Source organism: Tolypothrix sp. FACHB-123, from assembly GCF_014697075.1.
GTDB lineage: Bacteria > Cyanobacteriota > Cyanobacteriia > Cyanobacteriales > Nostocaceae > Aulosira.
Map to the genome: position 1 here is coordinate 114076 of NZ_JACJRE010000009.1, position 57671 is coordinate 171746.

Genomic DNA, 57671 nt, shown 5'->3' on the forward strand with positions numbered 1-57671 from the left:
CTTCCTCAAGCTCAGTGAGCATGATTACTATGCTTTATTAATTGCGATCGCGTTTTCAATTTTCCTGGGGGGGGTGCTTTCATGGCTTCTCGGTGGTTGAAAACTAATTGCTTGGCATCGGCTACAGCTGCATTCTGGCTGAGTGCTTTGTCACCACTTCCCCCAATTGGTAAGGGCATCAGCTACGGCTTGGCAATTGTCGCCAGTGTGCAACTGGTGCAGGAATCTAAGCGGCTGATGGTCGATGATTCACGCCGGCTTGTACTGCTAGCGATGAATGAAGAATTAGAAGATGTGGAGATTGCACTCCACACCCAGCAACAAGAAATTGCATTGCAAGAAATTTATGGAGCTTCCGAGCCAACTTACCCGCCGGAAGTTCGGGAGGAATTAACCCAATCACTAGAACACTTGTATGGTGAGCCTAGCGCAAATCATCCAGATGAGCTTACGGCTTCCACTTCCCAGAAAAAAGCTTTGTATTTAGCGGTGAAAGCTTTGCTTGAAAGTGAGGGGAAGACTTATGTAATTGAAAAAGTACTTCGCGTTAGGTGGGCTAAGGGTGAGCAGATGTTACAGCAAATTTTAGATGAGGGTGCAGCCAATGGGTGGTGAAATTGCGATCGCGTTGAGAAGGAAGGAAACGCGATCGCATTTTTTGACCCAAAGACTTGAAACGTTTACAAGGTAAAAATTATCACAAAAATTGATATGGAATTTAAGTTAACCCGCAATGGTTGTTTATTTTTTCGATTAGGGAAGCTTCGAGTTGATAGCTTCGCTCACAGAGACGAAAATCGTTGGTTTAATCCCTGGGGCTGGTTTTGTTGTTGCTGGGATGGCATTTGTTTTTTTGAACTTAAATAATCAATATCAATCCAAATAACTTTTAACACCATGACTAATTTAGAAAACATCCCTCAACCCGATCCATCTTGGGACTACTACGAAATCTGGAATTCACTAGTTGCTATCAAAAGCCGGATAGATACGGCATTAAATTTTATAGCCAAAGCTGAACAGGCAGACAATGAAACCGATGAAAAGCTGATCGAAATATTAGAGCCAGCTTCAAACGAACTAGAGGAAATTATTGACAAGGATTTAGAAGAGTTTTTTTAGCCTGATGAGCCAGCTTGACTCACTGGCGAAACGCGATCCAAATTGCGATCGCGTCGCGGTCTGAGTCCAAATCAGTCGCCAGCATTCCTAGATGTAACTTAGGGCTTTGAAGCAGAAGAAGGCTTTTAGCTTTTGGAATTTCGCAAGCTCGGTTACTGGGGGATGCTGTTTAAATCCCAATGTCTTGAGAGTGAAGCAGGCTTACGGCCTTTGGGTGATTCTTAGACAACAACGGGAATTTTAAAAACACCACCCCATGCAAAACAAAATCAAAATTTTGGGGCTTGATGTCAGCAAGTCCTCAGTTTCCGCTTGTTTGCTTGAAAGTAAACCGGCTCAAGTACGTCAATTTTATTATGAATATCAATTTTTGAAATTTAACGCCAACCGTGCAGGAATTACCGCAATGCTGGCGTTAAATGCTGATATTGCAGTAATTGAACCCACAGGTACAAACTATAGTTTAATTTGGGCTGAACATTTGCGCCGTGCTGGTGTTGATGTCTTGTCAGTTGGTCACAAGGAATTAAGAAATTACCGGGCTAATCATTTAGCTTTACCAGATAAAGATGATGATGCGGATGCTCTTGCACTGGCTTGTTATTGGTTTGACTATTGCGGGGATACTACACGATTTGTTGATAACCGTTGCGGGATAATTCGCCATATTAGGCGGTTAATCTTGCGATTGGGACATCTCAACCGGGTGCAGTCGCCAATTGTTAACCGACTCAGACAAGATTTAGCTTGGCAGTTTCCAGAGGTAGCTTTATCAAAGTCCCAGCCGGGAAAGTTAGGGGTAGCTCCTTTGTGGCTGTGGTTAGCCGGTGAAACCCAATCCGTAAGATACAATGCTATGTACCAAAACAGCATTGGCTTAGGAATTGGTGATGAGGTAAGATTTCACGCTCAAAGGCTTTGCAGCCTGCAACGTGAGGAACGGTTGATTGAATCGGAGTTGCAGCAGTTATTGAGCGATACCCGGTTTACTGTTTACACAGAAGCTTTTAATAAATTTGGCTTTGGGCTGCGACTGCAAGCAATGATCATGAGCCAAATTTACCCGGTTGAATTTTTCCTCAAGGATGGCAAACCAGAAGTACAAATTCGCAAAGGCAGGAAATCCGGGAAGCCTACCAAACGATACATATCCCTGAGAAAATTTCAGAAATGCTTGGGGCTTGCACCTTCACTAGAATCATCAGGTGATAAGCACCAATCTAAAGTCAATAGTGGTTCCAAGCTTTGCCGCAAAGCTTTTTGGCAGTGGGTTTTTACTCGCTTAGAGGTGAAACGCAGTAGGCTTAACAATGAAATTTACACAACTTTATGTGAATTTCTAGATACCGAAAAAACTTTAGGCAAGCCAATTCGATTAGTGCGATCGCGTGTTGCTTCCAAAGCTGTTAAATTGTTGTTTAGGGAGTTAGTTAAACCTATCAAGGATTGAAATCTTTGAAAACCTTTTAGTTTTCCTTATGTCACGGGTAACAATCACCCATAATCCCTATGAGGGATTGAAACACCGGAAGAAAAGGCTTAGAAGCTTGGGTGATGCTGGTGATAATTACCGATAATCCCTATGAGGGATTGCAGCAAAAACAACTAGAGTGAAATTCCTGGATTGACTAGCTTGACAGCTATTTAGCATAGAGTAACTGAACTGAGGAGAAATTTCTGTTCAAGTTCTTGGAGTTGATAAAAAGGTAAAGAAACTTGTACAAAAAAATATTTCATCTTGATTTCATCTCTAAATGTCAAGCTGAAAGTGTAGGATGTTCTCGCAGATGAAAATATATAATTTAATTATTTTCTTAAAATTTAAGCGGTCAAACAATCCTATATTTCTGCTTAATTACTGAGTATTTTGATTAAGTTTACTGATAAAAACTTTATCTCACAACTTCCTCACAATATTTTGATAGTTTACTGAATATAAATTGTGGTTAACTCCTGCAATTAGGAGGATTTATGAAGACAAACAAATTATTTTATAGCTTAGCTGGTTTATTGGCTAGCAGTGCTATCTCTGGATTAGTAGTTTTCAATAACGCACAAGCGCAAGTTTCCAACTCGGAACATAATAATCATCAACCATCTACAGAAGTTAATCCGCCTAAAGGGATGATGGGGCAAATAGATCAACATTTTATAGAAATGATGATTCCCCATCACAATCAAGCTGTAGAAATGGCAGATTTGGCATTTAGTCTGGCGAAACATCCAGAAATTAAAAAGTTAGCATTAGCAATTAAACAAGACCAAAATCGCGAAGTTTTACAAATGAAATCTTGGTATAAAGCATGGTACGGTCAAGATGTACCTGCTACAGGGATGAATCATCAAAATATGATGGCAATGCATGGGGGTAGAGGTCAAAATACACAGTCAATGAACTGCAATATGATGGGTATGCAGGTGGATTTGACAGCATTAAAAAATGCACCAGATTTTGACAAAGAATTTATTCAGCAAATGGTTCCCCATCATCGCATGGCTGTGAAAATGGCACAAATGGCTAGTAAAAAATCTACCAAACTAGAAATTAAGAATTTGGCTGAGTCGATAATTAAAACTCAAACTACTGAAATTCAGCAAATGGAGCAATGGTATCAGACTTGGTATAATTCTAAGCTGGAATAAAATTGCATTTTGGAGCGATTTTTGATTTTTAGCGATCGCAATAATTGCCACTGTTACAATAATTTATTAGTAGGGGCATGGCAGTGCCATGCCCTCTAGAATATATTGATGTGTAGCTGGCATAATCCCTAAAAATATTTGTGTTTTAATCAGCTGCGCCAATCAGGGTAAATGCAGCCCAATCTAAAGGATGGGAATATTGTTTTTTGGTAGTCAGTATTGCTTGACGTAACGCCACAGCTTTATCAGGATTTTTCTGGAGTTGGCGATAAAATTCGCTCATTAAAAAAGCAGTGGAATCATCATTTACAGCCCACAGGGAAACAATGACACTGGGTACGCCAGCGGTAATTAAAGAACGGGATAAACCGATGACACCATCGCCTGTAATATTTCCACCGCCAGTGTTACAAGCGCTGAGAACTACAAGTTCGGCGCTGAGTTTCATATCGAGGATTTCGCTGGCTGTGAGAAAGCCGTCGTCCTGTTTGCTGGAAGTTAGAGCGATCGCACCAGGTACGCCTAATCCTTTAAAATCATCGAGTAAGCCGTGAGTGGCAAAATGAATTATTTTGGCTTGGCTCATCTTGCTAATAATGGCTGTTTCTGTCGCTTGGCTTCCAGTAATCGCTTGGGTTTTCAATAACTCAGCAATTTGCTTTGCTTCTTTTTCTGCACCAGGAAGTGGTGCTAATTTTTCCTCTGTAATCGGAATTTTTGGCATAATCGGATTCCCAACCACCAGCACATCTTTGAGAGATGTATTCAGGTTTTGTTTCTGCTTGCGGGTTAATTCTAAAACTTGAATAGCTGGTGCAGTTAAAATAGTATGCTTATCGATTAAATACTTGCCTTGTTCATCTTGCAGTGCGGGGAAAGGTACTAGAAAAAGGGATTCTTGCGGAACGAAGATGACACGAGCGTTAGCATCTGTTGGTAAATGTTCGGCAATTGGTTTAATTAATATTTGGTAGAGTTTTTGTAACTGTTGGGTATGATTGATTTTTGGGTTAGGCTTGACTGTAATCCCACCACGTTCTACAACATTTATCGATTTCCGACTGAGAGTAACTAAATCCTTGAGGGGAATATCTGCAACTTTTGGCAAATTAACTTGCTTAAAAGTAATTTCACCTGTAGGTTTTATTAGCCAAATATAGAGTAATTTATCATCGATGGTTGAATATTGGATGAGAGTTGCATTCTCAACTTTAGCGATGTTTTGAATTTGCTGGATTGTCAGGGGTTTAATATCTGATTGTAGGTTTGATTTATTGGATTGTTTGGAAGCGAGTAACTCAACAAAGGCTCTAGCTCTTGCGCGATCGCTCACTTCTAAGGCAGAATTAATTTTATTCTGGGCAATCAGTGCTTGTTGTAGAAAGCGGTAAGTAAAAGCTTGTTGTTCAAACAGCGATACTTTATCCGCATCAGTTAAACCAGGGCGTAACGACTCTAAAATCTCAATTGCAGCAAATAGACTCTTTTCTGCATTGGCATACTCGCCTAATTTGAGGTAAAGTGCGCCAATATTATTCAGACTAATTCCTTGTCCTGGTTTATCGCCAACTTGTTGACGAATGGCTAAACCTTGCTGAAAAAATTGTAATGCTTGGGGATATTTTGCTAATTTATAGTAAATTGAGCCTATATTGTCAGTAGTTACCCCCTCACCTGCTTTATCGCCTACTTCTTTGGCAATTACTAGAGATTTTTGATATAACTCCAATGCTTGGGGATATTGTCCGAGATTCTCATACACTAAACCAGTATTATGCAAAGTTGTTCCTTCCCCTTGCTTATCGCCGATTTCTCTGCGAATAGCTAAAGCTTGTTGATAGGCTGTTAAAGCTTGAGGATACTGCTTTAAAAGGCGGTAAATCGCCCCCATATTATCAATAGTTCTCCCTTGTGCTGGTTTATCACCAATATTTTTGGCGATCGCTAGAGATTGCTGATAAAATTTTAAAGCTTTGGCATACTGTCCTAAACTTCGATAAACTGCACCAATATTGTTGTAAGTTAATGCTTCTCCCGCTTTGTCACCGATTTTTTCGTTAATCGCTAAAGCTTGCTGATAAAATTCCAAGGCTTCGGCATACTTACCCAAATTGCCATAAACTAAACCAAGATTATTCAGAACTGAACTTTCGCCAACTTTATTACCAATCTTTTTGTGAATAGTTAAGGCTTGCTGATAAAATTCTAAGGCTTTAGTATACTGTCCCATACTCTCATAAACTAAACCAATATTGTTGAGAGTTGTTCCTGTTTGGGCTTGGTTATTAGCTTGTTGGTAAATAGCTAAAGCTTGTTGATAAAATTCCAGTGCTTGCGCATACTTTCCTAAGTTGCGATAAACCACACCAATATTATTCAGACTGATTCCTTGCCCAACTAGATTATTAAATTGTTTGTGAATTGCTAAAGCTTGCTGATAGAATTCTAAAGCTTTGGTATACTGTCCTTGCTGGCGGTAAATATCTCCAATATTATTAAAAATTGGCGCTTGTGCGGCTGTGTTACCATTTTTTTTAGCAATATTTAAAGCTTGCTCATAAGCTGCGAGAGCTTGGTTGTACTGCCCCAAATTGCTATAAATGACACCAATATTATTAAGAATTGTCCCTTGTTCCTTTTCCAAGCCAAGTTCTTTCATCAAAGCTAAAACCTGCTGTAAGATTTTTAATGCTTCTTTAAATTGGCCTTGCTCGTAAAGTTGTGTAGCTTTTTGGTAAAGTTGCAATATTTGCTCGGCAATTTCTTTTTGTGTTGTTTGTGCTTGCGCTAGAAAAACAGAACCAGACAGAGGCAGAAAAACAGGTAATGAAACTAGGGAAAAAACTACAGTCGCAACAAAAATATATTTCCGGTAGCAATTCATGGGTAAGTTCTCCAGCAGCTTTTAAAGCATAAAAGAAACCGGGTTTGTTATCAACGCTGAACAACCCGGTTGTGATTTCAGACATCAGCATTATGCAATTTTTTAGCTAGCTTCCATCTCTTTAATAGCGTTATCAGCTTTCTGTGCCAACTCTAGTTTATTTTCTTGTTTAAACAGAGTAGATGCTTTGCGCAAATCTGCGAGGGCAGCGGCTTTGTCTTGTAAGGCATAATTGGTAAAACCGCGAAAATAGTAAGCTAAAGAAATATTGGGAGTAATTCCTAAAGCTGAGTCAAAATCTGATTTTGCTGATTGATATTGTTTTAAGTACATCTTGGCAGCACCTCTGCCAACGTAAGCATAAATATTATTAGGTTCAACCTGCAAAAGGCTGTTAAATTCATCTATGGCTCCCTGATAGTCTTCTTTTTCTAAACGCTCAATTCCTCTTTGCAGGTAAGCGTCAGCATTTTTTTCAGTATTTGAGTTAGGAACTTGTGCAGTCAGCTTTGCTGCTAGTATTGGTTGATTATTAAACAAGCTTTTGGCTTCAGCTTTGGGGGTATGAGTCAATGTTGCTAATGCGATAATGGCTACGGCAAATTTCAACCCTTTCATTGCTATTTCTCCTAAAATACTCAGTTTTAACTAGTTCCAAAATTAATTTGCTGCGTTCACCCCTATATATCTCTGGAGTGGCAAAGGTTATGCAAAAATTTCCCTGGCTACTATGTCGCAACTAGAAACCAAAAAAGCATGTTATACAATCTCAGTATCTCTACGTAGGTTAAAACTGATGATTTATAGGTGTAATTGAAAAAAATGTATGTTTACTGAAAGACAAAAAATTCAGTATTAATACTTTGATGACAGATGTGAAGTAAGGTAAAAAATAAGTTGCGATCGCACTGCAAATTTAGTTTCGCGACTCGTGAATCAAGTATACGAATCGTAAATCAAGTTTTCTCATTCGTAAATCAACTATACGAATCGCAAATCAAGTTTTCTCATTCGTAAATCAACTATACGAATCGTAAATCAAGTTTTCTCATTCGCAAATCAACCATACGAATCGTAAATCAAGTATACGAATCATGTAAAAGGATCACAATTGATAAACAAGGTAATTTGAATAAATTTCCTGATCTATATGATTAACTCGCGCGCTGGCTCATGCCCACGACCTAAAGCTTATGTTTACTATACATTTTATCCCTAGGAGAAATTCGGCTGTAGCCAACCTGCGGTATCAACAAGCTCGCAAATGTACAATTTGCGATAATGCCGATTGAGCAATTAACTGGGGATACTCTCAGTGTTTTTGCAGATACGTTCTCAGCACCCCATGCCCAATGCCCAATACCCAATATTTAAATCTCTAGCTTAGTGCTGATATTCTGACCAAAAAAATTGGTGTTATATAATAGATAAATAAGTAAATTAATATATAAAACATATAGTTATTGTGACCAATCAAAGCTCTGAAAATGTACTGAAATTACCGTTAGAAATAGCCCCAGATAAAGGCTATAAATTTAACTGGTTTGATTGGTTTTGCTTATGGTATCCTCCCGGTTGGCTAATATTATTTAACCGCCACTGGCAACATTACCATCAAGACCCAGAAGGCTGGAATTGGCTAGAATATATTTTGTTCTTATTACCTGGGGGATTTTATTTAGCGCTGCTAATCCGTTGGCTGCGGTTGGGCTGTCGCGCGCCAAAACAACAAATTGATGAATTCGATCCTCAATATCAAAAAGCCTTTAGTAAAGAATTGCTTGCTCCCATTGTGAAATATTATTTTCAAGGGGAATTAAACCAACTGGAAAACTTACCACAAACAGGGCCGTTAATTGTCACAATGAACCATGCGGGAATGAGTTTTCCTTGGGACTTTTTGACTTTAGCTGAATTATTAACTCAAGCACGAGGATGGACAGTACAACCCCTAGCCGGCACATCCTTATTTGAGCATCCTTGGATGGTTTGGTGGTTACCAGCCGGATGGTCAAAGGTTTTAGGCGGTGTTCGTGCTGAATTCTCTGCTTTTGAAGCAGGGATACAGCAACGAAAAATTCTATTGTATGCACCGGAAGGTTTGCGGGGGCCATTGAAAGGTTGGCGCAGACGCTATCAATTGCAGAAATTTGATGTAAGTTTTATGCAATTAAGCGATCGCTATCAAGTACCCATTCTCCCAGTAATTTGCGTTGGTAATGAGTATTTGCATCCTTGGACAATAAATTTTCAGAAATTGCAACGATTATTTAAATTACCCTTTTTACCCTTATCACCGTTGATGCTGCCGTTAATTCTATTTCCCTCAATGGGTGTTTGGGCAATGAAAACGCGCTTGCGTTATTATATTCAACCTGTGGAACATTTCTCTACGGCAGCCAGCTTTAATAATTCCCGTCAAAAGCGGACAAATGTATATCAAAGAGCGCAACAATTGCGAGCAAAATTACAAATGCAAATTAATCAGTTGGTGACTGGGCAATAAATTACAGATATAAGAATTTTAGTCAAGGGATTTCAGATTAAGAAAATCTGAAATTTTTTAGCGATCGCCTATTCCTCTGCACCTCAACAACCACGTTTGCTTAGTGAACTGCAAAAAATAAATTATCCCCAATTGTAGGGTTAGGGTCACCCCGCCCCTACGAGGTTGCCGGGTAAAATATTGATATTTGTTAATTGCCAGTCAAAATTTAAAGATTTATAATTTAATATGCATTTAAGTCACAAATTATTATTAGTAGTTTTTATTTTTACTTAAGCGTTAATAGCTCGTTATCTATAACATCAGCAAATATTCAGCAATTGTTTAGATATGAAAATTTTAGTTGTCGAGGATGACGAGTTACTGGCAGAAGTACTCAAAGAAATTCTCACTACCCAAAACTATGCAGTTGAACTAGCGAGTGATGGCAAGGGTGGCAAGGATTTAATCGAAACTTACGACTATGATTTAGTTTTATTAGATGTGCTGTTGCCCAAGCTAGATGGTATCAGTCTTTGCCGTTATATCCGCTCTCGCGGTTTGCAAATGCCAGTTCTGTTATTAACAGGATGCGATAGCAGTCATGAAAAGGCAATTGGCTTAGATGCTGGCGCAGATGATTATGTAGTTAAACCCTTTGACCAAGAAGAATTAGTAGCTCGCGTCCGCGCCTTATTACGTCGCGGTGGGAAAACAACCCAACCAGTGCTGGAATGGGGAAATTTACGCCTCGATCCGAGTAGTTGTGAGGTGATTTACGATCGCGAATTGCTATCTCTAACGCCGAAAGAATACGCTCTGTTAGAACTATTTTTACGCAATAGCCGCCGGGTATTTAGTTGCGGCATGATTTTAGAACATCTCTGGTCTTATGAAGATACACCAGGGGAAGAAGCTGTACGTACCCATATTAAGGGATTGCGTATGAAACTGCGCAATGTGGGAGCGCCTAGCGATTTAATCGAAACAGTTTATGGAATTGGCTATCGCCTCAAACCGCAGATAGGAGAAGAATCGGGAAATAAAGGCGAATCAGAACGCCCCAAATCTGTCAATGGTAATCAAAAAACACAGCAACAAACACTAGCAGCCGTGGCAGGAATTTGGCAGCGATTCCAAGGGCGAGTGCAAGAACAGGTGGGAGTGCTAGAGCAAGCTGCAACAGTTAACTATAAATCTTTAAGCCCGCAATTGCGATCGCAAGCCACCCAAGAAGCCCATACCTTAGCCGGTTCCTTGGCTACCTTTGGCTTACCCCTAGGTTCCAAAGTAGCGCGGAAAATTGAACAACTGCTGAAATCTGATAAAACCTTGACCCAATCAGATTTTAGTAAATTAAAAACTTGGGTGGAGCAATTACGTCAAGAAATTGACAGCAAACAAAATCAATCAGAATCCCCAGCACAAACACCCGATGAACAGCCTTTGGTGTTAGTGGTGGATAGAGAACAATCCTTAGCAGCCAATCTCAAACAAGAATCTGCTAACAGCAATTTGCAAGTAAAAATTGCTAACAGTATTGAAAACGCCAGACATATAATTTACCGCGAACATCCCAGCGTGGTGCTGCTCGACCCTAGCGTTTCTGTTAATCAAGAGGAAAGCTGGAGTTTATTAGCAGAACTTACCCGCAATCAGCCGCCAATACCAGTGCTAGTTTTAACCGAGCAGACCGATTTTACCAACCGTCTGCAACTAGCGCGAAACGGCGGACATACCTTTTTGCAAAAGCCCATGCCAACGGCACAGGTATTAGAAGCAATTACTCAAGTACTGCAACAAGCACCCCATGCCGAAGCCAAAATATTAGCTGTAGACGACGATCCCAAAATTCTGGCATTATTACAAACCTTACTCAGTCCGTGGGGATTGAAAGTTATCGGTTTAGAAGATCCGCGCCAATTTTGGACAACTTTACAAACAGTCTCTCCCGATTTGCTGATTCTGGACGTAGAAATGCCCCATACCAATGGCATTGAAATCTGCAAAGTAGTGCGCAACGATCAGCAATGGAGCGAGTTACCAATATTATTTCTCACAGTTCACAGTGATGCGGAAATAGTCAACCAAGTATTTAGCGTTGGTGCTGACGATTTTATCAGTAAGCCCATTGTCGGGCCAGAACTCGTGACGCGAATTATCAACCGCTTAGAGCGGATTAAATTATTGCGGCGGGTCACAAATAGCCGGAGTACCCTTCGACTTCGCTCAGGGTACGCAGTTAACAGTAGTTTGAGTGGGGTAGAAGATATTCCTGCGGTATCCCCGCACGCTTCGACTTCGCTCAGCGTGCCCCCTGCCTTATTAACTCCTCAACCAGAGAATCGCTGGCTGACGATTTTTAATGCTGAGCCAGATTGTGTGAAAATTCTTGCCGCTGATGGGACTTTGTTGGAAATTAACCCAGTAGGGATGATGCTGCTGGAGGCTGATAGCAACGAAGCCGTAATTGGTAAATCAGTGTATTCTTTAATTGCCCCAGAATATCAAGCCGGATTTCGCCAATTCCACACCAGTGTTTGTCAAGGAAATCAGGGAACTTTCCAGTTTGAACTAATTACTTTTAAAGGTAATCGTCGCTGGATGGAAACTCACGGCGTACCATTACCCAGTGAAACTGCGGGGAAAATAGTACATTTGGCAATTACCCGCGATATTACAGCATCCAGAAGGGCAGAAACAGAAATTCGTCGGGTAAATCGCACCCTGCAAGCATTGACAAATTGCTCACAAGTGCTGGTGCGTGCCAAAGATGAGTTAGATTTACTGCATAGAATTTGCCAAATGATTGTGGAGGTGGGCGGCTATCGCTTAGCTTGGGTTGGTTTTGCCGAAGATGATGCCCAAAAAACTATTCGTCCTGTCGCCCAAGCTGGTTATGAAGATGGATATTTGCAATCTCTCAATTTAACTTGGGCAGATACAATTAATGGCAGAGGCCCTTCAGGTACAGCGATTCGCAGCGGACAAAGGGCAATTATTCAAAATATCCAAACCGATCCCAATTATGAAATTTGGCGGTGTCAGGCGATTAAGCAAGGTTATGCAGCATCTATCGCCTTACCTTTAATTGCAGATAATCAAGTATTTGGGGCATTGAATATTTACGCCACCGCACCCGATGCCTTTGATAGCGATGAAGTACAATTACTCGAAGCATTAGCCGCAGATTTAGCCTATGGGATTATGGCATTGCGCAACCAACGCGATCGCCAACTCGCCCAAATTGCCTTGGAACAAAGTCAGCGCAGCTATCAACAGCTAGTAGAATTGTGTCCGGAAGCAATTTTTATTGAACGGGATGGTTATTTTGTCTTTGCCAATAGTGCCGCAGTGAAGCTATTTGGCGCTAAAGCACCCACAGAATTAGTTGGTAAATCAATTCTGGATTTTGTTCATCCTTATTCCCAAGAAGCGATGGGGGAAAGTTTCCGCCTCTTGAAGGAATATAAACAGGAAATTCCTTTACATGAAGCGCAATTTGTGCAGTTAGATGGAAATGCGATCGCTCTAGAAATCGCCGCTGCTCCTTGTAGTTACCAAAATCAACTCTCTTCGCAATTTATCATCCGCGACATTACCAAACGCAAGCAAACCGAAGCCTTTTTACATAAAGCTAATAGTGAATTAGAATTGCGCGTCGCCGAACGCACCGCTGAGTTAATTAGCTTAAATCGCAAATTACAGTCAGAATTGGACGAACGCCAAAAAATTCAAGAACAACTGCGGATTTCGCAAGCCAAATTTGCCCGGATTTTAGATATTGCTGATGATGCGATTATTTCCATCGATGCTGAGCAAAAAATTACCTTATTTAACCAAGGAGCCGAAAAAATTTTTGGCTATTCTGCTCAAGAAGCGATCGGTAAATCCCTAGATTTACTTTTACCCTTACGCTTTGCTCAAGCCCACCGTCACCATGTCGCAGACTTTGGCACATCTCCTAACCTAGCGCGGCGAATGGGAGAACGGCGAGAAATCTTTGGCAGGCGGCGGGATGGCACAGAATTTCCGGCGGAGGCTTCGATTTCCAAAGTAGACCACGGTCACGAAATTTATTATACGGTGATTCTGCGTGATATTACAGAACGCAAGCAAATCGAACGGATGAAAGATGAGTTTGTCTCCGTTGTCAGCCACGAACTGCGCACGCCTTTAACTTCAATTCACGGTTCTCTAGGAATGCTCGCTAGTGGGTTACTACCACCCACATCAGAACAGGGAAAACGCCTGCTGCAAATTGCTACCGACAGCACCGATCGCTTAGTCCGCTTGATTAACGACATCTTAGATATCGAGCGCATCGAATCGGGTAGGGTAAAAATGGAACGGGAAACCTGCAATGTGACTGAATTGATTGAATCAGCAGTCAATATTATGCAGCCTTTAGCCGACAAAGCCGGAGTAAAATTATCAATTTCCAGCATCTCCCTGGAGTTGTGGATCGATTCAGACAGGATTGTGCAAACCCTCACAAATTTACTCAGTAATGCAATTAAATTTTCCACCCCAGGCGCAACCGTGTGGTTAGTGGCTAGCCAAGAAGAAGATGAAATTATCTTCACCGTCAAAGATACCGGACGCGGCATACCAGAAGATAAACTAGATAGTATCTTTGAGCGTTTTCAACAAGTTGACTCCTCAGATTCCCGCAACCATGACGGTACGGGTTTAGGTTTAGCCATTTGTCAAAGTATTGTGCAACAGCATGGCGGGAAAATTTGGGTGGAAAGTACTTTAGAGCAAGGTAGTACTTTTTACTTTACAATTCCCATAGTGCGATCGCCCCAGACAGTCGAAATTCCCCCCACACCCCAGCAACCAGAAATCATAAATCAGCACGCACCCCTGGTTTTAGTGTGCGATGACGATCCCTTAATTAGTAAAGAACTGCAAAACTTACTAGAAACAGGCGGTTATCGCGTAGTAACAGTTACTATCGGTGAGGAAGCGATCGCCCTAGCCGCCAGCCTTCATCCAGATGTGATTTTACTAGATTTATTAATGCCGGGAATGAATGGTTGGGAAACAATGGCAGTATTAAAAGAACGACCAGATACCAAAGATATTCCCATTGTGATTTGTAGCGTCTACAAACCCAGCGTTAACAGTCAACCCAACGTAGACTTTGCTGATTGGGTAAGCAAACCAGTCCCCGAAAATTACTTATTACAATCGCTCAGACAGGTAGTAGCGAAATCATCCAAACGAGCGCGAATATTAATTGTCGAAGACGATCGCGATTTAGCGCAACTACTAATTACCTTATTTGAGAGACACGACATCGAAACCTTCCTCGCCCAAACCGGCAGAGAAGCCATTCACCTCAGCCAACAAGTAAATCCCGATTTATTAATTCTCGACTTAATTTTGCCAGAAAGCGATGGCTTTGCAGTGGTAGATTGGTTAAAACAGCACAATCAACTCTGTAGCACACCTGTAGTAGTTTATTCAGCCAAAGATTTAGACGAATCAGAACGCAATCGACTGAAATTAGGACATACAGAATTTTTAACCAAAGGACGAGTGACAACCCAAGAATTTGAACACCGCGTCATGGAGCTAATTCAAAGGATGACACAAAATCAACAAGAAGGTGATGGCAATGACACAAAAGCGAATTCTCGTGGTTGATAACGAAGAATATATTCAAGAAGTTGCCAAAATTTGCCTAGAAACCGTCGCCGCTTGGGAAGTGATGACAGTCAGTTCCGGCAAAGAAGGCATCATCAAAGCCGAAGCTTGGCAACCAGATGTAATTCTATTAGATGTGATGATGCCCGACATGGATGGAATCGCCACCTTTGAGAAATTACAAGCAAATCCAGCGACAAAAAACATTCCCGTAATTTTATTAACCGCTAAAATCCAAGCCGCAGATCGTCGCCGCTACGCACAGATGGGAATGGCAACTGCGATCGCGAAACCCTTCAATCCGCTAGAATTAGCAGGGCAAATTGCCACAGCTTTGGGGTGGTGAAGGGGCTAGGGGCTAGGGAGCAGGGGAACAAATGACAACTGTACGGGCGGGTTCACGGATATCTTCACCGATCAATGATGATCTTAATAAACCCGCCCCTACTAACAACTAACAACTAACCATTTTTAATTAAACGTTTTTGGAAGGCGACGACGACGGCTTGAGTGCGATCGCTTACTTCTAATTTCTGTAAAATGGCATGAATATGTACCCGCACTGTTCCCGGTGCAATATACAATTCATGGGCTATTTCTTGATTAGTTTTACCTGTGGCTAACAGTGAGAGAATTTCTTGTTCGCGTACAGTTAGGGGATTTACAACAGGCTTTGTTTGTTCTGCTATCTCCGATGGCGATGGTTCCGAACTCAAAGAAGAACGAATTTCTTGAGTTGCAGTTGCATCCCACCAAGAAGCACCAGTCGCTACAGAACGCAGCGCTAAAACTAATTTTTCCGCCGCAATTCCTTTGAGACAGTAGCCTTGCGCGCCGGCTTCAATTAGGCGTGTAATTAAGGGTTTTTGGGAATGGGAAGTCAGGACTAAAATTGGTAAAAGAGGATTTTGCTGTTTAATTTGTCTGCAAGCTTCAATTCCGCCAACTCCCGGTAAACCCACATCTAACAGCACCACATCGATAAGAGTTTGCTTAACTAACTCAATAGCTGTTTCCCCATCTTCAGCTTCCGCGACAATCTCTAACCCCGGTTCTTGTTGCAATCGCACCCGCAAACCTAAGCGAAACAATTCATCATCTTCAACTAGGAGAATTTTGATCATAATTGGGCATTGGGCATTAAGCATTGGGCACTTGTACTGAGTTTCGACTACGCTCAACTTACCGCGAAGTCGTACCCCTTCTCTTAAGCAAGCTACGCGGAGCGTCTCGTAAAGCCTTCTCTACGAGACGCTGCGCCAACGGCATAGATTCGCTTAGCGCGCAGCGTCTCCCCTTGGGAGAAGAGAAGTATTGGGCTGGGGGGCATTGGGCATTTATTTGTCTTCCTTGTCTTCTTTCCCTAGCCCTTAGCCCCTAAATTGGGTAAACAGGTATTTCCTGCGGCTGATGCGACAGGCGCAGACCGAGGCAGAACTGTTTAACCTCTGCGATCGCTTTCTTGTTGCTGAAGGAACGAAAACTTTAGCCCTAAAACCCTACTCCAGTGTATAACTACTAAAACCAAAACTAAGTAGAACTCAGGACATACAATCAATTAGCTCAAGTGCAATAAATCTCATTGGGTGCTTACAAGTTTAGCTAAAACAGAACTACGAAATGCCCAAATTGGTACTATTCGGACAAAATTATTGAAGTTAGGTGCAACTATCACTTTTAGCACCCAACAAATTTTGATTGCGATTACTAATGCTTGCCCTTACCAAGAGACTTTTGCAATTGCTTACAAGTATTTGAGTATGTTGCCTAATTTCACTTGATTTTAGTTGATTTAACCTGATTTAAACCTGAATTATTAACTTACACTTAGAGTTGGATTTATTCAATTCTAATTTTACCGTGTCTAGATTTTATCTCCAGAGGTTTTTTATTTGATTGTTTCAATGTTTAGAGTATTTAATTATCTAGTATGCTCAGTATTAATATTGAGGAATATCTATTTTTTTAAGTCTGAGTTATTTATGTATAAATTCGATTAGTCTGAATCTTGAGTATATCAATATTTTTTCTAACTTGTGAGAAATCCGGGTAATGAAGAGCAGGCTTTAACACACGCTATTGCAATTAAAGACGGAACTGCAATTCAAATGCTGTATCTAGACAAAGTTATACTGTGTTATCTATGTGGAGAATATAATCAAGCTGTACAAACCGATGTTGTGGCAAGGCAACATTTTGAAGAGGTGACAGCAATAACAGTTTTACCTGTATTCTGTTTGTATCACTCTCTGGCGCTTTTGAGCCTACCGCTCGATGCTTCAAACTCCCAAAAAGTAGCTTGGTTCAATTGTGTTAACATCAACCAAGAAAAGATGCAGAAATGGGCAGAACACACTCCCATGAATTATCTACATAAATTTCATCTAGTCGAGGCAGAAAAAGCGCGAGTCTTAGGGCAATTTTTTGAGGCTGAAGAGTTTTACGAGCGAGCGATCGCAGGTGCTGCTGAAAATGAGTTGATCCAGGAAGAAGCACTCGCCTATGAATTAGCAGCAAAACATTATCTGGCGCGAGGTCGGTCAAAAATTGCCCAAACCTACATGAAAGAGGCGCACTATTGCTATGATCGCTGGGGCGCAACTGCTAAAGTTAAAGATTTAGAAAAACGCTATCCACAACTCCTCAACACCAACCTAGTTCGGCAATCACATTCAATCGTGACCGATGAAACGATCCGTCATCCGACTGCGGCGATAGATTTGGCTGCGGCGATGAAAGCGGCTCAAGCCATCTCAGAAATGATCCATCTCGATCAATTAACTGCAACGTTGATGCAGGTAGTGATAGAAAATGCCGGAGCCGAAACTGGCGCTCTGGTTCTCCTGGAAGATGATCGGCTCACTGTTGTGGCTCAGTGCAGTGGGAGTAGACAGTGTAACCTGGAAAAGATCGCTGTTGCTGGCTGTGCAACAATTCCTGTCTCCGTCATCCAATCAGTAGAACGCACATCTGAAACTCTGGTGTTTGATGATGCAATCAGCGAACCGTCTTTTTTGACTGATCGGTATATTCAAAACCAACAGACGCGATCGCTCCTGTGTATGCCCATTCTTAAGCAAAATCAGCTGATTGGCATACTTTATCTGGAGAACAATCTCAGTACCGGAGTGTTTACTAGCGATCGCTTACAAGTCCTTAAACTGTTGATTGCTCAGGTAGCAATTTCACTGGAGAATGCTCGGTTATATGAACGGTTATCGGATTATTCTGAAACACTGGAAAGGAATGTAGAAGAGCAAACTCAAGCTTTGCAGCAGGAGATCGCGGAACGGCAACAAACCGAAGCCGCATTGAGACAAAGTGAAGCAAATTATCGCAACCTGCTACAAACCGCGAATTCCGTGATCATTCGCTATGATCCGCAAGGACGGATTCGCTACATCAATGATTATGGGGTAAAACTTCTTGGCTATGAAGAACATCAGATTTTAGGGCGAACCTTATTTGAAACAATCATTCCAGACATCGAAATCTCTGGACGCGATGTGAGACCCTTTGTCCATGATTTACTTCGTAATCCTCAATCGTACCCGCAAGGCGAGGGTGAAAACCTGTGTCGAGACGGTCGGCGAGTTTGGGTTGTTTGGTCAAATCAAGCCATCTTCAATGAACAGGGAGATGTCGTTGAAATCTTATCGGTTGGCAATGACACCACCCAGCGTAGACAAGCAGAAGAGGCATTACAACGCAGTGAAGCCAAGTTCCGAACTATTTTTGAAAACTCACAGGTTGGTATCTACCGAACCCGCACCGATGATGGCTTAATTCTCAATGCCAATCAACGCTTTGCCGATCTGTTTGGTTTTGATTCACCCCAAGAGATTATTGGAATTGAACACACTATAGGCTATTGGGTCAATCCCAGCGATCGCCAACAAGGCATTGAGGTGATGAAGCGGGATGGGGAAGTGCGAAGCTTTGAAGCACAGATGCGAAAACGAGATGGGACAGTGTTTTGGGGGCTTTTCTCTTCTTATCTGAATGCAGACGATGACTACATCGAAGGGGTGCTTGCGGATATTAGTGATCGCAAACAGGCAGAAGTAGCATTGCAAGCCTCTGAAGCAGAGCTACGGGCGCTCTTTTCAGCCATTCCTGATCCGCTGTGTGTTTTCAATGCTAAAGGGCAAGTGATCGGCGCAATCAAAGGAAATCCGTCATATGGAGAGTTGCATAGGGAGGAGTATATTGGTAAAACACTGCATCAACTCTATGATACGGAACAAGCCGATGAATTCCTGAGTTACATTCAGCAGGTGCTGAGAACCCAACAAGTACTCACAGTTGAATACAGCCAGTGGATAGCTGGACGAGAAATCTGGTTTTCGGCTCGCATTGCACCGATTCGGCACGAACAGGTGATTTGGATAGCGCGAGATATTACGCTGCAAAAGCGAGCAGAAGCAGCCTCAATTTTGGAAGAACGCAACCGCATGGCGCGTGAAATTCACGACACACTCGCTCAGGCGTTTACAGGCATTCTGGCTCAGGTGGGAGCGGCAAAACAGGTGCTAACGGATGATGTAGAAGCAACTGAGGCACACCTAGACCTGATCAAAGAATTGGCGCGAACTGGACTGGTTGAAGCGCGGCGATCGGTAGTAGCGCTCCGTCCTCAGCTTTTGGAGGAAGGCAGTCTACAGAGCGCTCTACATCGTCTCGTTGCTCAACTCAGAACTGCCGCAATGGATACCACTTTATATTATGAGATTGAGGGTGCAGTATATTCTCTGCCGACTGAAGTCGAGAGTAATCTACTGCGGATTGGGCAGGAAGCCTTAACCAATGCGATTCGACACGCCAATGCTGATGAAATTCGAGTGGAGCTAATCTACGATCACGATCAGTTTTGCTTGCGCGTGAGAGACAATGGACAGGGCTTTGGAGTTGGGAGTATTCCAGCCTCTCTTGGTTTTGGCTTACTAGGCATGAGCGAACGGGCAGAGCGCATCGGCGCACAACTCACGATTCGGAGTCAACCTGGAGAAGGAACAGAGATGATTGTTACCGTCGATCGGGAGGCATCACAATGAGCCAAGCCATTCGGGTTCTCATTGCAGACGATCATGCTATTTTTCGGCAAGGATTAGCCACCATTATTAACCGTGACCCAGATATGCAGGTGATTGCCCAAGCCGAAAATGGGGAACAAGCGATCGCTCTATTTGGGGAACACCAACCGGATGTCACGCTCATGGATCTGCGAATGCCTGAAGTGGAAGGAGTTGCCGCCATCGGTGCAATTTGTGCTACTGCTAAATCTGCTCGGATTATTGTACTGACCACGTATGATAGTGACGAAGATATCTATCGGGGATTGCAGGCAGGCGCAAAAGGATATCTGTTGAAAGAAACTGAACCTGACGAGCTTCTGAATGCGATTCGCACCGTTCATCGGGGTCAGCAGTATATTCCGCCGGATGTAGGAGCAAAGTTGGCACAGCGCCTCAGTAATCCAGAACTGAGTGAACGAGAACTAGAAGTACTCCGCTCACTGGCTCAGGGAATGAGCAATGCCGATATTGCAGCTGCTTTGAGTATTGGTGAAGGCACTGTCAAATCTCATGTCAATCGGATTTTGAATAAATTGGATGTGAGCGATCGCACCCAAGCTGTAATTGTTGCTGTTAAACGCGGCATTGTTAATTTATGAGGCGTACTTTCGATAGAATTGGGATTCTAACTTGAGTTAGAACCAGCCTTCTACTCCACGATGGCATGGTTGCTCTATCAATTTATACTGTAAAAATTTTAACTTGCTATAGACGACAGCTTGAAGGCGATCTCCTATATTGAGTTTATGCAAATAGTGCATCCAATCAGGCAAATCATGCTCCTTGAGAGCGGTAAGAGGCTGTCTCTAAAGAAATGTAAAGGGGACGGAAGCGGGCGATCGCAAACGCTCAAATCCTGATTCATACGACCAATCTGGTGCCTTTACACGGTTGATATCCGAAGTTTTCCGCCGGGAAGAGTAGACGCTAAAAGGAAACCCATTAGCTTTCTCAGGAGTCAGGTGTCATCACACCTTGAAAGAATTTAAAGTCTTCAAAATTTCGGAAAAAAGGACGAGGCGGTAATGGAGCTACAAAATACCCCAAAGCTAATTGTCAATCCCAGCTTTTGAAATAAATAGAACTAGGAGAATCCAATCATGGTCAAACAGCAATTTGTAGACGAACAAGCAAATAAAAAGGTAACTAGCAACTTGACACCAGCCCAGGAGTTTTTGCAAGAACTCTGGGATGAGCATCTGCGGCTTGAGTTTGACGCTCACAACACTGAAGATACCCTCGCCACGATGGTTGAGGATGCTTACGTTAACGGCATTCCGGTAATGATTGGGGGAGTAGGGAAACCGGCACTGCGCGAGTTTTATTCCAAGTACTTCATTCCACAGATGCCGCCGGACATGGAGCTGACTCCGGTCTCGCGCACAATCGGGACCAATCAACTCGTCGATGAAATGCTAGTTAAGTTCACTCATACCATCCAGATGGACTGGATGCTACCTGGCATTGCTCCGACTCTTAAACGGGTTGAAGTGGCATTGGTAGTAATTGTTCAGTTTCGTGACGACAAACTAGCCCACGAACACCTCTACTGGGATCAGGCGAGTGTATTGGTTCAACTCGGTATGCTTGATCCGGGTACACTGCCCGTTGTAGGGGTTGACAGTGCGCGCAAGGTACTTGATCCGAGCTTGCCCTCAAACGCACTGATCGATCGTGCCAGCGATCGCGACTGAGTGTAGGAGCCAGCAAATATCAATGCTTAAACCCGCCATTTTGCAACCAGGATCGTACTTATCCTGGTTGTAGGAGGTGCTTCTTATTGCTAGTTAGATGTGAGCGATGCCTACGGCAACGTCAAGGACGAACGCACCCAAGCTGTAATTGTTGCCGTTAAACGCGGCATTGTTAATTTATGAGGCGTACTTTCGATAGAATTGGAATTCTAACTTGAGTTAGAACCAGCTTTCTACTCCACGATGGCATGGTTACTCTATCAATTTATACTGTAAAAATTTTAACTTGCTATAGACGACAGCTTGAAGGCGATCTCCTATATTGAATTTATGCAAACAGTTACGCAATCAATGGATTGAGTAAGTAAATTGCCAGGTTCCATGCTTGATGCAAATGTATAAAAATGAACGACGATCATAGCCACAGTTCCTTACTTGTAACCCCTTCAATCCAGGATTGGATGCGAGGTGTGCTGAGTGCTAAGGTCGTGCTGGTGATGTATGGAGACTATCAATGCTCTAAAAGTGCGGATGTTTACAAGCTGATTAAATTGCTCAAAGGAGAACTTAGTACTTCTTTTGGAGAAGATGATTTATGCTTTATCTTCCGTCATTTTCCGCAAGCACAGATTCATCCCCAAGCTCAACGGGCAGCCCAAGCAGCCGTTGCCGCCGCCGCTCAGGGACAGTTTTGGTCAATGCACGACACTTTGTTTGCCCATCAACAGAAGTTAGAAAATGGTTATCTTGTAGAGTACGCCAATGATTTAGGGCTTGATATCCCTCAATTTCTTAAAGAGTTGTCTAAACAAGTGCATGTCGATCGTGTCAATGAAGATATCGAAAGTGGATGCAAGAGTGGAATAACGGCTACTCCAGCCCTATTTATCAATAACATTCGATATACTGGGCGCTGGAAAATGGCAGAGTTGATGACAGCCATTGTTGCTGCAAGTCACTAAGCTCTATTCATATCTGACTTGTTTGTTAGTGCTAGTAAGCTATCGAATGCGTGATGGCTAGCTTTTGCCTGTTTTGTTGAACTTAAACGCCTCACTGGAATGACCCCAAAACAGGTTCGCTAACACGATACGAATTATTCATAGCGACAAACAGGAGAAAGATGATGAAATTAACTACAACACGACGCTCAATTTCTAGAATCACTGGGATGCTTGCTAAAACCACTCTATCAATCATCGTTATAACGGGAGTAGGTGGGGTTTTGCGAATGCATCCGGCGATCGCCACTCCTCCATCTCAACCCTCTCCGATGCTGGTCGCTACTGCCTATACGAATATCACATTACCAACCTTGAGACAGGGCGATCGCGGTAGAAGAGTGCAAATGTTGCAGCAAATTCTCTTAGATAATGGGTTCTTAAATGCTGCTGGAGTCAGGTTGGGAAATCCGAGGGGTGCGGTTATTGATGGTGCATTTGGCGCGATTACAGAATCTGCGGTGAGAGATTTACAACGACGCTACAACATCCCCGTTACAGGACAGGTTAACCCTGTGACTTGGGAAGTGCTGGATATGCGGGAGAATCCCTATCGATCGCCGCTCCCCTGGAAAATGTAAACGTCCTCCCAGGTAACTGGCGGTCAGATCCAAGCACTACATCCACGCACAAATCAAGGAGACACAGATGAGGATTAAAGCAACCCAAGGACATCAGGGAAGCGGAACGGAAGTGAAAGACGCGACTTACGTGGATGCTGCCGGGTGGGGTAAGTATCGGTGGTGGCGGTATCCTCTGGGGCTGATGATCATCCTCTTTGCGTGGTTGGTTGTGGGTAGTGGTGCTAGCGTACTCGTCGCGTTCGCGCTCGGCGGACAGGCAGACCCCTCAGTGCTCGGTCCCGTGGAATACTACCTGTTTGTCATGGCGAGTTTCTTGTTCTTCCTCGCGGGAGTCCTGATCGCTGTCTCCCTCGTCCACCGCCGCCACCCCCGGACGCTCGTCACGGCGCGGGAGCGGATAGACTGGCACCGGGTCGGTCACGGATTCGTAGCTTGGTTCGTGCCGTACTGCCTGATCGGTGGGCTGGGGCAGTATCTGTTCTACCCGAATACCTTCTCCTTTAACTCCGACCTCTTAACGTTCGCTCTCTTCGTCCCGATCGCACTGGTTCTTACCGCGATCCAGACTACCACCGAGGAGCTTTTCTTTCGCGGATACATTGTGCAGGGGGCGAGCCTTGTTTGGTCTAACCGCGTCTTTCTGGCGCTCGTGCCAGCCGTAATATTTACGCTGCCGCACCTCCTCAACCCGGAGGTAAGCGTGGGCGGCTGGCTCACGATCTTTTCCAACTACTTCCTCGTTCCGGGTCTGGTGTGGACTGTGGTCTCGTTGATTGACGGAACCACTGAACTCGCCATCGGCGTACACTTCGCGAACAACATCAGCGGGGCAATCCTGTTCGACATCACTGGAAGTGCCTTGCCCTCACCTGCTCTGTTCACAATCAGCAAGTACCACGCGACCTACGGGGCACTATCAATGCTGGTTGCAGTACCCGTGTTCCTGGCGATCGCCTACGGGGTGTTCAAGCAGGAGTCGCCCCAATCCTTTTCCCAGAGCCACCAGAAGGGTCATTGGTGACCCCGGCAAATCCCGAACCCATCAGCAACTGAAGTCAGCAACCCGATAAAAGGAGTCAATTATCATGCCTCGTGTTTCTTCAAATCACCTGGGGGAGTCGGGAAAGCCCCCTTCCGCGTCCTCGGTTCGGCCTAGCAATACCTCCCGTCCGGGCTGGTCCGAGATTATCGTCGGACTCATCGTCTATTTAATCATAGGGTTCGGCGGCGTTTCGCTGTTCAAGCAACTCGGTCTTGACCCCGTGGTCCACGGACTGATCTTGACTGCATGGACCGGCGTCGCCACCCTCATCGCGTTCACGGCAGCCGCGCGGCTGCGGATCCGTTCCCTGAGTGCCTTCGGTGTACGCCGAACCTCCAGTCGCTGGCTTCTGACCAGTGTTGGCGTAGGGCTGGTTGCCTTTGTACTCAAGGGTCTGGCGATCATGGTCTGGATCCAGATCACCGGGGACACGGACAATGTCCAGGATGTTTACGCAGAGGGTGGTCGTGGCGGGTTACTGTCTCTGGTTTTGTCTACGGTGTTCATCAGCGTCTTCTCACCCTTTGGCGAGGAACTGCTCTACCGGGGCATCGTCACCAACGCGCTGCTGCGCTACGGTCTGTTCGTTGGGGTCGTGGGCAGCACCTTGATCTTCGCCCTCATGCACGGTATCAATATCGTTTTTCCTGCGGCCATTGTGGCGGGTCTTGCTACCGCTGAGGTCTTCCGTCGCAGCGGATCGATCTGGCCCGGTCTCGTCGTTCATATTGTTTTCAACCTGCCCACAATTCCGGTGATGGTGTTCGTTGGCATGGGCTAATAGGACGGATCATCTGGAGGTTAAACCAATGGCAATTCTGAAACAATTCGGGATTTTATTTGTATTGGGCAGTGTGGGAATTGTCATGTTCACGATCACGTCTATTCCTTTAATCGAGCAACAGTTAGCGAAACAGTCTCCAGAAATACTGGAAAAAGTGCCAACATTGGGGATTTTAATGCTTCTGCAAGGACTACAGTATTCAATTCTACTGGCAATCAGCATTCTTATCGGAATTGGTTGTGCCTATCGTGTTGGATTAAGCTCCCATTTGATTGATCATTGGGTGTTTCACACCGCTAAGTCTCCATCTTTTGCCGTTGAGATGAAGTGGAGCTTGGGTGTGGGTGCAGCGGCGGCGATCGTTCTCTTGTTGCTCGATCAGTTGATGCAACCTGTCCTACCGGAAGCGCTACGGGCAGCAAATAATACAGAGCCAAGTTGGTTGAATTTGCTCACAGCAATGTTCTATGGCGGCATCACTGAGGAAATTTTGATGCGCTGGGGTTTAATGTCGCTGCTTGTTTGGATTGCATGGAAAGGGCTAAAACAAGGCGTTACGTTGCCAAGTCAAGGGATTTACCAGGGTGCGATCGTTCTAGCCGCTTTGGTATTTGGACTACTACACCTGCCAGCGACTGCTGCGATCGTTCCCCTCACTCCAGTTGTGATTATTCGGGCGTTGTTACTGAATGGGATTGCGGGGATTGCGTTTGGCTGGCTCTTTTGGCAATATTCACTTGAGGCTGCAATGTTAGCCCATATCAGCTTTCATGCCTTTTCCTTTGCTCTTAGCCTAATGCTTGCAAGATTTGTCTAAGCTTTTTTCTAAAGCGATTTCATGATTATTTCAAGAGAGAACAACCAAACTTGGATTTTAGGAGAAATAGAATGATACTTCAGGATAAAGTGGCGTTAGTCACTGGAGGCGCATCGGGAATTGGTCGAGCAACTGCGATCGCATTCGGTGCTGCTGGAGCAAAAGTTGTCTTCTCAGACATACGCAGTGTAGAAAGTGAAGAAACTGCTGATTTGATTCGCGAGACTGGGGCAGAATGCTTGTTCGTCAAATCAGATGTATCGAGTGAAGCAGATGTTCGGGAATTGGTGCAGACAGCGATCGCAACCTACGGCAAACTCGACTGTGCCTTTAACAATGCTGGAATCGATCGGGTTGTTAAACCGCTGCATGAACAATTGATCGAGGATTTTGACAAGATTCTGTCGGTCAATGCGCGAGGGCTATTCCTCTGTATGAAATATGAAATTCAACAGATGCTAACTCAAGGCTCAGGCGCGATCGTGAACAATTCATCAACGAATGGTCTCGTTGCGCTTCCAGGGATCTCTCCTTACGTTGCCAGCAAACATGCGGTGATGGGGCTGACGCGATCGGCTGCCCTCGATTATGCCAAACAGGGCATTCGGATTAATGCCGTCAATCCTGGTCCCATTGCGACTGACCTAATGGCTCGTAGCGCTGACCAGATGGGCATAACGTTTGATGATCTCGGGTCTATGGTTCCGATGGGTCGTATCGGTCAGGCAGCAGAAATTGCTCAAGCGGTTGTGTTTCTCTGCTCTGATGCTGCTAGCTACATCACGGGACAATCCTTAGCGATCGATGGCGGATATACAGTGAGTTAATTCAAGGAGAGATTCTATGTCAACTTTTGTCTTAGTTCATGGCTCCTGGCATGATGGTTCTGCGTGGAAAGCGGTCATCGACCATCTAGAAACCAAAAGCCATCAACAAATCAAATCACAATGGTTCCTTGAAGTGAGGGTCAATTTTACAATTTTAAGTGGTAGATAAAATGATTAAGTGCAAAGATTTTGCGCCTCGGATTACTAAACGGGGACCTTTCGGCGGACCTTCTGAGTATGAATCCTTCTCTGAGGTTGTTAGTGCTGTCAATCAGTGGATCGAAAGTAAAACAATACAGGTAATCAATGTTGAAACTGTTGTTTTACCAGATCGGATAGAAGGCACAAGTGATGGTGTCTACGGAGTGACGGTCAGTAATGGTTTCTACCCAGTGATGATCAGCCAGGGCGTTACAGTCAATTGCTTTCAATGTGTGCGTGTGTGGTACAGAGAATAAGCTTCACCGGAGAAGAAACAATGAAACGATTTACCTTGTTTACTTTTCTTTACCTCGCGCTCGGAGTTTGCCTGAGTGCGATCGCACTTGGATACCCAAACCTGTCTTCGGGTCTTCAAAGAAGCTTGTTCATCAGTGCAGGAACCTCCTACATTTTTTGTCTCCTCAGCACCTTCCCATTTTGGCGCGAGAGGACGATCCGCTTCTATCGCAGACGGAATTCATCGGTAATTCTACCCTGGTTGGTGATTGGATTCTATATTGTTTGGATGATCTGGGAGATTCAGAGTCAGAACTGGACGATGGAAGCCATTTTAGGAGCGTTTTGGCGGCTAATAGTTGTTTTACCGTTTGTAGAACTCATTGTGATTACATGGCAAGTGAATTCTGAGCATTAGTGTCTAAATCGGATGCTGCCGAAACAAACTCGTTTCAGCAACGCGAGATAGAGTCAAACATACTACACAAGGAACACCATGAATAAGCCCCAGTTTTTTGTCACCCCTGGTTATGGGAAATCGGGTGAGCGAAAAAAGGTGTGGGGAGTTTGGGGAGTGTGGAGGGTCATTTTTTGGATACTTAGCCAGAAATCCCACACAAAATTTCGTTCACCCGTGTAACAAGTGATGTGAGTGCTCCCTTTGAGTGGGCGAAGAAGCAGAGGATTGTGCGATGGAGTCGTGATAACGCCTTCTCTTGAGACGGCGGTTTCCGGTTGGGGAGGAAAAGCAAAATTAATTTGCTCCAAAAATTAAATATTCCTATCCTTACTGCCTGTGCTAAATTCCCAAAAGTGTTTGCTAAACGCCCAGTTAAAAACATTAAGCACGATGATGTATAAACAGGAAGTTATCAATTTCTACAATGCGAGGACAAATTATGATAATGATGTCACTCGCAATCGTGCAGTCGCACTTTTTGACTATACAACTCTATTTCCTGGACAACAGGTTTTAGATGTAGCAACGGGAACGGGAAATATTGCGCTCGAAGCTGCTAAGAAAGTCGGCACCAGGGGTTCTGTGATTGGAATTGACATTGCAACAGAATTACTGAAGATTGCTCAACAGAAAATTCAAGCCGAAAACTTATCTAATGTTCAATTAATTGAAGTTGATGCTGAAGCTTATCAGCCTGAATCGAATGAGTTTGATGCGATCTATTGTTCTTTCGCGATCGTACTTTTCCCCAACATTCCTAAGGTTCTCAAAAATTGGTATCGTTTTCTCAAAGAAGGCGGATTTATCGCTTTTACCTGCTCGTCTGAAGATTCATATTTAGCATTGTCGATTCTAGAAGCTTGTGCAAAACATGGAGTCACACTTCCCAATCTGCATAAACCATTAGGAACACCAGAGCGAATTCAACAACTATTAACTCAAGCCAATTTTACTCAAATCGAAATTCATCCTCGACAACTGGGAACTTATCTGAGCTTAGAAACAGCTCAAAGTAGATGGAATGGTCAATTCTGGCTACATACCGATAATCCACTACGGGAATTAAAATCGGAAAAAATTAGCCAAATTAAAGCAAGTTATGATGATGAGATAGCTACCCTAGAAACCGAGCAGGGCGTATGGCATGAGGAATTAATTTACTACGTTGTTGCTCGTAAAGAGTAAGCAGTGGGTCAAAGCTTTCAACTAGTTGCATATTTCAAAACTCGTTCCCATTCCCAGCGCCAAGCAGTCTCTACCTTTATTTCTGTGCCATTGGTGAATTTGATGAATTCTCTGCTGTCTTCATAGCAAACATCAGCAACAAGTTGATTACGCACATCATACCCCCACATTGATGCTGCGGCATTCCACCATCTTTGCCCTGGCGATTCCAAAATTGGTAGTTCAAAATAATCATCACGCCATGCTTTTGGCTTCCACTGCTCAACTAAAGCACAACTCCATTGCTGTTGAACATGATTCAAATAAAAATGCTTAAAATTCCGGTAGTGATTTTGATGGAATGCAATCAGTATCGTCATGATTTCACTCAAACACAGACTTAAGCGCCGGAATCAGTCTGCTGACTCCATGTACCAACAGCTTTTTGTGCCATTGACTTTCAAACGCCTTACAGAAATCATCTACATAGAAAAATAAAGCATCTCAACTAAACATAAGATAGGTGCTGGATTTGACGTTATTTTTAGCTTACTACTTGTCTCTTTCCTTATCCCGAACTCAGGTTATTTACGACAAGATGGGAGTTGCTGCAACTCCTGGGGATGGTTGTGGAAATAGTCGCCCAGCCAATTACAACCTTGGGTGAGGAGATCGTCAAGATTCAGGTTCCAAGAATAGAGCATTGACCCACTGCTAGAAATCAAGCGGTTGCCATCTGGGGTAAAATTGAGGAATGAATTAAATGCACCACCCATAGGGATGCGAGTGATGGGTGTGCCGTCGGCTTGCCAAATATGGATTGTGCTATCAATAGTCTTAGCAATCAACAATTGCCCGTCTGGGCTAAATTGAAAGCGACCAATTTGATTGGTTTCGAGTGTACGAATGAGCGTACCATCAGAACGCCAAATTTTGATATTTTGATCAATTCCCAGCGTCGCCAACTGCTGTCCATCGTTACGGTGAGCGATATCAATGATTGCTGCGCCATGATTGAGGGTTTGTATGAGATTACCCTCAGCCGACCAGATTACCATTTTACCAAAGCGATCGCCAACCATAAACTGTCCCCTGGGGGAAAATCCCATTGCTGTGATTTCATTTGGTTGTCCTGATAGGGTTTTGAGCAGTTTTCCGTCTCTTCTCCACAAGCGCAGGGTGCGTGTGGGGGTATTACCAGAAGTTACTGTAATATAGGTTTGATTGTTGGGGCTAAAGTAGAGGGAATCTGCATCTTTGATAGTCTTTAAAAATTTACCTTCACTACTCCAAAGTTGAATTTTATCGGGTTGATTACCAGAAATTGCCAACTCTTTGCCATCAGGACTAAATTCGATTCCTGGTTTATAATGAGCCGCATCCATCTCTTGAATTAGATCCCCATTTGCTAACCTGAATTGTATTTTTTGCTGACGAATTGATAACAAAACTAAGCGCGAATCATCGGGACTAAATTTAATCACACTTTCCGGGAGATTAGTTTGTATTGTTCTGAGTTCGCTGCCATCTGCCCGATATAATGTCATTTCTCCATTGAATTTTGTGGCAGCAATTGTCTGTCCATCAGGACTCAGAGTGGCATCCATAATTCTATTTTGAGCATCAGATTTTGCCCCAGCAATTTTTAGTTTTTCACCCGGTATTTGTATGCGGTTGATGGGTTGCTGATTTCCCACAACTACACGGGGCGTTTGTATTGGTGGTGTTAATGCAGGGGAGATTTTTTGAGGATGGATTTTCCAGAGTTTCAGCATCCCATCTGGGTGACTCGTGGCGATGATAGAACCATCAAAGCTAGAACTAAAACCAGAAACCAGCAATTGATGAGTTTTGATTTCTGCTTGTAAAGTTCCGTCTGGATGCCATAATTTGAGGGTGTTGAGATTGGCGGAAATGTAAGCACCATCTTTTTGGCGGAAACTGTGCCAAAGGTTATTGCCTAAATTATGGGTGATGTTAGGATAGGTTTTGATTAAAGCACCAGTTTTAATGTCTCTAACTTCTGGTTTTCCTTGGGCATTGATAAACACAATTGCATCACCTTCTAAACTAATAGTAAGGTCAATACCCTGTTGAGGTGGAGCAATCTGCCTGGTATAAAGTAATTTCCATTGCAAATTCAAGACTGCAACTTTGCCAAAGGCGTTGACTACCACAATATTGTTGTCATTTGTGAATTGGACATCGCTAAGAGTTTCTTGATCGAGTTTTAGCTTATTGACAAGAGTACCTGTTTTGAGATGCCAAACCTGGATTTCATAGTCGGAGTCAGCAGATAAAATATACTGACCATCGGGACTAAAACTCAGAGAAGAAATGGAAATTGGGAAGCCCTGGAGAGTTTTAGTTTTGTGAGTTTTAATCGTCTGAATTTTCTTTCCCTGTAGTGTCCAAAGAGTTATCGCCCCGTCTTCGCCTCCAGTTGCTAGTTTTTGTCCATCACGGCTAAAGGCGATCGCTACCGCCGGGCTTTCTAAATGCCAACGATTTTGCTCATTAATCGTGGACAGAACAGCTTGTAGGGCAAATAAGGGCGTGTGGGTGGGTAAATGTTTAAAAGAATGCTGTTTGGTCAATTGTTTAAGCCTTTGCGCTGATTTCATCGCCCCTAGCAAATCCTTCAGTTGGTTCCCATCTGCACGCACTTGCAAAATTCGGCTTCCTTCTCGTTCTAGATTTAAGATATCTGCATTGGTTCTGAGTTGCTGTTCTGATTGCTGGAAGTAAAAAAACGTGCCGATGGTGCTAATTACAGCCGCAGAAAGCGCGATCGCTCCAATTTGCAATCGTTTTTTGGTTTGATGTTGCACGGTTTTTAATCGCTGAATTGCTTGAGTTTCTTGTTGTATTGCTGTTTGGGTTTTGGATTGGGCGATCGCTAATTCTTGGGCTTGGCTGGCGGATAAAAATTGATAATCACTATGACTCAAACTCAATCCTTTTGCCCAAACTAACGCCCACTGCAATGCTTCATTTTGCAGTAAATATTGAGCATCTTGAGAAATTTCCCAAGCGGCGAGTTCTGCACCATAGGGACGGATAGCCCGTAAAGCTTGTTCTGTCCAGGTATAATCAAACACAGTGGCATAGATGCGGTTATAGATACTCAATTTGCCTTGACGTTTGACAACCAAACCAGAAAGACACAACTGCATCAACTCCCAGCTATCTTCAGCCGAAAGTTCCCCTTGATTGAGCAATTGCTGATAAAGTCCTAATGACCAACAAGCCAAAGATTTATTGTGGAGAATGCGATCGCGAATTGTTTGAAAATGCTGCTGTCTGTCATTTGCTAACCAATGTTCGATCATTTGCGATCGCACAATCGCTTCTACTGCTGAAGTTTCCCATCCCGATGCAATAAAAGTATTTGATGTATTAATTAGTTGACATAACCATTGAGTTAAAAATGGTTGTCCACCAGTCCAAGCCAAAATTTCTGCCATCACCTTGGTAGGATTTGCAGCCACCTCAATTAAGCCTTGTTCCAGGGGTTTAGCTTCAGACAATTGAAAACCTGTAAGTTCGATGGCGCGACTATCTACATTTAGTGGTGTAAATTTATTATCGGCGATTAAATCAGTGGGTGTAGCCACACCAAATAGGGCAAAGGTTAACCTTTGAAATTGGGGTTTATCAGCGCGTTTGTTGTAGCAGGCTCTCACAAAAGCAAAAAAATCATCCTTAAATTCTAGATTGAGAATACTGTCAATTTCATCTACAAAAACGATAATTTGCTGAGAGATATTTGCTAGTAAAACTTCTTCCACAAATTTACTCAGCCGCAAAAATGGATGTAGTAAAGTATTTTGAGACCACCAAGATTCTAAATCAATTTCAATGTTAAGTTCACTAGCAAAATGGCTGACAAATCCTCCATAAAACTCATCTGCACTCACTTGATAAACACAGAGTTCACGCATTTCAAAAGCAACACAAACAAATCCTTCTGACTGTAAGCGCGACATTGTACGCACTCGTAAACTCGATTTTCCCATCTGTCTAGAGTTGAGAACATAGCAAAATATTCCCGCTTTTAGTCCTGTATATAAATCACTATCAGCTTGACGACGAACGTAAATTTCGGTACCTTCTCGTAAACTACCACCGACTTGATAATGGTTGTAATTGTTCATGTTTGAATTCCTAAACGTTCACGAAAATATTGACGGTAAAGTTCGTAGCGTATAGATACTTGGTGTTGCTGTAGCTGGATTAATCCCAAGTCATAGAGTTTCACCACATCATCGAGATGGAAGTGTGGTTGAATGGAAATAGCAGCATCAGCTGAGGCGATCGCTTTCAATGGTGCAAGTAAATGAGAATGCGTTTGTAGCTTATGCCATTGTCTTTCTAGATGGCTGCGGTAGATACTATTGGGAGTTGCTGCGGTATTGAGCAATTGTTCAAGGGAAGTTGGGTTTTGAGCCAGAAATTGTAAAGTCAAGGTGACAAGGTAAGGATGTCCGCCAACAATTGCAGTTAATTTTTTTATCTCTTGCTGACTCCAGTGCAATTGATACTGATTTAGTAAAGTGAGGATTTCTGTGGAATTTAGTTCTGTCAGTTGAATTTCTGTACCTGCGTTAAATGGCGATTGGTTAATGTCAATCTGGGTGTAAACTTCAGTGTGTAGAACTATCAGACGTAGCTGAGTCCAAAGCAATTTGGTTTTAGCATCTTCATGCCAAGTTCTCAGCATTCCCAGAAATTCACCGGCAATTAATTGATGAGTAAATAGGCGATCTACTTCATCTAAGGCAATGACTAAGGGGATATCATCAGTTAAGAGATATTTTTGTAAATAAGTTCTACATTTGATTTTGCTATTGCCTAAACTTTTGCGCCAATGAGTTTCTATATCCACCGTTAAATTCAGCGCATAAGTGACACTAGCAATAAACCACTGTAAGAAACTATCTAAACTGCCAAAATCATCAGCAACCGCATCCCGCAAATTGATAGCGATCGCCCGATATCCTTGTTGTTGAGCATACTTGAGAATTTGCGCCATAAGTGTGGTTTTCCCAAACTGAATTGGTGCTTTAATGCGGAGTAAAGCCCCTGGTTTATCAATCTCTGCACAGCAAAATTCCCATCGAGATGGTTGCTTCATTCCCTGGTAAGATTGGGGCTGATGGGTTTGCCATCGTCGCTGAAGGGCTTGGCGAAAATTGGTTTTCTTCACCTCTTCTTGGAGTGCTTCTGAAAGCAATTGCCACAACCGCCCGCCGACTTCACTAACATACTTCACGGTAAGATAAGACTCAGCCGCGATCGCTTCATAGGTTTTACCTTCCCATGCACCCTGCAAAACTTGGATTTCAACATCACTCAGATGCTTTTGCGTAGTCTGTAGCATCAACTGATCGACGAGTTGTTGAGCAGCATTCCATTGAAATCCAGCGTCTAAGCTCATAACCCTAAATTAGAAAGCGATGTTTATCTTCTAACATAGGATTTCTCAATAATTCCCCCTAATACCCAAACAACCAGAACAAACCGTGATTACTTAGCAATGAGGAATAGTTAGCAGGATTTTTCCGGAAAAAACCGGAATTTATCGCCTCAAACAACCGGATTTCCTCCGGCTGACAATGACAGTAACCGTCAAGCATCATACAAATATGACTGCAACTACTGAAATATGTATTTTGGGCATTGCTAAATTAGGGGATGAATTTTGAGCTATTGAAACCTCCCACTCCTTATTCTCTCTGCGTCTCTGCGCCTCTGCGTGAGATAAATCATCCCGCAATTATGCAACGCCTTATTTTGTTTCCAAATCTGTAACTCAATCCTGAGTCTAAGTATTTATTAGCTAACTTGAGACTGCAAGATTTACTGATATTTTTCAATCAATTTTTTATGCTGCAACACTTTTCCCACCAAGCCTTATTAAAATCAACTATTATCGGATGTCTGCTTTTTTCTAGTTCCCTAATTCCCTTACAATCTACCGTTGCTAATCCGCAAATTTTGACTACACCACAAGCAAAGACGATCGCTCAACAAGTGCTTCAAGATGCGATCGCCAAAGAGAAACTTGATAATACTGCAAAAGTCGTTCAAATTGCTCGAATTGGTAAGGGCGATACCTGGATGTACAATCCTGTACCTTACTGGAAAATTGCGATCGCTGATCAGCATAAAAGTTTGGTCTATTTCACCACTGATAATGGTAAATTTAGAGTCTTAATGCAAATGAACGGACAAAACACCCATTCTCTGGGAAAACCTGCCGAAGAAATTCCGCCAACGGCAATGATCACAGCAGCGATTCAACAGGCGAAACAGTGGGGCTATCCTGGAGAACCCTTATTAACTAATATTTCATCTGAAAAGACAACTTGGGCAAGTGGTTGTGAAAATATTTCTTTTCCTTATGCTTGCGATCCGATTATTAATCAAGGCTGGAAAATTACCATTCCCCACCAACGCCAACGCTGGGTATTTCGAGGTGAAACAGCCGATGATTTACAATTGATTGCACGTAGTAATCCTGTGATTGAACGGGGCTTACCGATTCCGGTGGTTAACGAAATCAAGAGTATTGCCAGCAAACACTTGCAAATCTTACCCTCAGTTGTTTTGATTACTAAAATCGAGCCTCAAACCTTTACTGATAGCTGTTTAGGATTAGGGAATTTAGCAGAATCCTGCGCTCAACAAACAATCCGGGGCTATCGGGTGACTGTGGCGGGAAAGTCCCAAGCACGGCAAATATACCGCATTAGCAATGATAAAGTTTATCTTCGCACCGAAGCGATCGCCGGACTTCCCAACCGCACTGATGACTTACCAACTGCGATCGCTCGCACAGTATTCAACGCCGCCCAATCAGACTTGAAAAAACCCATTGCTAATCTTAGCATTACCCAAGTTGCACCAAGATTCTATTGTTTCCGCAGTCCCACTGCTGCACCTAATGAACCTTGCATACCAACGCAGCGCCTTGACGGTTGGAATGTCACGGTGACAAATTTTCAGAAATCACTGACTTACACGGTTAATCTCAGTGGCAAGATTCTTAGCAAAAAATAGCTGAGTGCTGAGTTTTGAGCGCTGAGTATAAATCCATTAGATACAAGGCTTTTAGTAATTAACACGCCCTAATTTAAGTAAATACGAATATACAACATAAGCTTATGATGCTCACACAATACCTGCGGCGAGTGAAGCTATCGCTCGCTTTGATTATTGCTTCTCAACTAATTTACTCTGTTCCTATTTATGCGGCAGATGCTAAAATAACGATTTCTAAAGCTTGCCGTGTAGAGCTAACTGGTGAAAGTACCCGACGCTGGAATGAAATTTCTGGAATGTCCCTAACTTATACGCTCCCTTCAATCACCAGAGAGCTAGAAAATGCTCAACGGCGAGGAGATACAAGTTTCACAACCCAGACATTAGATTTTGCTATCAAGACAATTACTACTCAAATACAATCACTGACACAGAAGGATAATCCAAAACTTGCTACTATTCTCGATCAAATCGTGGTCTTAGCTAAACCTTTACCGAGTGGGTATAGTCTGGGTAAAACTTATGTCTTGACGGAATCTGCGATCGCCTATGGAAAAATTGGCCAGTCCATCAAAGGAAAACAAACCCTGCGGCTTGCGGCTGAGTCGGTATCAGGAATTCGCAATACTCCTAAAGATTTAATTGCGGCTCACATTCGCCTTGCAGAAGGGTGGATTGCGCTCAACCAACCGGCGGAAGCTGCATCTTCCCTCAACTATGGGTTTGAGCAAACTATCAAAAATCTGAAAGATATCTATGCACGACGTGAATATTTGTCAAAACTGGTTAATTTATATCTCCAAATTAACCAACCCACAAAAGCTTTAGAGGTGCTAAAGCAACTTTCTCCTCAAGATTATGATCCTGATATTACCGTCACTCAGATTGCTGCTACCTACTTTAAAGCTAAAGACCCAGTAAAAGCAAAGCAATTACTCGATCCATTGCTCAAAGCAGCACTAGCAATTAAAGATGTGGAACAACGAGAAATTAAATTAATGAATTTGGTGCTACACTATGCCCCCAGTGGAGATTTAGGGCGATCGCAGCAAATTGTTTCCCTAATGAAACGCCCTAATTCTTTCCGGGCTAGAAGTTGGTTAACAATCGCCGCAGAAAGTCGCAAATTTAACCAGCCAGAAATCCGCGAATCTGCGATCGCCCGTTTAGTTGCTGATGCCAAAGCCGCTAAAATAGGCGATCAGTTTGGTGGACGCTTCGATAATGAATGGTATGGCGAGATGTCAAATTTATCTCAAACTCGCGGCTATCACCCAGAACTCAAAGCCCTGATTGCTGAACTGCGTGCGGTGAATGTCTTGGGAATTGTTTTGCAAGATTTGATTGCTAATAAGCAGTTTACAACTGCGCGGCAAATGGTACCACGTCCGATGATCGTACAGATAGATGCAGGCTATTTCGATGAAAGCGATCGCTGGCTGGATAATATTGCCATAGCCACCCTTGAAGCCGGACAAACCCAGGATGCAAAAGCTAGAATTGCTGGAGAAAAAACCGATGTGCGGCGATTGCTGCGGTTTGCTCAAGCTTTCCATCGTCGTGGTAATGTTGCTGTTGCCGATCAATTATTCACTCGTAGCCAAGTAATAGCTAATAGCATTTCTGCTTTACCTACCGCCATCACAACTCATGCTGCGATCGCCAATGCTTTGATTTCCACCAATCGTCCAGCCGATCAAGTATTGAATCGAATTGTCACACTGATACAAACAGAAAAAGCATTGCCACAACAAGCACAATTATTGCTATCAATCAGTTCAGAATTTGACGCAACGCGATCAACTTATTTTACACTGGCAGAAAAATTAAAGTTACTTCAGCAAGTAGACTTTGCTACCTTAGCTGGTAATCAAGCGATCGCCTATCGTCAGCCAGAGGAAGCATCCCGTTTTATTAGTTACGCCGGGAGAAATGCTAGCGAAAAGTTTGACTTTGCTTTACGAGTTGTGGAACTGAATCTGACTCAAGGTAATTTTACAAAAGCGCGATCGCTCCTCAATATTCCCATACAAACCCTCCGCAATGCCCCAGAGTCTTCCTTACCACCGATTGCAGAACGTTCCCGTCTCTGGGGGCGGATCGCTTTAAATCTAGTGCGTACAGGAGATACTAAAACTGCGATCGCCATTGCTCAGAATGTCACACCATCGCCTGAACGCGAACAATTACTGCAACGTTTACGCTGTTATCAAGACTGAGACGAGGATTGTAATGCCTAACTGGAGTGCCGTTGAAGCTAGTTTTTTACATCTAACTCAGCCACAGCAATTAGGGGAATTGGCAGCCTATTTAGCAAGGCTCAAATCTTGGGTAAAAAATACCCATCCCTAATAATCCAGTAAAAGCGATCGCGCTGAAGACAAGCCAGAGTTTGGCAAAAAAGTTTTTGTCGGAGATGACGGGCTTTGTATCAATCTCTGTCGTAGTCACGAGGTCTGGTACGGTTGCGTTTGGAAGGAATCACTGCGGTTATTGCCCTGTGCATGAAGTCGCTCAATTACTCGTGAGTGGTTGGTGAGCGATCGCACATTCCCAAACCCCGTTTTCTAGGGTGCGTTATCAGCAAAGTCCCAAATCTATAACCTCAGTATCCTTGTCAGAATATGTTAAGTATGCTAAATTTATGACTACCTAAATTTAAGTACTTCTAATATTATTGCAGTAAGTAAAGAGAAATTTAGAAATCATGCGCGGAATATATAATTCGCTACTACACAAACAAAGTCCAGATGGTGCGTGGACTTTATACAATAACTCGCGTGGTGCGCTGCGCGAAGCGCCAGCGCGATAAGCGGGTTTTGCCTGTGTAGCTGCGATTTCTAATCGCCAGGTATGAATAAAATTTGACTTTTCATGCCAAATTAGCTCAAATTCCCTCACAGAAAATACTGATGCAACCAAGTCATAAAAAAAGCTCTGAAGCAAGCAATCGCTTGTTTACTTCTTTGCATATTCCACCTGCTCTGAAATCTCCAAATGTCTGTTGTTTTGTGATTGGAGAGAGCGTATCTTTTTTTGGTTCTTGGATGACTCAAATTGCTCTGGTATGGATGGTTTATCAAATTACTGATTCAGCCATGTTAGTTGGCGTAGTGGGATTTACAAATCAATTTATGGGATTGATTATTACACCGTTAGTAGGTGTATTACTCGATCGTTGGAATATCCGTTATATTTTACTAACGACTCAGTTAGTATCAATTTTGTTATCTGGTACTCTCACAGTTCTCACTATTAACGGACAGATCACCGTTACTTGGATTATTATCATTGGTATCATGCAAGGAACTGTCAAAGCTTTTGATCTCCCAGCACGCCTAGTTAGTATTCCCAGGCTTGTAGAGAATAAAGCAGATAGATATAGCGCCAATGCTATTCATTCATTCTTAATTAATACAGCTAAATTTGTCAGCCCGATGATCGGAGGATTATTACTAGCTAGATTCGGCGCTGCTTCATGTTTTTTGGTAGATAGCATTAGTTATGTACCCTTTATTTCAGCAATATTAACTACTGAATTTAAATCAATTACTAATAATACTTCACCGCAAAAAACCAATATTTGGCAAAACTTAAAAGAGGGTTTTGTTTTTTCTTATAATTTTATCCCCATTAGATATATTTTGGGTTTACAAATTGTAATTTGTTTCATGGTCATGACCCATGTTAATCTCATACCTATTTTTGTCAAAGAAGTCTTAAATGGTAACGCCGAAACAATGGGTTTATTAATGACAGCTTCCGCACTTGGTTCTATAGTTGCCGGACTTTATCTGATGTTAAGAAAACAAGTCACAGGATTAGTAAAATTAATAGCGTGTTCTGCGACGATTGTGGGTTTAGGTTTAATACTTTTTTCTCGCTCTCATAATCTAGAAGTTTGCCTAGTATTAATTTGTATTGTCGGCATGAGTAATACTCTCACCTTGGCAGGTATTAGTAATTTTATACAATTAATTCTTGTTGATGAAAATAAAAGAGGTAGAGTTACAAGTATATTGACAACAGGCTTTTTAGGGATATTACCATTTGGTAATTTATTTTTTGGAGGATTAGCGAATCAAATAGGAGTAAATAATGCTTTATTATTTGGTGGTATCTGTTGCTTAATAGGAGCTTTTGCTTTTATTAAAAAATTACCACAAATGAGAAATATAGTATCTTCAATTTATGTAGAAATGGGTTTAATTTCTCAGGTAAATAAAAATTAGATATATAATTTTCAACTCTAAAAATAGAGAGGGAAGATAAAAATAATTCTTCCCTCTACCCAGAGAGTTTAAAGTACTATTAATGTATCTTTATGCGATCGGCAATTATTTAACTAGGGCAATTCAAGAAAATTTAGTTTCATTTACTGAACTTTTAATTCTTAATAGATTTGCCGTAACTTTGATGTTGCGATCGCAAATTTAAATGTTGATGAGCCTGATTTATTCATCCGTTTATAAAAAAATCCTTAAAAGATAGCACTAGTACAGCACGGCGTAAATAAACATACCATTCAAAATCAACAAAACGCTTACTCTGTCTTAATTTTGAATTTTAAATTTTGAATTCCGCCTTGCGGTACTAGTTTCTTTTCCTGATCCCTTAACTGTGAAGTTTTTATTTCGTAAAACTTCCAGCTATATTGCTGATTCAATAAGTGATTAATTTGCCAAAATCAATGAGTATATTTTCTTATAATCGCCTAATGTCAAAATGTCATGACTTTACAGAATGTTTGTAACACATCAATGATTCTTAAGCGCACAAGGTTTTTGTGTCTCTACCCATCTGTCAGATTCTATTTAGGACTTTTGTAAGAGACTCCATGAACATAATTCACAAGAAATAATAAAAATCCATCTTTTCTAGCCCTTATTGCCTAATCCCTAGCCCCTATTTTCAAGGCTTGTCTATGCTTCTAAATACTTTTATCTTTGACGAAATCAGATTCTATGTTTTATAATCTACAGTAAGTTAATCGAATTACCGTTATTTATGAAATTGAAGGTAAAAATAGAAATGGCACTAGCCCAAAATATCAATATCCAAGACATCGCAGACACTCAAAAAGTAAATCATCATTTCTTGTGGAAGGTATCACAACTGTTTACAGCTTTGATCAAGCGGCTGCATTTTCACACTAAAGGATATACAACCGTTTTTGGTGTTATGTTATTGACCTTTATTAGTTTCGGATTTTTATATATTCATTGGTCTGGGAAGAAGTTAACTCAAGTCTTCCAAAATCGCACTGTTGTAGAACAAAAATGAGTATATATAAAAGATTGCGAGTTATATCTTATCTAGCTCCCAATTGGTTTGAATTCTATCAAGCGATCGCAACTTATTTAAGTCGGGTTTTGCGAGTAGAATTCCAACTCAAACAAGGTGAATGCGACCCTTTAGAAGACCCCCTATTATTTCAAGACCAGATAGACTTAGCTTTTATTTGTGGTTTACCACTAATTCGCTATAGTCAAATAGTCTTAAATCAATTGCAGACATTGGTTGCGCCTGTGATGGAATCACCACGCTATAGCAACCATCCTATTTACTATGCAGATGTTATTGTCAATGCTAATAGTAATATCCAAAAATTTGCAGATTTAGCAGGCAAAAAATTTTGTTATAACGACCCTGGTTCTAATAGTGGTTACAATTTACTCTGCCATAGGTTAATTAAAGAAACATCTGGGCAAATTTTTTTTAGTAAGACCTTACAATCAGGCTCACATCAGCGTTCAATTCGCTGGGTAGTTGAAGGATTGGCAGATTGTGCGACGATTGATAGTGTGGTATTAGAACAGGAATTAAAGAATTTTCCCGAATTATTACAACATTTGCGTGTGGTGGAAGTATTGGGGCCTTCGCCGATGCCACCTTTAGTAGTAGCACAGCATTTGGGTATATCTTTAATTCAGCAAATGCAGTTAGCGTTACTCCAACCAGATACCCAGATGCTAAGAGAGATGAAACAATTTGGAGTCAGACGTTTTGCCCCAGTGAAGTTGGCAGATTATTACATAATTAATCCCTGAGTTTGTCTAAATCCCCATGTGAAACCTGATAACTGTTCACTGTTTTAAAGGATGGCTTCGTGTTATAATAAGAGTAAGTGAAGAATAATATTATTCTTCACCAGTTTTTAAGAAACAGCATAATTCCAACTTTGTTGTTGAACCGACAACACAGCATTGTGGTAAATTTGCTCAAATAATACTCGCTGTGCATGACTCCCACCAATTTCATGCAAGCGTGGTAAAATAAATTGGAGTTCTGCGATCGCTTTATGGAAATCGCCTTTGGCATGAGCTACCATTCCTCTAGCGGCGGGAATTGCTACCTCTATCCAACGCTGTCGCAAAAAAGGATTGATTCTCAAAGTGTGATACTGTATACTTACAAGCATCTGATTTACCCAATCATGGTGTCCGGCTTTGGTAAGGGCATAGACATAATGCAAGTCTTGGAATGGTAAGGCGTGTTCTTCAATCCGGCTGTAAAGATAAGGACTGATTTCTTGCCAACGGTTCCCCACATCTACACCGCGCAATTCTAGCCTTAATAATAATGAAATAGCTCCTACTTGGTCTTTGGGAGATTGTTTGTTAGCACGTTTCCAAATGTGCGTATCGTATAGTTGCAGGACTTTTTGATAGTTTTCTAATTGCAAATAATATAGGGCAATGTGCCACCAGTTATGGGTATAGAGCATAGAATTGCAGTGTTCCCAGGTGTCTGCAAAACTCTCCATCCAAGCTATACCCTCATCGACTCTTCCCTGAGTTTCCATGATATGACTAATTGCATGATGTGCCCAAGGATCGTATCTATTTAATGCGATCGCCTGACGTGCCATTTTTTCTGCCGCTTTAAGTTGATGGCATTGTTCTAAACCAAACGCCACCATACCGTATAAATAATGATTTCCAGGATTGCTAACTAAGACTTTCTGGGCTATTTGCCGCAATCTCTCTTTATCACCTATGTAAAAATAATGATACTGTCCTTGCTGTACGGAAATTAAATCATGGTGAAATTTGTTGGTAATCTGTTCATGCAAGGCGATCGCTACATCAATCTCTTGATCTGCCCAAGCGGAAATCGCCTGCACATATAACTTTTCTCTTTCTGTAATTTGGGCTATATGCTGTTGTGCTGATTGCAGATATGGTTGCGCTTGCTGCCAAGCTTTGCGATTTTCTTGGGTAAGATAATAAGCGGCAGCATAAGCATGAGCTAATGCACAAGTCGGATCGGCAACAATTGCTTGTAAAATTGCTGTTTCTGCATCTTTACCATAAGCAAGCATTTGCTCTGTGAATTGGTTAATAGCTGCGATCGCTTTGGCTGAATCTGTTGTAACTATTAGTCCTTGTGCATCTTTAAGCATGATTAATTCCTTACACCCAAATTTATTAAGGTGTTGGTCAATTTAAACTACAGCAAATCGGTCGAATTAACGTATTTTAATTATGAGTATGGCACACTTAGCAAAAAACGGCAAGAATAAAACTACTGTAAGTTGACGGACTAACCGGACTTATTTTTCTAAAAGTATTGCTTTAGATCAATAAAATCAATTTCGTAATCTACTAATCACTTTCCTTGCGAAACTTAAGCGACATAAAACCGAGTTGAGCAGTAACCGCGATGCGGTTCTGCTCACCTGCAAAATCCCGCTTCGGTTATCTGCTCCAACGAGCTAAGTTAAATACGCCACTTACTTACTGAGTATCGTAGCATATAGTGTAAGTATACTGATTGAAATGGTCGATTTAATAGATAAGGTCAAAACAGGAGAGTGGTGATGACGCAACAAATTTCAACAGAGGAATTACAAACCCACCCTTTCAAAATTACCGATGTTGTATCTTACCTTCACCAACAAGGATGGCAAGTAGTAAACCACCCCAATCCGCGTTTACTGGTATTTCAAGGTGAGAAAGATGATACAGGAAATCCCATCCAGCTTGTTTTACCCAGCCAAAACAGCTTTGATGATAGCGATCGCATACTTAAAAAAGCCATAAATTTACTAGCAGCACTCGAAGAAAAATCTCCACGAGAACTTATCGATATAATTACTCAAACAACAGCTAAATCAAGTTGATTGAATATTTGATCGCAACTACTAAAAATCAAGGGCGATCGCTTTGCTCCCCTCTGAAACAGTATCGCCCATTTAGCCCATAAATTAGGTTGCCCCCTCTTCTATAGCCCTAGCAATCAGTGCTTCAATCCCTTCCCTCGCACAAGCATTGAGAATCGCGATCGCTTTTCGATTTCCCTTTTTGGCAAAATATCCCCATATCGACAACCAATCTTGTAGTGACAGTGCGTACATGCTTTGAAATTCTTCCTGGATTCTGATTCTACACTCAACAATATCCCTAGAAAGTCTTAAATTCGCCAAAGATTTTGCCTTCTTCGGTGATTCATGAATAAACCAATCTGCACTTCGGTTGATACACCTGATTCCTTCCCGATAATCGATACGATATTCTCCAGAATGCAAAACTAAAACCTGTAAACTAATATTTGCATCAAATCTAACCTGAAGCGGTTCGCCAGATTCGACCAGATAATTACCAGTAAAAAAATAGCAATTGAGAATAGGATTTGATTCGGATTCATTATCAGATAAAGCTTTAATTATGCAATACCAATTATCACGAGAAATGTTGAAGTGATGCTTCTCCAAATGACCTTCTCTCAAAAGAGTAGATAGGTAGATTGCTGCAACTGAGAGAGGATAAACTCGCATTAATCTCCCATTTCCAACTCGAACAATATGGGTTTCCAGCCGACGCGATTCAATAAATTTTTGCACAGCTTTCTTTGACCGACCAACTAACAATGCCATTTGGCGATCGCTCATCAATTTTTGTCCATCTGGTAATTGGTAAGTCCTCCAAATCTTGCCGGAAAACTGCCAATGGGAATAGGTAACTTTGGGATATCTAATGGGTTTTGGGTCGGTTTTTATGTTTTTTGATTGCTTCATAAAGCACCAACTTACAACTTGAGTAAAGAAGAGGAAAAGGGGCAGCGAAAAGTTTGTGGGGACGGTTTCCGTCCACAAAACTTTTCAAGACAGGGGGCAGGGAACATGGGGGAAGGGCTTGCTCGCCCCGCTCCCTGCTCATGAATTCTCCCTGCCTCTTCCGGTCAACAATAGGGAACGGACACCAGAATAATGAAGTGATAGATGACACCCAAAAATTGCTGCAATGATAATGAATCAGCAGACAAACTTTATACAAACATTAAAATTGCTTTAAGCTAGTTCATCCTAGCTTAAAAATCAATTTACGTATCAACTGCCGTAGAGCAAGATTAATTTATCCCTGGAAATTAAAATAAATTGCGATAAATACGAGAAGCTTTATTTACATTAATTTTTCTATTACTTAAAAGTATATACTGATAAAAATTGCATAATATTTGGATATTATTCATTCTATTACAGCAAATATGCTGTTAGTTGCTACCTAGAAACGTCTATTTAAAGTGTAAAAAGCTAGGCAAAAACCAACTTAACTGTCTTTATTTCCCTATAGTCACTACTTTTCACCAGTTTTAATAAGATTTTCATCCAAGAACAGAAATCGGTAGATGGTCAATTTATTGACTTTACATACTGAATTTTGCTAAATTTCCAAGTTTTTGGTTACGAGATAGCAATTATCAAGCAAGTCACTGCATTTAAGCTTGAAAAAAGCCATATTCGTTTTGTCATCTTCCAGAAAACTGCTTTGCATCGAGCGGAGATACTACAACTTGTTTGGTTGCGTGGGGTAGAAGTTGTTTGGCTTTAGTAAAGCTTTGTTCGGATGGAATTGCAATGATGACTTTGGGTATGGTTTTGAGCAGTTCCAAGGGTAACGGTGCGCGGTTGTCATCCCAGACGAGATACATGGTTCGCAGCTGGTGGGGTGTGTTTTGGGAGATTGCGTGCAGTGCATCGATGGGAGAAGAAACTAAAATAGCGATTTGTGGTGATTTTGTATTCCCACGTCCCACGGTCAAATGGAACCAACCCTTTGAACGTCTGCTTTCTGGGTACATCTGAAATTGCTTTTTGTCTTTTGCGACTAATAAATAAGCCCCTGTGCTTTCTCCATCTAGGTTGCGAGCGATAAATACTCCGTTCCCAGCATCATCTGCATATATCAAATCTCTTTTTCGTAAGGTCTGTGAAAGTTGAGATGGAATTAAATATTGTTGCCTCAAATAATTTTCTAATTCTTGCCAATGGGAAGGACAACTGGAAGGTGGAACAAATGGTTGCGGTAACTTCTGCCGAATGATGTTTGCTGCTTGGGTAATTGCATGATTATGGACAGTTTGCAAAACCGGTGTTTCGTCGAAGTGATCGCGCAACCAAATCACCGCATCCTTGAAATTCAACTGGTTTATTCCCATCACCAAGTCAAGCGCATCACCATGAAATTGCTCGTTGGGATTGATTCCAAGTTCATAAGCGATCGCTTCCAATGGTAAATCTTGCTGTTCGAGCTTTAGTACCCTCAATTCCTTTTCTAGTCTCTGCCGTAACTCTTCGCTTCTGGACGCTGTTTCTTTCCACTCCGTTCTTTGTTGGAGGATGCGATCGCGCTCCGAAAGTTGACAATTTATGATCTCCAACTGGGGATTCAATAGCTCAATTACTCTTTGTCTATATTTATCACTGCTTTCTTGCGGTTCAGGTTGGGGAATCAACTGTTCCCAGTCGAGTATCCGAGAGCTTTGGTTAACGGCAGAATAATACTTTCTGACTTTCTCATGGGTTGCCACACTTCCCTTCACACCACGGACAATTCCCAAATGTGCAACAGCAGCAGTAAAACTATCCTGCAACTCGTACATTTTCACTCTAGTCCCAAACAGAGCTTTGCAATTGAGTTTTCCCCGTTCATCCAAAGGTACGAGATAAGCGTGGATATGGGGTGTAATTTCATCTAGATGTAACTCTGCTTGAACTATGCGATCGCCCCAAGACTTTTTCAACCATTTCACAACCGCATTAACAAAATCATCTAAACGCTGTTGCTCATAAATCCCGCCTTCGTGCGGTGCATTGGGACGAAAATATTCTGGACTCGCACTCAACAACATTTCCACTGCTAACACTGCGTCAGAGCGAATTTTCTGCGAGCCGATTTTTTCCCGCACTAAAGTTTCTAAGCCAAGATTTGTATTATTTCCAATTAATTCTAAATTTTTGATTTCCGGGTTGGCATTAGGTGTATCAACCAGTCGAAGTGTATGCGCTTGGCTACGACTCAGAGTTCCCCAGGATTTTATTTTCTGGATGCGACAAATTGCAAAAGCCATGATTGATGATTTTTGAAGCTGTTGGTAGTAGTTAAAAAGTAGCTATATCTTCTCTTCCCAATAACCCATTCTATTATTTTGCTTTACATTCTGTTACTAATAAGAGCGAATCTTGGGCAAAATAGAATTTTTTTAGAGTTGTTCTATTGAAAAAAGTAATTCGTTTTATCCGTTACTATCATATATTTTTATTGATGAAAAAAAATGGATTTCTAAAAATACCTAAAAATACCCAATAAATCTATCTTTTTACTGAAGTTTAGATAAGTATTCTATGAATCATGCCTTTGTGTATAAAGGCTGAAAACACTCGCAGATAATAAGTCTAAAAGTTTACTCAATAAGGTGTTTGTAGTAAATCAACTTTATTCTTCTAGTCTTGAAATGCTTGTATAGGTGGTAGTATGGGTTATCGTCTATTGTTTTGTACTTATTTGTTACATATTCTTACTCTATCTTTTTATACAAATGTTTGCATCCATCGTTCAAGCTGGTTGTGACTCAAGTTTGAGCTATTGAAATTACTCCTGCTTATTTGCTAATAAATGAGTAAATGCTTTAACTCATGAAGTAAATCGAATGAAAAGGAGTAGGAAAGATGTTTCACGCATCAAGTGTGCTTATCAGAAAAATAGCCCTACAAAAACTATTATTCGAGAATCAAGAACTATCTCGAAATTCAAATTATTACTCGGCTATTTTTATATTTTCAGCCATGAATATAGGAAAAAGGTGTAGTGTGTTTCACCGATGAATTAACATATAACCTGAAATTTTTATGCGAGATTTTTTGGGTGATGTTGAAGATTTGCAGGAACTGATAGCAACTTTTTCTATTTAAAACTAACTCCAACTCTTACAACCAAGTCACCATAAGCATTAGAAGCATTTACACTTTATCGATCTATAAAAGGAATTAGCAGGAAAATTCAACATCAAATCACTGAAACTTCAATAAATTTTGCTAATAACCAACCTGCTGTTTCCTGGATTTAACTTTAAATATCTTCCATTTTCACCACATTTACCGAATAAACATCATGGGTAAAATGACTCAACGCAGAAATAAATCCTCTCCAGAATTAATTTTAGCTTTGGACTTTGGGGGAAGTGCAACCAAAGGAGTTTATTCCACCCTCGATATGATGATTACCAAATCGTTGCTGATGGAACCGGAGGTGGTGAAAATTTCTCCAGATTCGACAACTGGTGAAACTCTAGGAGCAACAGACCCAGAAAATGCTGCATGGATAAGGTACACGGGTCAAACCTTAGCTGTGGGGTATTTGGCAAAAACTAAGTATTATGGCAACGAAGGATTGAAGGAACTCAAATACGAGCGTGCAGTAGCCAAAACATTGGCTGCGATTTGGGTGACATCACAAAAACTGAAATTGGGCGCAAAATTTCGAGTTGCATTGGTCTGCTTACTACCACCGGGGGAATTCGAGAACAAGGAAAGTTTTCAGCAACAGCTAAAAGCCGCACTCGCAGACTTCACCACACCCACGGGGAGAATGCGTGTGGAATTATTTGAATTCAAATGTTTACCTGAAGGTGCAGGAATTTATTTGGCTTACCAAAAGCAGCAAGGAAAAACCATCACCACAAAAGCGATACTCCATAGGAGTCACTCCGTGATCGCATTTGTCATGGTGGGTTACAGGAATGCATCGGTGTTGATTGCAGAAAGGGGAATCATTGCCGCAGATGGAAAAACTTCTGATTTAGGAATGATTCGACTGTTAGAAAAAGTTGTAGCAAGAACTTCGGGACAAACGACTTCCCAGCTTGCTCCTGCGATAGTTGCTGCTGGAAGTGATATCTCTGGTACACCATTTTTACGCTTACTCAGAAGCGCTAACAACGCAAATAAACAACAGGAGTTAATGCAAATTCAACAAGCTGTAAAACTTGCTAGAAACGAATATGCTGCCGTACTCACAAGTTGGTTAGACCAAGTAATTTCCCGCAATCAAATTACAGAAATTCTATTTTGTGGGGGAACGGCAGATTATATGAAGAGGGAATTAAATTCTCATTATCCCGGAATACCTTGTTTGTGGGGAGTCGGTGCAGATATCCCCTCAGAGGTCGATCGCTTTGGTTTAGGAAGTCGATTGGCTGATGTTTACAGTGTGTTTTTGTACTTTTGGGAAAAAGTAAATTATGGGCGAACAAATTGATTTTCGGTGGCGTTATCAGCCACGCAAGGAAACAGATATAAAGTTGATGGAATATATCCAATCTAATCCGATTCGAGCCAAAAGTGAAATTATACTTGTTGCAATTCGTTCTTTTTGGTTGCCCCATGCGATTACCACGAATTCAGGTGATAACAAACAGATTCAATCCATAGCCAGAAGTTCCATACAAGTCTTAAAAAGACAGGCTCAAGAGATTGGAGAATTAGCAGGATTAGAAGAGTCTTACGGGATATTTACAACCCATCCTGGTGCAAATAAACAAACATTGGGAATATTGCCTAATATCTCAGGTAAATTAGTAGGTGATCGCTTAGAGAATTGCGTTTACGATGATGGCGGATTGAGTAATTTTTTGTAGGTTTCAACTTTAAGAGATAAAGCAGATGAGAAAGAGAAGAGATAAAAAGAACAATAACTCCTTATTGGATAGCAGAGAGATAAATCAGAATACCGTTATTGATGATCGGGATAAACTTGATATAGGAAAAGACAAATTACCAACAAATGTGGAAATAACAAATTGGCAACAAGAAATAGATAGAAATGCAGTTAATTCTCAATTAGCAAATAGTACAGTATCTAGCGAAGCAATGACACAACCAACAATTGATAATTGGCAACAAGAGATTGATGGAATTATTTTACCAAAAGATGCATTAGAAGGAGGTGAAATAAATGGAAATCAGCAACTTTCGCAAGCAAGATTAGAAAATAACTTCCCTGTTTTCAAAACGAATAAATCTAAACAGGCAACCACAATCCACATTATCGATGGGGAGAAAGGGGGATGCGGTAAATCTTTTATTTGTCGAGCTTTTATCGAATACTGTAATTCAACTGATCGTGACATGATTATTATCGATGCGGATACAAGTAATCGAGATATCGAGAAAATTTACCCGAATGTGGAGATAGCTTTCTTTAGTGATGATGAGAAACAAGCTTATGAAGCAGATAAAATATTTGATTTTGCCTTTGAGAAGTCTGTATTGGTAAACTTACCCGCTCAAGTATATGGCAATTTCAAAAACTGGATTCAACGCAATGATTTAGTCAATTTAGGTAAGGATAATTCTATCATTTTTATCAAATGGTTTGTTTCTACTGGTGGCATAGATTCTGTTAATTTTTTTCTCAAATCATTAGATGACTTTGGTAATGATATTACCCATGTATTTGTTAAAAATTATGGCTTGTGCGATAACTGGGAATACGTGGAGACAATGCCTGAATTTATCGATGCGGCTCGTAAGTATAACTTTTATGCGATCGATTTTCCCAAATTCCCTTTTTGGGAACGCAACACCATCGACCGTTTAGGAATTACGTTTACGGATGCAGTTTCCTGTTCTGAACTGAAAATCGTATCGAAGCAGAGAGTCAAAAATTTCCTCCAGTTTGCCTACAAAGCTTTCGCAAAAACGGGTTTAATTGAATGAGTAAACCTCAAACCCCTGATGATTTGTTGGCTGAAGCCTTGAGGGGAAAGAGCGACGATTTTAAACGTCGGGTTTTGGATTTTGTTTCAAAAACTGGACTGTCCCAGGATGACCCATTATTTCTAGTTTTGGTTGCTACCGGACAATTGGAAGTCATGTTGTCAGATGCACCGCAGACTTTACAACTGCTGTTTCAAACATGGAACCAAGATTTAGCCCATAATTTAGAGCAAGTTGAACAAGTTGCGATCGCCCGTCAAAAGGTTGCAATTAATCGCGTGGCACAAGAACTAATTCATGAATCTTTATTACGCGAGGGTCGGAACATTATTAATTCAGTCTTTCCGGCTACTGTTGTCTTCTTTTTCATCTTTGCAATCGGTTTCATCGCAGGTGTGTCGATTCCTCCTTGGTTGAATGGTGTCTTGTCTGGGGGATACACCAAAGTTCAAGCCAATACTCTGACATGGGATGAATTAGAAGCAATGAAATGGGCTGTATCTAGCGAAGGAAAATTTGCCAAGAATTTGATTAATTGGAATCGTGGTTATTTGGAAAATGGCGAATGTATCAAGGATGCTCAAAAATTGGGTTTGGTATTGTCCCAATATAATCGCAAAGCAAAGTCAGGATTTTGTACTATTTGGGTGACTCCGCCAGCACAGCGTAAGTTTGTTCCTTGAAAGCAAACAATTAAGTTCTAAACTCAGATGTAAACTCGTAAACTAACTGTCACATACTGAATGGATTATTCCCACCGAAAAAAGAAGTATTAAAATAGGTCATTGTATATGGTTGCCGCGACAATCTATCCAACAACCCAACCTGATATTTCCAATCTGTCCGATGCCACTATTTCTATTGTTGAGCAAGCTTTTTCATTGGCATCAAAAAGACAAGTACTTTCCCATCAAAAATACAAGCAGTCACTTGAATCAATTGGTTGGAGTTTAAAAGAAAGTACCCTTTACTTGAAAGTTGCAGGTACATTTTCCTCATTTTCACCAGATGACCTCCAAGAAATCGAACCCCATACCATTTTTGATTTGGCAAAACACGCCAAAAAATATAGGCAAGTCATTGAGAATTTAAAAGATTGCGGTCAAATTACCCAGAAGAAAGTCCGCGAATTTATTGCTGCTCATCGCACACCAAAGAAACCAAAACCAGATAAACCCACTATTTGGAAAGCAGGGAGAGATGGTAAACCAGTATGTCGGATTCCCGACATTATGGAAGATGATATGCAGACTGGGAATATTATCCAGAAAGAAATGGATGAAAATGGCACAATTACCCAAACATTAATTAGGGAAGCAGTTGCATTATGGCAAGGTGTAAAATCAGGGAAATTAGTTGTACACCTGAATAATGAGGAATTTTACCAGGAAACAACTGATGATTTTGAATCAGAATATTTGCTCGAACCGTCAGAGTCTCATCATAAATTAGATTTAAATACATCCATTAATTCTTTCTCAAATTCAACAGAAATTTTTGTTGCAGAATCAACAGGGTCTTCATCATCTGTTGTAATAAATACCTCCGAAATTGATGTATCTAATCATCAATTAAATTTATCACAAATAGCAGAGTCATTGACACAAGTAAATTCTTGGTCAGAAGTAATTAGTATTACCAATAATTATCAACCACCAATCAAGTCTCAAATTTGGGAGTTATTAAATACTGAAACTCGCAAGAGATTTTATGAATTGAAAAGAGAATATTTTGAAAATCTCGATAAAGTTCCACAGATCAACGATAAGGTTATATGGGAAAAGTGTCCGATTAATCTTTATTCATGGCAGCCTTTCATAATTACAAGTATTGAAGATGGCAAGGCCATGTTGGATATTTTTAATCGTCCGGTTCCTCTTGACGAATTAAGAAAATGTATTCAGTCAAATATTGATTTTTAAGAATGAGAGTCAATATTTGATATCTAATCAAAACGGTATGCATTCAGAGTCAGGAATTTGATTTTCCTTAACTATTTGCTCTATTTTCTCAACTTCTATTTTCCATTCTTCTGACGCTGGATCGTAGAAATAGTCAGTATCTACATATCCTTCACTAATAAGTTCTTCTGGAGTCATCCCATAGGATAGCTGGGTAATACTGATTTCTGGTTTTTCAGTCATCTTTTTATCCCGACAACAAATCTAACTGCAAACTGTTTTAAAGATATGGCTTTAAAACTCAATCATTTTGACACTAAAACTAAACAAGATACTCTGGTCGAACAAAAGCTCACAAATTCACTGGCTGAATATTTATTTCCTAATACTAAGTTTAGCATTGGTATTGCTTATCCTGATGCCACTATAGCAGAAGATTTGGATGAATATAATGGCATGACTTTGCAATTTTCATCGGGTGAGCGGATGTTTTTTGCAGATAACCCAAATATTCGTGATTTATTGTATCCTAACCCTTCGGATGCGGCTGCTTATCCTTTGCCTTTTACTCCTTGTCTAGCTTTTTATGAGTTACAAAATGTCAGAATTTTGGTTATTGACGATGTGACTGGGGAAAATGGTGGTGTAATTGCTGCGGATGATGCAAGAAAATTGGTTGGTGATTGTAAAGGATTAATTGATAGCAATTTTGCTGTCTCAAATAATATAAGTTCCCGTGCTTTTCAATTCCGACTTGGTATCAAACCTCAAGCAGAAAGTCCAGTCATGCTCATTGCAAAAGGTACACTTGCACCTGCACAATTGGATAAATTTGGAGAATCATTTTTTCGTATGGGTGGTAGTGTCAGAGATGCTACTCTGCGTTCCAGGTTTGGTTATGATATGGTGCTAGCAACGTCTTCTTTTAAGGGAAGGAAAGGAGAAGATGCAATTCAACCTGGGGAATATATGTTATCTATTGGTTTGGGTGTGAAGTACCTTGCTTTCTACAGAGAACATAGTTTGGGAACCCAGGTTTTAGTTAATTATCCTCAAGCTGTAAAACAGGAAATTTTACCTATAATTAAACAGCAAGCAGAAAAGTTAGCTTTAGACCAAAAACACCCAATCAAGTTAGCACAGCGATATATTGTAACTTACGAACGACGCAAAGCAATATTAGCTAAAAATCAGGAAATTGAACCCAAACCCCCAGCAGATATTGAACAATTTTCTATATTTGATAGCTTAGATTCTGGTGGTGAAAGTGAAGACAATCAACAGGATGATAACTTCGCTACACAACAACAGAAAGATTTATTATTATATTCGCTACTAAAAGCCGATTTATCTGCTTTCTGTCAAATTATCGAGCATCCGAAAATTATTGCCGAACTTCAGGAATTTGCTAGAAAGGAATGGGTAGAGATAGCAACGGGACGTTCGATAAAGTTTACATCTGGTTTGGCTCAACCTAGTTTGAAATTAAAAAAAGATGAAATTAGTATACCTTTTTTAAATGAAGGGGAAGAAGTTATAGTAACTCGTTCACCGTTGATTAATTCAAATGGTGTAATTACTTTAAAAAATAAACATTTACCAGAAATGTTAGACGGATGTGTCTATATCCATCCTCAAACTGCAATGGACAATATGCAATGCGATTTTGATGGGGATTTACTGGCTTTTGCTAGCAGTAGAGAGTTTCCGAAGTTAGCAACGGAAGTTAAAGAAAAGAACCTGACAGAAAATCGTTATCCTGATATTGTTAAAAAAGCTAAAGTACCCTATCAAGGAACTTTTCAGGAGATTGCTGTTTCGGCAATGCACAATAAGATTGGCATTATTGCTAATGAAATTCAAAAAAATATTGCACTGCAATGTGAAATTATTGCGCTGCCTCAATCTGATAAATTTAATTATCTTCAGACAGTTTCAGCACATTTTTGTTTGATATTTAAGAGATATGAACAAGGTAAATTACAGATACCAGAGCAGATATTACAGCAAATATATCCAATTGCATCGCTCATCAATAAAAATATAGACAATTCTCAAATAGAACAAAATTTACAGTTAGTTAAAAAGTTATTGAAAGATTGTGTAGCTGAATTGGGTAATGAGTTACAAGTTGCTGCTGATGGACCTAAAAGTGCTTTACGTCCCGATGATTCAATTATTCTATATTGTCAGGCTATAACTGGTTATAAGGAAGTGGAATGGTTGGCTGATAAGAAAAATAAGGAAGTATTTACTTTGCGGGGTATGAAAACTAATGGTTACAGTCCAATTGATTTAATGATTCAGCAAACTAATGATATATTTGAGCATAATCAACTTGTTGCCCGACCAATTGAACAATTTAGAAAGTTGTATTCTGAGGTGGAATTTACTGATAAACAGAGACAACAGGCTCAAAAAATTAAGGGTGAATATAATTCTCAGGTTAGAGAAAGTATTGAACTTGAAGATAGACAAAAAATAGAATCCGGTCCATATCTTGTCATTACTTCTCCATCTACTACCAAGCAATTAGAGGTTACTAATTTAATCAAGTTTCCTGCTGCTAAAAATATTCATTTCTGGAAATCTTCGGAACTCACTATTAAGATTGGTGCGAGAAATCCAACTAAAAAAATGCCTCATACCTTGTTTGCTCAAGCGAAATTTATCACCCCTGATGGTCAGGAGGTGGATATTGCTATCGGCACAATTAGCATAAAATCAATGAAAGAACACGACCTCAAGCAGGGAATGTCAATCAAGCAAGGTAAGGTTGAATTTCATTTCGGTATTAGTGATGGGATGGTTGATGCTTTAAAACAGCAAACTAGGGAATATGTTGAGTCAATTAGACAAGAAACACCATCAGAGGAAAGATTACAACTTGCAGCCGCTATTCACGATGTCAGTCATACTGAATCAAGTCAAAATTATCCGGGACTCAAAAGAGCAGGTGTGGCGTTTGCTATTTTTTCAGATGAAGTTATAGGTCAACTCCAGCAGTTACAGTTTACCCAGATGAGGGTCATCGGGACTCAATTTAATGAGTATGCTCTGAAAAATTTTCAGCGTGAAAAAGTGGCGATTAAATTTGAGGATGGTGTACATCCTCGTGACCCGACTAAAACTGCTCGTTGGGTAATTTTAGAGGGGAAGAAGCTTGGTACACTGGATGCTCATTCTCCTCATTTACTAGCCGGGTGTGAGGCAATTGCAGCTATTACTTCTGCTCCCAGTACGAGCTTTATTGTTACCAGTTTGAAAAATCCTGACCATAAATTGCAAATTGATAGCGTTAATAAATATGCTTTTGCAACTCGTCAATGGCTGGGTGAGCAAGTAAATATTACTTTGGATGTGCGTCAAAATCAAGAGCGAAAAGCACCAACTGTTTTTGCTTATCTTGATAATCAAATATTGGGAGTAGTAAATAAGCAGTCAGTCAATTTTTTACAAGGGAGACTGGCTGCTGTTGGTAGACAAATTCACGGATTTAGTTTTGTTGGTATGCTCAATAATGCTCCGGCTAGTTATGTGGATATTGTGATTGATAGCAGCAGTGTTAAGTTTCCAGAAATCACACTGGGAGAACATGAAAATAATTCCGCAGTTGCAACTGTCGTATTTTTTAGCGCATCTGTTGACAGTCAGTTTCAAGCCAAAACAGAGCAAGTCTTGTGTAATATGCTTAAACGCGCTCTTGCTCGTGCAGTGGAGAGGGGTTATGATACCGTCCGCTTTGTTGATGTTTCGTCACACTCAGATAAGTCCTTACAGAATCTCAAAACTATTGAGATGCTGGCGACAGAGCGGAAGAATATTAAGGTTGAGTTTAAAGGTGCAGCATCGCTAGAAGATGCGATGGCTACGCCCAGAGCAGGCATCGCACTCCTGACACAGCCAGATGATATAGTTGTTGGTATTCGCAGCCCAACAACTATTGGCATTATAGACTTTGCAGCTAGCCACCGAAAAGCGATCGCTGCATATATCCCGGAAACTGGACAGTTTGAGCGGCATAATTTACCTTCCGTTCAAAAGGCTGTTGTTGCAATAAATCATCCAGAGCGCGAGCGATAAGAGTATTCCGAGGTCTGAGATTTTTGAGATAAGATTTAACTAAGTCGCTTACAGAAAAAACTCATGTCAGAACATGTGCGATATATTACTAATGAGCAAGGAGAGCGAGTAGGTGTTTTGCTGGATATGGAAGCTTATCAAAAATTGGCTAACTTCTTGACTTTGGATTCCGAATGCTTAAATGGTTTAAGTTTAGATGAACTACAAGCATTAGCTGACAGTAAACTTGCTCCTGCTTCTCAAGCACGTTTGGATGAGTTGTTGTCAGAAAATACTGAATCTCGACTCTCTGCTGATGAGGTTGCAGAATTAGACCATCTTGTGGCACAAATTGACCAATTAACAATTTTAAAAACTCGTGCTAGGTACACGTTGGATCGTCTACAACAGTTAGCTGTAGCATCATGAGTGCTTATATTTCTGTTGAGTTACAACGTAAAATTCGCACCCGCTTTGCTGATTGTTGCGCTTATTGTCGGACTGCGGAAGCACTGACAGCAACAACCTTTGAATTTGAACATATTGTACCGCGTTCGGCAGGAGGGGAAACAGTTTGGGAAAATCTCTGTTTAGCTTGTCCGAACTGCAATCGTTACAAAGCCGACCGTCAAAATATTATTGACCCAATTACAGAGCAGGTAGTTCCTTTGTTTCATCCCCAACTTCAGGTATGGAAAGAACATTTTTCCTGGAATGAGGATGCCAGCATGATGGTTGGATTCACAGATATAGGTAGAGCAACCATTGCTGCTCTAAAAATGAATCGTTCGCCATTGGTTCGCGTGCGTAAAATGTGGGTTAAATTGGGAGAGCATCCGCCAAAGTTGGAATAATGCAAATTACTCACTACGCGAATAAAATTAATACGTACTATAATTCTTTCTGAGGAAAAAACCTCTATAAGACGCACAACCCAGTGGAATGAGTAAGAAAAAAGATACCCCCAACAGGGGGCATACTATTCAGA

General features: G+C 41.4%; 44 protein-coding genes and 1 pseudogene (1 of these 45 running past the window's edge). 34 read left to right on the forward strand and 11 right to left on the reverse strand.

Features of this window, described 5'->3' with window-relative positions:
• The 5 genes from H6G41_RS08975 to H6G41_RS08995 all read left to right on the forward strand — a co-directional run.
• On the forward strand, window positions 1-100 hold the 3' end of the coding sequence (locus H6G41_RS08975; protein WP_190745619.1) for a hypothetical protein. Its footprint begins 173 nt before the window's first position; the window shows 100 of its 273 coding nt (coding positions 174-273); its start codon lies beyond the left edge, outside the window; it ends in the stop codon at window positions 98-100.
• Window positions 82-615 carry a hypothetical protein gene (locus H6G41_RS08980; protein WP_190745621.1) on the forward strand — a complete coding sequence of 178 codons (534 nt, stop codon included), beginning with the start codon at window positions 82-84 and terminating at the stop codon, window positions 613-615. The genes H6G41_RS08975 and H6G41_RS08980 overlap by 19 nt, the downstream gene beginning before the upstream one ends.
• Window positions 616-897: 282 nt before the next feature.
• Entirely contained in the window at window positions 898-1122 is a 225-nt protein-coding gene (locus H6G41_RS08985; RefSeq protein ID WP_190745623.1) for a hypothetical protein, read from the forward strand.
• Between the two features lie 256 nt (window positions 1123-1378).
• A complete protein-coding gene (locus H6G41_RS08990) occupies window positions 1379-2572 on the forward strand; it encodes a transposase (protein WP_190745625.1) in 1194 nt (397 codons plus the stop codon).
• Window positions 2573-3093: 521 nt separating this feature from the next.
• Complete coding sequence (locus H6G41_RS08995) at window positions 3094-3765, forward strand: DUF305 domain-containing protein (RefSeq protein ID WP_190745628.1); 672 nt, start codon at window positions 3094-3096, stop codon at window positions 3763-3765.
• 145 nt (window positions 3766-3910) lie between these two features.
• Here the strand turns inward: H6G41_RS08995 and H6G41_RS09000 are convergent, their stop codons facing one another.
• A complete protein-coding gene (locus tag H6G41_RS09000; RefSeq protein WP_190745630.1) occupies window positions 3911-6649 on the reverse strand; it encodes a tetratricopeptide repeat protein in 2739 nt (912 codons plus the stop codon).
• A 102-nt stretch (window positions 6650-6751) separates the two neighbouring features.
• On the reverse strand, window positions 6752-7267 hold the full coding sequence (locus H6G41_RS09005; protein WP_190745632.1) for a hypothetical protein: 516 nt from the start codon (window positions 7265-7267) through the stop codon (window positions 6752-6754).
• An 847-nt stretch (window positions 7268-8114) separates the two neighbouring features.
• On the opposite strand from H6G41_RS09005, the gene H6G41_RS09010 reads away from it, so the two are divergent.
• From H6G41_RS09010 to H6G41_RS09020, 3 genes are all read left to right on the forward strand, one after another.
• Window positions 8115-9155, forward strand: coding sequence for a 1-acyl-sn-glycerol-3-phosphate acyltransferase (locus tag H6G41_RS09010; RefSeq protein WP_190745634.1), 1041 nt, complete (start codon window positions 8115-8117; stop codon window positions 9153-9155).
• A gap of 330 nt (window positions 9156-9485) precedes the next feature.
• Window positions 9486-14789, forward strand: coding sequence for a response regulator (locus H6G41_RS09015; protein WP_190745636.1), 5304 nt, complete (start codon window positions 9486-9488; stop codon window positions 14787-14789).
• Complete coding sequence (locus H6G41_RS09020) at window positions 14761-15135, forward strand: response regulator (RefSeq protein WP_190745638.1); 375 nt, start codon at window positions 14761-14763, stop codon at window positions 15133-15135. Before H6G41_RS09015 ends, H6G41_RS09020 begins: the two co-directional genes overlap by 29 nt.
• Window positions 15136-15250: 115 nt before the next feature.
• Here the strand turns inward: H6G41_RS09020 and H6G41_RS09025 are convergent, their stop codons facing one another.
• On the reverse strand, window positions 15251-15937 hold the full coding sequence (locus H6G41_RS09025) for a response regulator transcription factor (protein ID WP_242037848.1): 687 nt from the start codon (window positions 15935-15937) through the stop codon (window positions 15251-15253).
• 438 nt (window positions 15938-16375) lie between these two features.
• On the opposite strand from H6G41_RS09025, the gene H6G41_RS09030 reads away from it, so the two are divergent.
• The 11 genes from H6G41_RS09030 (at window position 16376) to H6G41_RS09080 (ending at window position 28696) form a co-directional block, all read left to right on the forward strand.
• On the forward strand, window positions 16376-16570 hold the full coding sequence (locus H6G41_RS09030; RefSeq protein ID WP_374939413.1) for a transposase: 195 nt from the start codon (window positions 16376-16378) through the stop codon (window positions 16568-16570).
• Between the two features lie 951 nt (window positions 16571-17521).
• A complete protein-coding gene (locus H6G41_RS09035; RefSeq protein WP_199316103.1) occupies window positions 17522-19843 on the forward strand; it encodes a PAS domain S-box protein in 2322 nt (773 codons plus the stop codon).
• The gene (locus tag H6G41_RS09040; RefSeq protein WP_190745640.1) at window positions 19840-20463 is read left to right on the forward strand and encodes a response regulator transcription factor; all 624 of its coding nucleotides are present in this window, start codon (window positions 19840-19842) and stop codon (window positions 20461-20463) included. The genes H6G41_RS09035 and H6G41_RS09040 overlap by 4 nt, the downstream gene beginning before the upstream one ends.
• Before the next feature lie 501 nt (window positions 20464-20964).
• Complete coding sequence (locus H6G41_RS09045) at window positions 20965-21558, forward strand: hypothetical protein (protein ID WP_190745642.1); 594 nt, start codon at window positions 20965-20967, stop codon at window positions 21556-21558.
• Window positions 21559-21962: 404 nt separating this feature from the next.
• The gene (locus H6G41_RS09050; RefSeq protein WP_190745644.1) at window positions 21963-22520 is read left to right on the forward strand and encodes a DsbA family protein; all 558 of its coding nucleotides are present in this window, start codon (window positions 21963-21965) and stop codon (window positions 22518-22520) included.
• Between the two features lie 161 nt (window positions 22521-22681).
• On the forward strand, window positions 22682-23140 hold the full coding sequence (locus H6G41_RS09055) for a peptidoglycan-binding protein (RefSeq protein WP_199316098.1): 459 nt from the start codon (window positions 22682-22684) through the stop codon (window positions 23138-23140).
• Window positions 23141-23207: 67 nt separating this feature from the next.
• Window positions 23208-24164 carry a CPBP family intramembrane glutamic endopeptidase gene (locus tag H6G41_RS09060; protein WP_190745646.1) on the forward strand — a complete coding sequence of 319 codons (957 nt, stop codon included), beginning with the start codon at window positions 23208-23210 and terminating at the stop codon, window positions 24162-24164.
• A gap of 64 nt (window positions 24165-24228) precedes the next feature.
• A complete protein-coding gene (locus H6G41_RS09065; RefSeq protein ID WP_190745648.1) occupies window positions 24229-24966 on the forward strand; it encodes a CPBP family intramembrane glutamic endopeptidase in 738 nt (245 codons plus the stop codon).
• Between the two features lie 28 nt (window positions 24967-24994).
• Entirely contained in the window at window positions 24995-25786 is a 792-nt protein-coding gene (locus tag H6G41_RS09070) for a CPBP family intramembrane glutamic endopeptidase (RefSeq protein ID WP_190587043.1), read from the forward strand.
• Window positions 25787-25857: 71 nt separating this feature from the next.
• The gene (locus H6G41_RS09075; protein ID WP_185582087.1) at window positions 25858-26613 is read left to right on the forward strand and encodes an SDR family oxidoreductase; all 756 of its coding nucleotides are present in this window, start codon (window positions 25858-25860) and stop codon (window positions 26611-26613) included.
• Between the two features lie 1255 nt (window positions 26614-27868).
• Window positions 27869-28696, forward strand: coding sequence for a methyltransferase domain-containing protein (locus H6G41_RS09080; protein ID WP_190745650.1), 828 nt, complete (start codon window positions 27869-27871; stop codon window positions 28694-28696).
• 263 nt (window positions 28697-28959) lie between these two features.
• Here the strand turns inward: H6G41_RS09080 and H6G41_RS34595 are convergent.
• The 3 genes and pseudogenes from H6G41_RS34595 to H6G41_RS09100 form a co-directional block, all read right to left on the reverse strand.
• Window positions 28960-29085: pseudogene (locus H6G41_RS34595) on the reverse strand (IS982 family transposase); the annotation flags it as partial.
• A 174-nt stretch (window positions 29086-29259) separates the two neighbouring features.
• Window positions 29260-32832, reverse strand: coding sequence for an AAA-like domain-containing protein (locus tag H6G41_RS09095; RefSeq protein ID WP_190745652.1), 3573 nt, complete (start codon window positions 32830-32832; stop codon window positions 29260-29262).
• The gene (locus H6G41_RS09100) at window positions 32829-34115 is read right to left on the reverse strand and encodes an AAA-like domain-containing protein (RefSeq protein WP_190745654.1); all 1287 of its coding nucleotides are present in this window, start codon (window positions 34113-34115) and stop codon (window positions 32829-32831) included. Before H6G41_RS09100 ends, H6G41_RS09095 begins: the two co-directional genes overlap by 4 nt.
• Before the next feature lie 449 nt (window positions 34116-34564).
• Here H6G41_RS09100 and H6G41_RS09105 point away from each other — a divergent pair, with 449 nt between their 5' ends.
• Window positions 34565-35740, forward strand: a complete 1176-nt coding sequence (locus tag H6G41_RS09105) for a hypothetical protein (protein ID WP_190745656.1) — start codon at window positions 34565-34567, stop codon at window positions 35738-35740.
• A 104-nt stretch (window positions 35741-35844) separates the two neighbouring features.
• On the forward strand, window positions 35845-37941 hold the full coding sequence (locus H6G41_RS09110; protein ID WP_190745658.1) for a lipopolysaccharide assembly protein LapB: 2097 nt from the start codon (window positions 35845-35847) through the stop codon (window positions 37939-37941).
• A gap of 439 nt (window positions 37942-38380) precedes the next feature.
• On the opposite strand, the gene H6G41_RS09115 is transcribed toward H6G41_RS09110, so the two are convergent.
• On the reverse strand, window positions 38381-38623 hold the full coding sequence (locus H6G41_RS09115) for a hypothetical protein (RefSeq protein ID WP_190745660.1): 243 nt from the start codon (window positions 38621-38623) through the stop codon (window positions 38381-38383).
• An 11-nt stretch (window positions 38624-38634) separates the two neighbouring features.
• On the opposite strand from H6G41_RS09115, the gene H6G41_RS09120 reads away from it, so the two are divergent.
• From H6G41_RS09120 to H6G41_RS09130, 4 genes are all read left to right on the forward strand, one after another.
• Window positions 38635-39954: an MFS transporter gene (locus H6G41_RS09120; RefSeq protein WP_190745662.1), complete on the forward strand. Its 1320-nt coding sequence runs from the start codon at window positions 38635-38637 to the stop codon at window positions 39952-39954.
• An 82-nt stretch (window positions 39955-40036) separates the two neighbouring features.
• Window positions 40037-40159 carry a hypothetical protein gene (locus H6G41_RS35715; RefSeq protein WP_277878068.1) on the forward strand — a complete coding sequence of 41 codons (123 nt, stop codon included), beginning with the start codon at window positions 40037-40039 and terminating at the stop codon, window positions 40157-40159.
• Between the two features lie 594 nt (window positions 40160-40753).
• Complete coding sequence (locus H6G41_RS09125) at window positions 40754-41005, forward strand: hypothetical protein (protein WP_190745664.1); 252 nt, start codon at window positions 40754-40756, stop codon at window positions 41003-41005.
• The gene (locus H6G41_RS09130) at window positions 41002-41772 is read left to right on the forward strand and encodes a PhnD/SsuA/transferrin family substrate-binding protein (protein ID WP_190745666.1); all 771 of its coding nucleotides are present in this window, start codon (window positions 41002-41004) and stop codon (window positions 41770-41772) included. The genes H6G41_RS09125 and H6G41_RS09130 overlap by 4 nt, the downstream gene beginning before the upstream one ends.
• Window positions 41773-41879: 107 nt before the next feature.
• On the opposite strand, the gene H6G41_RS09135 is transcribed toward H6G41_RS09130, so the two are convergent.
• A complete protein-coding gene (locus tag H6G41_RS09135) occupies window positions 41880-43127 on the reverse strand; it encodes a tetratricopeptide repeat protein (RefSeq protein WP_190745669.1) in 1248 nt (415 codons plus the stop codon).
• 417 nt (window positions 43128-43544) lie between these two features.
• Between H6G41_RS09135 and H6G41_RS09140 the strand changes: the two genes are divergently transcribed.
• Window positions 43545-43847 carry a hypothetical protein gene (locus H6G41_RS09140; RefSeq protein WP_190745671.1) on the forward strand — a complete coding sequence of 101 codons (303 nt, stop codon included), beginning with the start codon at window positions 43545-43547 and terminating at the stop codon, window positions 43845-43847.
• 84 nt (window positions 43848-43931) lie between these two features.
• On the opposite strand, the gene H6G41_RS09145 is transcribed toward H6G41_RS09140, so the two are convergent.
• Together H6G41_RS09145 and mobV are read right to left on the reverse strand one after the other, a co-directional pair.
• Complete coding sequence (locus H6G41_RS09145; protein WP_190745673.1) at window positions 43932-44741, reverse strand: hypothetical protein; 810 nt, start codon at window positions 44739-44741, stop codon at window positions 43932-43934.
• Window positions 44742-45472: 731 nt separating this feature from the next.
• Entirely contained in the window at window positions 45473-47074 is a 1602-nt protein-coding gene (gene mobV / locus H6G41_RS09150) for a MobV family relaxase (protein ID WP_190745675.1), read from the reverse strand.
• Between the two features lie 1040 nt (window positions 47075-48114).
• On the opposite strand from mobV, the gene H6G41_RS09155 reads away from it, so the two are divergent.
• From H6G41_RS09155 to H6G41_RS09175, 5 genes are all read left to right on the forward strand, one after another.
• Window positions 48115-49260, forward strand: coding sequence for a ParM/StbA family protein (locus H6G41_RS09155; protein WP_190745677.1), 1146 nt, complete (start codon window positions 48115-48117; stop codon window positions 49258-49260).
• The gene (locus H6G41_RS09160) at window positions 49244-49639 is read left to right on the forward strand and encodes a hypothetical protein (RefSeq protein ID WP_190745679.1); all 396 of its coding nucleotides are present in this window, start codon (window positions 49244-49246) and stop codon (window positions 49637-49639) included. The genes H6G41_RS09155 and H6G41_RS09160 overlap by 17 nt, the downstream gene beginning before the upstream one ends.
• Window positions 49640-49664: 25 nt before the next feature.
• Complete coding sequence (locus tag H6G41_RS09165; RefSeq protein WP_190745681.1) at window positions 49665-50720, forward strand: cobalamin biosynthesis protein CobQ; 1056 nt, start codon at window positions 49665-49667, stop codon at window positions 50718-50720.
• Window positions 50717-51403: a DUF6753 family protein gene (locus tag H6G41_RS09170; RefSeq protein WP_190745683.1), complete on the forward strand. Its 687-nt coding sequence runs from the start codon at window positions 50717-50719 to the stop codon at window positions 51401-51403. The genes H6G41_RS09165 and H6G41_RS09170 overlap by 4 nt, the downstream gene beginning before the upstream one ends.
• Before the next feature lie 108 nt (window positions 51404-51511).
• Window positions 51512-52642, forward strand: a complete 1131-nt coding sequence (locus H6G41_RS09175; protein ID WP_190745685.1) for a hypothetical protein — start codon at window positions 51512-51514, stop codon at window positions 52640-52642.
• A 27-nt stretch (window positions 52643-52669) separates the two neighbouring features.
• Here H6G41_RS09175 and H6G41_RS09180 read toward each other — a convergent pair whose 3' ends face one another.
• Window positions 52670-52864, reverse strand: coding sequence for a hypothetical protein (locus H6G41_RS09180; protein ID WP_096646659.1), 195 nt, complete (start codon window positions 52862-52864; stop codon window positions 52670-52672).
• 45 nt (window positions 52865-52909) lie between these two features.
• Between H6G41_RS09180 and H6G41_RS09185 the strand changes: the two genes are divergently transcribed.
• From H6G41_RS09185 to H6G41_RS09195, 3 genes are all read left to right on the forward strand, one after another.
• The gene (locus tag H6G41_RS09185; protein WP_190745687.1) at window positions 52910-56704 is read left to right on the forward strand and encodes a hypothetical protein; all 3795 of its coding nucleotides are present in this window, start codon (window positions 52910-52912) and stop codon (window positions 56702-56704) included.
• A gap of 63 nt (window positions 56705-56767) precedes the next feature.
• Window positions 56768-57112, forward strand: coding sequence for a hypothetical protein (locus H6G41_RS09190; protein WP_190745689.1), 345 nt, complete (start codon window positions 56768-56770; stop codon window positions 57110-57112).
• Window positions 57109-57537, forward strand: coding sequence for an HNH endonuclease (locus H6G41_RS09195; RefSeq protein WP_190745691.1), 429 nt, complete (start codon window positions 57109-57111; stop codon window positions 57535-57537). The genes H6G41_RS09190 and H6G41_RS09195 overlap by 4 nt, the downstream gene beginning before the upstream one ends.
• The last annotated feature ends 134 nt before the right edge of the window (window positions 57538-57671 follow it).

Bases quoted from the DNA above. Each gene is read 5' to 3' on its own strand.
- H6G41_RS08980 (WP_190745621.1), top strand. From the start codon at position 82: ATGGCTTCTCGGTGGTTGAAAACTAATTGCTTGGCATCGGCTACAGCT.
- H6G41_RS08985 (WP_190745623.1), top strand. From the start codon at position 898: ATGACTAATTTAGAAAACATCCCTCAACCCGATCCATCTTGGGACTAC.
- H6G41_RS08990 (WP_190745625.1), top strand. From the start codon at position 1,379: ATGCAAAACAAAATCAAAATTTTGGGGCTTGATGTCAGCAAGTCCTCA.
- H6G41_RS08995 (WP_190745628.1), top strand. From the start codon at position 3,094: ATGAAGACAAACAAATTATTTTATAGCTTAGCTGGTTTATTGGCTAGC.
- H6G41_RS09000 (WP_190745630.1), bottom strand. From the start codon at position 6,649: ATGAATTGCTACCGGAAATATATTTTTGTTGCGACTGTAGTTTTTTCC.
- H6G41_RS09005 (WP_190745632.1), bottom strand. From the start codon at position 7,267: ATGAAAGGGTTGAAATTTGCCGTAGCCATTATCGCATTAGCAACATTG.
- H6G41_RS09015 (WP_190745636.1), top strand. From the start codon at position 9,486: ATGAAAATTTTAGTTGTCGAGGATGACGAGTTACTGGCAGAAGTACTC.
- H6G41_RS09020 (WP_190745638.1), top strand. From the start codon at position 14,761: ATGACACAAAAGCGAATTCTCGTGGTTGATAACGAAGAATATATTCAA.
- H6G41_RS09025 (WP_242037848.1), bottom strand. From the start codon at position 15,937: ATGCTTAATGCCCAATGCCCAATTATGATCAAAATTCTCCTAGTTGAA.
- H6G41_RS09035 (WP_199316103.1), top strand. From the start codon at position 17,522: ATGAAAGCGGCTCAAGCCATCTCAGAAATGATCCATCTCGATCAATTA.
- H6G41_RS09040 (WP_190745640.1), top strand. From the start codon at position 19,840: ATGAGCCAAGCCATTCGGGTTCTCATTGCAGACGATCATGCTATTTTT.
- H6G41_RS09045 (WP_190745642.1), top strand. From the start codon at position 20,965: ATGGTCAAACAGCAATTTGTAGACGAACAAGCAAATAAAAAGGTAACT.
- H6G41_RS09050 (WP_190745644.1), top strand. From the start codon at position 21,963: ATGAACGACGATCATAGCCACAGTTCCTTACTTGTAACCCCTTCAATC.
- H6G41_RS09055 (WP_199316098.1), top strand. From the start codon at position 22,682: ATGATGAAATTAACTACAACACGACGCTCAATTTCTAGAATCACTGGG.
- H6G41_RS09060 (WP_190745646.1), top strand. From the start codon at position 23,208: ATGAGGATTAAAGCAACCCAAGGACATCAGGGAAGCGGAACGGAAGTG.
- H6G41_RS09065 (WP_190745648.1), top strand. From the start codon at position 24,229: ATGCCTCGTGTTTCTTCAAATCACCTGGGGGAGTCGGGAAAGCCCCCT.
- H6G41_RS09070 (WP_190587043.1), top strand. From the start codon at position 24,995: ATGGCAATTCTGAAACAATTCGGGATTTTATTTGTATTGGGCAGTGTG.
- H6G41_RS09075 (WP_185582087.1), top strand. From the start codon at position 25,858: ATGATACTTCAGGATAAAGTGGCGTTAGTCACTGGAGGCGCATCGGGA.
- H6G41_RS09095 (WP_190745652.1), bottom strand. From the start codon at position 32,832: ATGAACAATTACAACCATTATCAAGTCGGTGGTAGTTTACGAGAAGGT.
- H6G41_RS09100 (WP_190745654.1), bottom strand. From the start codon at position 34,115: ATGAGCTTAGACGCTGGATTTCAATGGAATGCTGCTCAACAACTCGTC.
- H6G41_RS09105 (WP_190745656.1), top strand. From the start codon at position 34,565: ATGCTGCAACACTTTTCCCACCAAGCCTTATTAAAATCAACTATTATC.
- H6G41_RS09110 (WP_190745658.1), top strand. From the start codon at position 35,845: ATGATGCTCACACAATACCTGCGGCGAGTGAAGCTATCGCTCGCTTTG.
- H6G41_RS09120 (WP_190745662.1), top strand. From the start codon at position 38,635: ATGCAACCAAGTCATAAAAAAAGCTCTGAAGCAAGCAATCGCTTGTTT.
- H6G41_RS35715 (WP_277878068.1), top strand. From the start codon at position 40,037: ATGTATCTTTATGCGATCGGCAATTATTTAACTAGGGCAATTCAAGAA.
- H6G41_RS09125 (WP_190745664.1), top strand. From the start codon at position 40,754: ATGGCACTAGCCCAAAATATCAATATCCAAGACATCGCAGACACTCAA.
- H6G41_RS09130 (WP_190745666.1), top strand. From the start codon at position 41,002: ATGAGTATATATAAAAGATTGCGAGTTATATCTTATCTAGCTCCCAAT.
- H6G41_RS09135 (WP_190745669.1), bottom strand. From the start codon at position 43,127: ATGCTTAAAGATGCACAAGGACTAATAGTTACAACAGATTCAGCCAAA.
- H6G41_RS09140 (WP_190745671.1), top strand. From the start codon at position 43,545: ATGACGCAACAAATTTCAACAGAGGAATTACAAACCCACCCTTTCAAA.
- H6G41_RS09145 (WP_190745673.1), bottom strand. From the start codon at position 44,741: ATGAAGCAATCAAAAAACATAAAAACCGACCCAAAACCCATTAGATAT.
- mobV (WP_190745675.1), bottom strand. From the start codon at position 47,074: ATGGCTTTTGCAATTTGTCGCATCCAGAAAATAAAATCCTGGGGAACT.
- H6G41_RS09155 (WP_190745677.1), top strand. From the start codon at position 48,115: ATGGGTAAAATGACTCAACGCAGAAATAAATCCTCTCCAGAATTAATT.
- H6G41_RS09160 (WP_190745679.1), top strand. From the start codon at position 49,244: ATGGGCGAACAAATTGATTTTCGGTGGCGTTATCAGCCACGCAAGGAA.
- H6G41_RS09165 (WP_190745681.1), top strand. From the start codon at position 49,665: ATGAGAAAGAGAAGAGATAAAAAGAACAATAACTCCTTATTGGATAGC.
- H6G41_RS09170 (WP_190745683.1), top strand. From the start codon at position 50,717: ATGAGTAAACCTCAAACCCCTGATGATTTGTTGGCTGAAGCCTTGAGG.
- H6G41_RS09175 (WP_190745685.1), top strand. From the start codon at position 51,512: ATGGTTGCCGCGACAATCTATCCAACAACCCAACCTGATATTTCCAAT.
- H6G41_RS09180 (WP_096646659.1), bottom strand. From the start codon at position 52,864: ATGACTGAAAAACCAGAAATCAGTATTACCCAGCTATCCTATGGGATG.
- H6G41_RS09185 (WP_190745687.1), top strand. From the start codon at position 52,910: ATGGCTTTAAAACTCAATCATTTTGACACTAAAACTAAACAAGATACT.
- H6G41_RS09190 (WP_190745689.1), top strand. From the start codon at position 56,768: ATGTCAGAACATGTGCGATATATTACTAATGAGCAAGGAGAGCGAGTA.
- H6G41_RS09195 (WP_190745691.1), top strand. From the start codon at position 57,109: ATGAGTGCTTATATTTCTGTTGAGTTACAACGTAAAATTCGCACCCGC.